Source organism: Blautia schinkii (genome assembly GCF_013304825.1).
Taxonomy (GTDB): Bacteria; Bacillota; Clostridia; order Lachnospirales; family Lachnospiraceae; genus Blautia_A; species Blautia_A schinkii_B.
This window is the reverse complement of sequence record NZ_JAAWUO010000004.1, coordinates 173,014-228,339: the sequence shown is the minus strand read 5'-3', so window position 1 is coordinate 228,339 and position 55,326 is coordinate 173,014. Positions and strand designations below refer to the sequence as shown.

The following is a 55,326-nucleotide window of genomic DNA, read 5'->3' as shown; positions in this document are numbered from 1 at the left end:
CATGGGACAGGATTTACAATACAAAATCGGGAGTTATGGAACTCCCGATCCTCAGGATTTCTGTAAATTCTGTTCACAAAAACATCTTGAGGAAATACTGCCGGTGGGCAGTAACATCAGCAGCAGGAACCTTATGGAAACAGGGGCTTTTTTCTTGACAGTTTTTTGAGATATTGATAAAATATATTTCAGTATATAGGTTAAAGGGGCATTGGTTTTGATCTAAATCAATGTCTCTTTATTTTATGTATCACACATATTACACCAGGGAGGTAGAAAGATGTTAAAAGTATGGATCGCAGGTGCCAACGGACAGATCGGACGGGCACTGAATGATGTTCTGGATCCAATGCAGATCGAGACTCTGAACACAGACCTTGACGAGCTGGATATCACAGACACAGATGAAGTGATCAACTTCGGTTCCATTAACCGTCCGGATGTGATCATCAACTGCACCGGTATCACAGATACCGATGAGTGTGAGAAGAATCCGGAACATGCATACCGTGTCAATGCACTGGGAGCAAGAAACTTAAGTATCGTGGCAAGAAAATGCGGAGCAAAGATCGTACAGCTTTCCACAGATGATGTCTTCGACGGAAAGAGCAAAAAACCGTATACAGAGTTTGACGATACCAATCCGCTGACTGTTTACGGCCGTTCCAAGAGAGCGGGAGAGAACTATGTAAAAGAGTTCACACACAAACATTTCATTATCCGAAGCAACTGGGTATATGGAAAAGGCGGGCACAATTTTGTAAACCGTGTGCTGGAGACTGCAGAAAAAGGTCAGGCACTTTCCGTTGCTTCTGATCAGTTTGGATCACCGACCAGTGCCAAGGATCTGGCAAGAATGATCCTGTATCTTATCGATACCAACGAATATGGAACTTATCACGTAACCTGCAGCGGTGTATGCAACCGTTATGAGTTCGCAACAGAGATCCTTCGCCTTGCAGGAAAGGAGATCGAGCTGAGATCCGTGCCGACAGAGCAGTCAGATCTTTCTTCTGTCAGACCGCCGTATGCCGTTCTTGATAATTTTATCCTCCGTATCATTGAAGTGTATGATATGCCAGACTGGAAAGCATCATTGAAAGAATATATGGATGAAAGAACGGAGGATTAGGATGAAAGAAAAAAATATAAAAGAGAAAACACAGCAGAAAAAGAAAATGGGTCTTACCACGAAGATCTTTGTGGCGCTGATCGCAGGTGCGATACTGGGAATCATTCTCTGCTATCTGGTTCCTGACAGCAGCTTCAAAAAAGACGTGATCGTGGAGGGAATCCTTTATGTGATCGGACAGGGATTTATCCGTCTGATGAAAATGCTGGTTGTACCGTTGGTATTCTGTTCCCTTGTCTGCGGAAGTATGTCCATCGGTGATACCAAGAAGCTTGGAACCGTAGGTGTGAGAACACTGGTATTTTATCTGGCGACTACAGCTCTGGCTGTTTCGGTTGCTCTGACTGTAGGTAATCTGATCAATCCGGGTGTGGGACTCGATATGAGCTCTATTCAGTCCTCCGCTTCCTCTGTGGAGACTATGGAGGCGACCTCTCTTACGGATACCATCCTGAATATCATTCCGGACAATCCAATCAATTCCCTGGCAAGCGGAACCATGCTTCAGGTTATCGTATTTGCCCTGATCGTTGGTGTGATCCTTGCGAAAATGGGAGAGCGCGCAGAGACAGTAGCGAACTTTTTCAGTCAGTTTAATGATATCATGATGGAGATGACCATGATGATCATGGCACTTGCACCGATCGGTGTATTCTGCCTCATCAGCAGAACTTTTGCAAACATCGGTTTCAGTGCGTTTATCCCGCTGGCAAAATATATGATCGGTGTTCTCCTTGCACTGGCGATCCAGTGTTTCGGCGTATACCAGATCCTGCTGAAGATCTTTACAGGACTGAATCCGATAAAATTCATCAAGAAATTTTTCCCGGTTATGGCATTTGCATTCTCAACAGCTACATCCAATGCCACGATCCCGATGTCCATTGATACCCTGTCCAAGAAAGTGGGTGTTTCCAAGAAGATTTCTTCGTTCACCATTCCTCTTGGAGCTACCATCAACATGGACGGTACCTCCATCATGCAGGGTGTTGCCGTAGTATTTGCGGCACAGGCCTTCGGTATTCACTTAAGTCCGATGGATTATGTGACAGTTATCGGAACTGCAACCCTTGCTTCTGTAGGAACTGCCGGTGTACCAAGTGTTGGTCTTGTTACCCTGACTATGGTATTTAACTCTGTAGGACTTCCGGTTGAGGCTATTGGTCTGATCATGGGTATTGACCGTATCCTGGATATGACCAGAACAGCGGTTAACATTACCGGTGATGCAGTCTGCACAACCATCGTTGCACACCAGAACAATGCACTGGATAAAAAAGTGTTTAACGAATCAAACTAAATATCCGGTTCAGAAAGAGATCCGACTCTGTCGGGTGAGATAAAAAACGAAAAACGGCTGTACATATCGTAAGAGCGATATGTGCGGCCGTTTTTTAACGGATCTGAGAGGAATCCTGTAAAGCTGCCTATTCCTGCTCCAGAACACCCATGACAGAGGGCAGTTCCAGCTGCTGATAGGTGTGAAGGATCTTTTCCAGCTCAAAGATAGCAGGGGTAAGAAACTTATTCTTGTGATAGACCAGCTTGAATTTCCGGTTCCATTCCCCTGCTTCGTTGCAGAAGACCCGGACTGAACGGTGACGGATCTCATGATGCATAAGACGGATGGACATAACAGAGAGCATCTGGTTATACAGCACTGCGTTCAGCAGTGCCTGCGGACTGTTGGCTTCCCAGGCAGTCCGGATCTTCAGATCATGGCGAAGGGTGTAATCTTCAAAAAGCTGTCTGGTACCGCTTCCATATTCCCGGACTGCAAATTTCTGGTTGTTCAGCTCCTGGTCATGGATGCGTCCTCTGCGGTAAAACGGATGCTTTTTTCCGGCGGCAAGGACCAGACAGTCGTCGATGATGGGAAGAACGACAAGGTCCGGGGAATGGATCTCACCTTCTACCACAGCAGCGTCCAGCTCAGAACGCAGAAGCTTCTGTTCGATATTTTGCGTGTTGGTGACAAAGGAGTAAACGTCAAGGTCCGGGATTTTTTTCTGCAGATCCAGGATAATGGATGGGGTCAGGCAGGTTCCCACAGTGAGGGTGGAGCCAAGCTTCAGGGTGGAAGACTGTCCCTGATTCTGCATCAGCTCTTCCAGCTGCTGAAACTGGCGGATCATTTCACGGGCATGGGGAAGAAGAATCTTTCCCCGTTCTGTGAGATAAAGCTTTTTTCCAAGACGTTCAAAGAGAAGGCCGTTATAATGAGCTTCCAGCTCACGGATGGCCTGACTGACTGTTGGCTGGGAAAGATAAAGATGTTTGGCAGCAGCACTCATGGAGCCCTGTTCCGCAACGGCCGCAAAAACAGTGAGATGGCGGATGGTCATATGGAATCTCCTTTTATTGTAAATTGGTATATAGGTAAAACCTATCATTTTTATAAAATAATATCATTTCTCAAATACATCTTCAAGTGGTATAGTAGGAAGTACGTGAAAACGATTTCAACATTGCAAAATACAGGGCAACGATACCGTGGGAAAGTATCGGAATGCCGGTGAGACCAGGAGGAGGAAATATGTCAGCATTAACTGTAAGCAAAGAGGAAGAGAAAAGACTGAAGGGGCAGGGGTTTTTAAATAACCGGGGAACCGATGAATTTTCTGCACGGGTGATCACTGTAAACGGAAAGGTGACAGCGGCACAGCACAGATGTATGGCGGAAGCAGCAGAGAAATTCGGCAACGGAAATCTTACCTACACGACCAGGCTCTCCGTGGAGATCCAGGGAATCCCCTATGAAAAGATCGAAGAGTTTCAGGAATTTATTGCGAAGGAAGGTCTGGAGACAGGAGGAACAGGAGCAAAGGTCCGACCGGTAGTATCCTGCAAGGGAACCACCTGTCAGTATGGACTTCTGGATTCCTATGCAATTTCAGAAGAGATTTTCCAGAGATTCTATAAAGGCTACCGTCAGGTTGCACTGCCGCATAAATTTAAGATCGCAGTAGGCGGATGCCCGAATAACTGTGTGAAACCAAATCTGAACGATGTGGGGATCATCGGACAGAGGATCCCGCACTTTGACAGCGAGGCCTGCAAGGGCTGTAAAAAATGTGCCATTGAAGCTGCATGTCCAAACAAAGTGGCGAAAGTCGTTGACGGGAAACTGCACATTGATGAGGAGCTTTGCAGACACTGCGGAAGATGTGTGGGAAAATGTCCGTTCCATTCCATCCCGGACGGTACCTACGGATTCAAGATCTATATCGGTGGACGCTGGGGAAAGAAAATTTCTCACGGAAAGGCCCTGAACCGGATCTTTACGTCAGAGGAAGAGGCACTGGATGTTATTGAGAAGGCAATCCTGCTTTTTAAGGACCAGGGATTAAAGGGAGAACGTTTTGCCGAGACTATAGAACGAATTGGATTCGAAAATGCAGAAAAACAATTATTGGAAAAAAATCTTCTGGAAAGAAAAATGGAAATTTTGTCCAAATAGAGATATAAAAAAACTTCCTATTATATAAGCTGTCTGAAACTGAAAAAATGCGAGCAATAATATAAAAAAATTTTATTTCATTTATATAAAATTTTATTATATCACAATATTAACAAAAAACTAAGTGAAAATTCTATTTGAAATATGCAAAATAATGTGATAAAGTATTAACAATACATGAACGGAGGTAAAAAGAGTGGAAAACTACATGTATTTGGTGCCGGTGGCAGCAGTACTGGCACTTCTGTTCGCAGCATACCTTGCAGCGAAGGTCAGCAAGCAGGATGCAGGAACAGACAGAATGAAGGAGATCGCAGGTGCGATCGCAGAAGGTGCCCGCGCCTTCTTAACAGCAGAGTACAAGATCCTGGTTATTTTCGTGGCCGTACTTTTTGTACTGATCGGAATCGGAGTTGGAAGCTGGGTAACAGCAATCTGTTTCGTAGTAGGTGCTCTGTTTTCAACAATCGCAGGATACTGCGGTATGACCGTTGCAACAAAGGCTAATGTAAGAACAGCAAATGCAGCAAAAGAGGGAGGAATGAACAAGGCTCTTTCCATTGCATTCTCCGGCGGTGCTGTTATGGGTATGTGTGTTGCAGGCCTTGGTGCACTTGGTGTCAGCGTTGTGTATATCATCACAAAGAACGTTGACGTACTTTCCGGATTCAGCCTTGGTGCTTCTTCCATCGCACTGTTCGCACGTGTTGGTGGCGGAATCTATACAAAGGCAGCTGACGTAGGAGCTGACCTTGTAGGTAAGGTTGAGGCAGGAATCCCGGAGGATGACCCTCGTAACCCTGCTGTTATCGCTGATAACGTAGGTGATAACGTAGGTGATGTTGCCGGTATGGGCGCAGACCTTTTCGAGTCTTATGTAGGATCTCTGGTATCTGCTCTTACACTTGGTGCGGTAGCCGGAGCAGTTTCCGGTGTTCTCTATCCGCTGGCTATTGCAGGCTGTGGACTGATCGCATCCATCATTGCAACATTCTTTGTAAAGGGTGATGATAATTCCAATCCGCAGAAAGCCCTCACAAGAGGAAGCTATGTATCTGCAGCACTTGTTATCATCGTGTCCCTGATCCTCAGCAAGACTCTCTTCGGAGACATGAAAGCAGCCATCGCTGTTATCGCAGGTCTTGTTGTTGGTGTCATCATCGGAAACATTACTGAGTACTATACATCTGCAGATTACAAACCGGTTCAGGGAATCGGCGAGCAGTCTGAGACAGGTGCAGCTACAACTATCATCAGCGGTATTGCAGTAGGTATGAAATCTACAGCATTCCCGATCCTGCTGATCTGTGTTGGTATTTTTGTAGCATACGGTGTGGATGGATTATACGGAATCGCTCTTGCAGCAGTTGGTATGCTTTCCACAACAGGAATCACAGTTGCAGTTGACGCATATGGTCCAATCGCTGACAATGCCGGTGGTATTGCAGAGATGTCAGGTTTGGATGAATCTGTTCGTGAGATCACAGATAAGCTTGACTCTGTAGGTAACACAACAGCAGCTATGGGTAAAGGCTTTGCAATTGGTTCCGCAGCACTTACAGCACTTGCTCTGTTTGTATCTTATGCAAATGCAGTAAATCTGGATGCAATCAATATCCTTGCTCCTCGTGTTACGATCGGTATCTTTATCGGTGGTATGCTTACATTCCTTTTCTCAGCTTTCACTATGGAATCTGTTTCCAAGGCTGCTTACAAGATGATCGAGGAAGTAAGACGTCAGTTCCGTGAGAAACCAGGTATCATGAAGGGTACAGAGAAACCGGATTACAAATCATGCGTTGCGATTTCAACAACAGCAGCTCTTCATGAGATGATGCTTCCTGGAATCATGGCAGTTGTTGTTCCGGTTATTGTTGGAGTTGTTCTTGGTGTTGAGGCTCTTGGAGGACTTCTTTCAGGTGCTCTTGTAACAGGTGTACTGATGGCAATCTTCATGTCCAACGCAGGTGGTGCATGGGATAATGCCAAGAAATATATTGAGACAGGACATCACGGCGGAAAAGGCAGCGAGGCGCACAAAGCAGCCGTTGTCGGCGATACAGTCGGCGACCCGTTCAAAGATACTTCAGGTCCGTCCATCAACATCCTGATCAAGCTTATGACTATTGTATCTCTGGTATTCGCTCCTCTGTTTTTATCCATCGGAGGACTTCTGTAATCAGAAAAACAGTAAACCCATATTATATAAAAAAAGCTCTTTGCAGAGGAATCTGCAGGGAGCTTTTTTACATCATGCAAAGGTCGCTCAAGGTGATCTGCAGCAGATAAAGAATACGGCAGGCAGACCTCTTTCTTACATGATCTGCGGATGTTCTGTCCAGAGCTGGTACAGGATTTTGCCTATATTTCTTTAGCAGGGTTCTGCGTCCGTTCTGACTGTTCGATCAGTGTCTGGTTCACATCATCCTCGTAGGTACGCATCTGCACCTGCATGGGAGTAGGATCATCGGAAAGCTTCGCATGACCGAAGTGGTTGAAAAAGATCAGAACTCCAAGTCCGATCCCGACAGAATAGGAAATCTCCAGAACCGTAAATCCGTTGGAGCTTTTTCCCATAACAAGGGTGTAGAGCTGGTCAAAAAGACCTCCGAGGTCAACGTCATTATTGAAAGTCATAATAGAGAAGGCTGCCCCAAAAAAAGAAACCAGGCATACGAAGAAAATTTTAACATAGCGAAATATCGTGCCTGTGGAAGAGCTGATCCGGTAGGTGATGATAAAATCCGTTTCTCCGATGGGAGAAATATTAATGGAAGGTTCCACTTTCAGGATCATTTTCAGAAGATCCGAGACGGACATTACATATCGGCCAGGTTTCATGGGATCCAGGACCATTACCTGCATGACGCGGAGGCGGTTGAGCTTTTTTGCATCAGCCATGGAAAGGGCGGCAATGTCCTGGAGATATACATGAGGATTTGTGACCTCAATGTTCTGATCGAGCTGCAGATATAAGGTATCACTCATGAAAAGACATCTCCTTTTTATTTTTTCATCTTAGGACGGAAGAGGAAGCTGGCCAGATAGGAAAAGATGAGAGCCGAGGATACACCGGCTGCGCAGGCGGTAAAACCTCCGGTAAAAAGGCCGAGAAGCCCATCTTCTTCAATGGCTTTTTTCATGCCTTCCCATAATACATGGCCGAATCCGATCAGGGGTACAGAAGCTCCTGCTCCCGCAAAATCCACAAGAGGCTTATAAAAACCGACTGCACTGAGAAAGGCACCGGCGCAGACAAGAAGCACCATGACGCGGCCGGGCATCAGCTTGGTTTTGTCCAGAAGAATCTGGACCAGGGCGCAGATCAGTCCGCCTACCCAGAATGCGTTGAAATAATTCATGATCATACCTCCACATGTTCAATGACAACAGCGTGGGCAATGCCGGGGATGCTGTCACCTTCGTTGAAACTTACCTTGGAAAGAAGTGCTCCTGTTGGTACAAAAAGAATTCGTTTCCATTCGCCGGATACAACTTTGGGAAGAATATAGGCGGCAAGAACTGTGGCAGAACAGCCGCAGCCGCTTCCTCCTGCGTGGGTATCCTGTGTCTCGTTGTCATAGATCAGGATTCCGCAATCCTGATGTATAGGAGAGAGATCGATATTCTGCTCGCCCAGAAGATCCAGAAGGATTTTTTTTCCGATAACACCAAGGTCGCCTGTAAAGACTGCATCATAATCAGAGGGAGTGCGTCCGAAGTCTGCAAAATTCCGGGTAATGGTATCGCAGGCGGCAGGAGCCATACATCCACCCATATTCATGGAATCTTTCAGACCGTAGTCCATGACTCTGCCGGCAGTGAGACCTGTGATGGCAGCACAGCCGCCGGAAGAGCGGAGAGGAGAGTTTTCCCCGGGAGGAGCAGTGTTTAAGATACAGGCTCCGCTTCCGGTGACAGTCCAGGTTGCAGAAAAAGGCCGCTGGTTTCCATATCCAAGTGGAAAGCGGAACTCTTTTTCCGCGCTGGCAAAATGACTGGAGGTTGTGCATAGAACACGGCTTCCGAAACCGGCAGTGAGAGCCAGGGAACCAAGGGAGAGAGATTCGCCCATGGTAGAGCAGGCTCCGTACAGTCCGTAAAAGGGAATTCCGATTCCGGCAGAGCCGAAGCTGGTAGCTGCAGTCTGGGCAAGCAGGTCTCCTGCGAACATCAGCTGCACGTCTTCAGGAGTAAGACTGCAGCGGTTCATGGCAAGCGTGGCGACCTCTTTTTGAAGGGTGCTTTCTGCCGATTCCCAGGTATCACAGCCAAACATAGGATCTTTGCAGATCATGTCAAAAAGATTTCCCAAAGGTCCGTCTCCTTCTTTCTGGCTCACAATAGAAGCACAGCTTTCAAAATAAAGAGGGGAGTCGAAACCAATGCTTGCAGCACCATTATGAAGATTTTTTATCATGAGATCACCTCCAGAATTTTCAGGATGTAGTAGATCACGCCAAGAGCCCAGGCACTCATAATGCCGTAGAGAATCACAGGACCTGCAATGGTAAAAATCTTGCAGCCAATACCGAATACCTGTCCTTCTGCCCGGAATTCAATAGCAGAAGCTGCTACGGAATTGGCGAAGCCTGTAATTGGAACAAGACTTCCTGCACCGCCGAATTTGCCGATTTTCGGATAGATACCGAATCCGGTGAGAATCACACTGAGCAGGATCAGAAGGACAGAACACCAGGTTCTGGCGTCAGACAGGTCCGCGCCAAGAGAGTGGGCGGTATCTGTGATAAATTGTCCAAGCAGGCAAATCAGTCCTCCTGTAAAAAAAGCTTTCAACATATTTAAAGGGAGACTATGCGTTGGGGTAATCTGTTTGACATATTTTTCGTATTTTTTTTCATCGATATTGCGCATGAAAATGCTCCTTTCGCAAAAATGTGAATAATTGGATGCGAATATCTGTTTGATAATTTTGGCATCCGGTTTTGTACATTACATCCAGCCCTGTGCATAATAAAGAAGAGAACCTAAGGTTTTTCCGGCAGCAATTGAAAGGATCACGAGTGACATTCCAGGGGAAAGCTTTATCCTTCGGACAAATACAGGGAAAACTTTTGCGATCTCTGCAAGTGCGAGAATCCAGCCGCCAAGGAAAATGCCGAAGAAAACGCCGCACAGTGCAAGAAACCATGTGCCAAGGGGAAGCGGGATATGAAAGAGAAAAACTACAGTGCCGGCCACAGTTCCCAGAAGGGACATGTCTTCGTACAGAAAAATATAGTCAGCTGTATGTGTGACCCCAGCATAGCGTGGGACGATAGAAAGGCCGATCAGAAGCCCGGAAACACCTCCAGCTACAATGATACCGGCGCAGAATCCTACAAAGCACAGAAAAATCAGTTCAGGCATGATAAGAACCCTCCTTTGACAGTAAAGTTAGTATTGGAAAATATAAAAATTTTATGCGCAGATCTTAAAAAATAAGAATATCTGTACATTTTCAGCCGCAGATAGTATAATAAAGTTGCTGTTTACACGACAAGCAGCAGACGAATGAAGAGAAATGTGGAAACATTGGAAGTTAAATGTTTTTGCAGTGGAAATACATGGAATAGCAGAGGAGGACGGATATGCAGGATGCTTTTTCTCGTATGGAATTGCTTGTGGGAAATACAGGCGTAAAAAAACTCAGCAGGGCGAAGATCGCAGTATTCGGCCTTGGCGGAGCTGGTTCCTGCGCAGTCGATGCGCTTGCAAGATGCGGCGTGGGCAGTCTGACTCTGGTAGATCATGAGAAGATTACGCTGCCTGATATAAGCAGTCAGATCCTTGCAGTACATTCCACAGTCGGGATGAGTAAGGTTGAGGTTGCGAAGAAGAGGATCCATGATATTGATGAGGGAATCCTGGTGCATACCTATGAGACATTTTATAAAGAGGAGACAGCGGGGATGTTTGACCTGCGGTCTTTTGATTATGTAGTGGATGCTATGGGGACACTTTCTTCCAAACTGCTTCTGATCAGCAGAGCGAAGGAAGCCCGTGTGCCGGTGATCTCATGCCTGAATATGGGAAGTAAGCTTGATCCGTCCAGACTGGAAATCACAGATATCTCAAGAACAGCTGTATGTCCGGCTGCCAGGATTATGAAGGCGGAGCTTCGTAAACGGGGGATCCGTAAACTGAAAGTTCTTTATTCCAAGGAGCCTCCGGCAAGGGAGAAGCTTTTCAGGCGTGGCCGTAATGGGGCAGTTCAGCCACAGGAAGGAAATATTTCTTTTGTGTTTGGTGCTGCAGGATGTTTTCTAGCGGGAGAAGTGGTGCGAGATATTTTGACAACAGGAACCACTGGCAGAAGCTGATATAAAAGGAGACGGGGAAGGATACTTTTATCCTTATGACATATAAATAGAAATAAAACAGAAAGACAGAGGAACGGGAATTTTGAATCAGGAAATTAAAAAAATATTTTGCGATCTTCTTGGCGAAGATCGTGTTTTTACTGATGAACCTATGAAGCAGCATACAACTTTCAAAATCGGGGGACCGGCCGATTATTTTCTGGTGCCGGAGTCCGGGGAGGAAGCTGGTGAGATCATAAAGATCTGTAAACAGACAGATATACCGTATTTTATTCTTGGAAACGGAAGTAATCTTCTGGTGGGAGACGGCGGTTATCGCGGTGTCGTGATCCAGATTTACAGAAATATGTCAGCAGTGACCACAGAAGGAACTATCATCACAGCACAGGCTGGTGCACTGCTTTCTTCGGTGGCAGCAGTTGCTAAGAATGCTTCTCTTACGGGCTTTGAGTTTGCAGGCGGCATTCCGGGAACTGTGGGCGGTGCGGCTGTTATGAATGCAGGTGCTTACGGCGGTGAGATGAAAGATGTTCTTGTGGAAGTCACAGTGATGGATGCAGATGGAAATATTTTTACGATTCCTGCAGAGAAGCTGGAACTTGGATATCGTACCAGCATCATCAAGAAAGCCGGCTACATTGTGTTGGAAGCGAAGATTCGTCTGGAAGAAGGCAATCAGGAAGCAATCAGGGAGCGGATGAAAGAGCTGACGATCCAGAGAACCACCAAGCAGCCGTTGGAATTTCCAAGTGCAGGAAGTACCTTTAAGAGACCGGAAGGATATTTTGCAGGAAAGCTTGTAATGGACAGTGGTCTCCGGGGATATCAGGTTGGAGGAGCCCGGGTTTCTGAGAAACACTGCGGTTTTGTGATCAATGCAGGTGGAGCCACAGCGAAGGATGTCCGTACGCTGATGGAGAATGTTCGTGATATCGTATATAAGAAATATGGAGTTACCCTGGAACCGGAAGTGAAGTTCCTGGGTGAGTTTGAATGAATTAAGATAAACCGGGAATCAGGGAAAGGAAGAGAAAGTATGCGTTTTGTAATTGTGACAGGAGTTTCGGGAGCCGGAAAAACAGCTGCGCTTAAGATGTTGGAGGATATGAATTATTTCTGCGTGGATAATCTTCCAATCCAGCTTCTGGAAAAATTTGCTTCTCTTCTTCCTGAGATGCAGGGAGAGAATGTGAGAAACGTTGCGCTTGGGATTGATGCAAGAAGCGGAAGCGCACTGGATGAACTGGAAGTTGTTCTGGACCGGATGAAGAATACCGGATATGAGTATGAGATCCTTTTTATGGATGCAGAAGATTCTGTGCTTGTGAAGCGTTACAAGGAATCCAGAAGAAGTCATCCTCTTGCAAGAACAGGAAGAATCGATGAAGGAATCCGTCTGGAAAGAGAGAAAACAAAATTCCTGCGCAGACGTGCAGATTATATTATTGATACCAGCCATCTTCTTACAAGGGAACTTCGCCAGGAGATCGAGAGGATATTTGTAGATGACAGAGAGTTCAGTAATATCATGATCTCTGTTCTTTCCTTTGGCTTCAAGTACGGGATCCCGGCAGATGCTGACCTTGTGTTTGATGTGCGTTTTCTGCCGAATCCCTATTATGTGGATGAACTCCGTCCTCTTACGGGACTTGATGATGCAGTATTTAATTATGTGATGGAGAGTGACACAGCGAAGACTTTTGCTGGCAAGCTGGAAGATATGATTCGTTTTCTGATTCCAAATTATATTAAAGAGGGAAAAACAAGCCTTGTGATCGGCATCGGATGTACAGGTGGCAAGCACCGCTCTGTTACCATTGCCAGAGAACTTTTTTCCAGGCTGTCCAAGTCCGAGGATTATGGAATACGCCTGGAACACAGGGATGCAGAGAAGGACAGGCTTCTGAAAAAATAATAAAAAGAGGGTTCGGGATGTCATTTTCGGGAAAAGTCAAAGAGGAGCTTGCAGGACAGATAAGTACTGCAAGGCACTGTCAGGTTGCGGAGATGGCCGCTCTGCTCTGCGGATGCGGCCATGTGGAAAATCTGACCGATGGAAGCAGAAAACTGTGGATTCAGACAGAAAATGAAGCAGTTGCAAGAAAAAGCTTTACATTATTGCGAAAAACCTTTAATATAGAGACAGCGATTGTTATCCGGGAAGGGTCCCAGCTGAAACGGGGTAAGGTGTATCTGGTAGAGGTGGCTGATCCTGTAAGAGCAGAACAGGTGCTGCAGGGGACGAAGCTTTCCGTGGATAATGAAACCGGGTTACTTGAAATGGATAATTCGCTTGTGGTTCAGATGAATTGCTGCAAGCGTGCATTTATTCGCGGAACTTTTCTGTCGTCGGGTTCGATCAGTGATCCTGAGAAGGGATATCACTTTGAAATCGTATGCCCTGACAGCAGGAAGGCAGAACAATTAAAGGGGATTATCCGCAGCTTTCACGTGGAAGCTAAGATTGTGGTGCGCAAGAAATCATATGTGGTCTATGTGAAGGAAGGCGCGCAGATCGTTGACATGCTGGCAGTCATGGAAGCGAACGTAGCTCTGATGGATCTTGAGAATATCCGGATACTGAAAGAGATGCGTAATTCAGTAAACCGCAAGGTGAACTGTGAGGCTGCGAATATCAATAAAACGGTAAATGCGGCAGTGAGGCAGGTAGAAGATATACAGCTGATCAGCAGGACCGTCGGCTTTGAAAGTTTAAGTGATGGACTGGCTCAGATTGCCAGGCTGAGGCTTAAGTATCCGGATGCCACACTGAAAGAATTAGGTATGATGTTGAATCCGCAGGTGGGCAAATCAGGTGTGAATCACCGGCTTCGTAAGCTGAGTGAGATCGCAGATGAGCTGCGGGAGAACAAGGAGGAGCTATTATGATTAAAAAACCAATCACTATCAACTTATCCACTGGACTGGAGGCAAGACCAGTAGCGCAGCTTGTACAGGTTGCGAGCCAGTTTAACAGTGAAATATATGTTGAGATTGGCAAGAAAAGAGTTAATGCCAAGAGCATTATGGGAATGATGACGCTTGGTCTTGACGCTGGAGAAGAGATCACACTTTCTGCCAATGGTGATGATGAGAATGCAGCAATGGAGAGCATTGAGCAGTATTTAAGCAATCAGTAGTCAATCTGGACAGAGCAGTCTGTGAAGAGAATTTCTTCCAGACGTGGAACATAAAGGGATACAGACGGAAAGGAAGACCGATTCCCGCTGTATCCCTTTACGCTTCAAGTGGATTTCTACTAAGTAAGAAAGAGGAAGATTACCTATGTCGAAAGTATTAAAATTTATTGTACATCTTGTTGTAATATGTACTCTGATCTGTGTGCTGGGACTTGTTCTGCCACCATTTTTCGGAGTAAGGACCGTGATCGTAGATAAATCAGGAGATGCAACGAACCTGCCTGTAGGCTCTGTTACATATGCGATCCCGGAGAAGTCTTCTGAGGTAAGTGTGGGAACACCGATCCTGGTACAGAATGATTCTAAGACATATAAATATACGATCACCAATCTTGATGCTGCCAAAGGAACTGGAACTGTTGCAGACCAGTCCGTTTCCGGCGGAAAGACACTCACGATCAAAGTGGGAGATTACGTTCCGAAAGTTGTTGTTACGATCGGTTTTATCGGCTATCTTCTTGTGGCAACAGAAAGTATTGAGGGACTTATCATTCTTGGTCTTGTGGTTCTTTTTCTGATTATTCTCTATGTGATCGCAGAACTCTGGAAGAAGGATCCGGAAGATTTTCAGGATGATATGGATGATCCGGAGCCTGGATATGTGAAGTCCAAGAAGGAACTCAAACGTGAGGAGAAAGCACGTGCCAGAAGAATGAAGGAAGAGGACAGAGAGATTCTTCAGGAAGAGAAGGCGCGTAAGAAAAAGAAGAAAAAAACAGATAAGCGCAAGGTCCGCACAGGCGGTTTTGTGGACGAGATTGATGAGGATGATGTTACAGAGCCTGTATCCGGCAGAAGAGTTTCTGCGATGAAGCAGACAGCACAGACAGCAGCCAGCGAAGCACATGCAGAACTGAAGAAAGAGATTGCAGCAGCAACATCTGAGGATAATGATGTAGTTGCACATCTTGAGAGAACAGAGCGTACAGTTGCAGAGAAAAAAGCAGCGAGATCGAAGAAGATACAGCCGGAAACTTTTATACCTGATGAAGAGCAAGAGCCGGTTGCTATCGGAAATCTTGCAATGCCGTCCCTTACAGCGGCACAGCTCGCCAGCCGTGTTAAGAAAGCAGGAGATGCTCCTGATATTGTGAAGGATGATATCACCAATGTTACATTATTTGATTACTCAGATATTATCAGCGGTGAACATGAAGAGCTGGATGAATAAATAACTACCTATTATATAAGAAGAAAACGGTTCAGAAATGAGCCGTTTTTTTATTTTCAAAAAAATTAAAAAAAATAAAAAAAACACTTGCATTCTTAAAGAACATCGTATATACTAATCCTTGCTGTGACATTGATAGCTATGAAGCGCGAGGTTGCTGCCACGCTGGCAGGTTTTCCGTGGAGCGAATGTCAAGTTAGGAAACTGACGACAAGTCACTGTACAAAGTTCAATAACCATCATGGGATGGGCGTGTGTGTAAATATACCATGACACACACGGAGATGTGTACAGTCGCCGCTTGTCGTACTGCTATATAAGTACGAATAGGAGGAGACTTTTTTTATGGCAAATCAGGTAATGAGAATCACATTAAAGGCATATGATCATCAGCTCGTTGATGCATCTGCAGCAAAGATCATCGAGACAGTAAAGAAGAACGGTGCAATGGTAAGTGGGCCGGTTCCGCTTCCTACTAAGAAAGAGGTTGTTACAATCTTAAGAGCTGTTCATAAATACAAAGATTCCAGAGAGCAGTTTGAGCAGAGAACTCATAAGAGACTTATCGATATCCTGACACCAACTCAGAAAACAGTAGATGCACTTTCCAGACTGGAAATGCCGGCTGGTGTTCACATCGATATCAAAATGAAAAATCGTTAATAATGTCATTTGACATTAACTATATGATTACCGAATGGTAATCCGCTATAAGGAGGAAGAAAGAAATGCAGAAAGCTATTTTAGCTACTAAAGTCGGAATGACTCAGATCTTCAATGAAGATGGAATGTTAATTCCGGTAACTGTTTTACAGGCAGGTCCTTGCGTTGTAACTCAGGTTAAAACTGAGGAGAACGATGGATACGCATCAGTTCAGGTTGGCTTCGGCGAGATCAGAGAGAAACTGGTCAACAAACCGGAGAAAGGCCACTTTGACAAAGCTGGTGTAGCTGTAAAGAGATTTGTAAAAGAATTCAGATTTGACAATGCCGGCGAGTATGAGGTTGGACAGGAAATCAAGGCTGATATCTTTGCAGCAGGAGATCATATCGATGCTACTGCAGTTTCCAAAGGTAAAGGCTTCCAGGGCGCCATCAAGAGACATGGTCAGTCCAGAGGACCTATGGCTCACGGTTCTAAATATCATCGTCATGCAGGTTCCAACGGCGCTTGCTCCGATCCGAGCAAGGTTTTCAAAGGAAAACATATGCCAGGTCACATGGGACATGTTCAGGTAACTGTTCAGAATCTTGAGATCGTACGTGTAGATACAGAGAATAACTTACTGTTAGTTAAAGGTGCTGTTCCAGGACCTAAGAAATCTTTGGTTACAATCAAAGAGACAGTAAAGTCCTTATAATAGGAAAGGAGGAGCATCAGAATGGCTAATGTAACTGTTTATAATATGGAAGGCAATGAAGTTGGCACAATGGAGCTGAATGACGCAGTATTCGGCGTTGAGATCAATGAGCATCTCGTTCATCTTGCAGTTGTTCGTCAGCTTGCAAATAACCGTCAGGGAACTCAGAAAGCGAAAACTCGTTCTGAGGTAAGAGGCGGCGGAAGAAAACCGTGGAGACAGAAAGGAACAGGTCATGCAAGACAGGGTTCCATCCGTGCACCACAGTGGACAGGCGGCGGTGTTGTATTCGCTCCGGTTCCGAGAGATTATGAAGTAAAAATGAACAAGAAGGAAAGAAGAGCAGCTCTTAAATCCGCTCTGACATCCAAGGTTCAGGATAATAAACTTGTTGTTGTTGACAGCCTTGCACTTGCTGAGGTTAAGACAAAAGAGATGCAGAAGGTTCTTACAAACCTGAAAGCAGAGAAAGCTCTTGTAATCACAGCTGACAACGATCAGAACGTAATTCTTTCTGCAAGAAACATCGCTGACGTGGAAACTGCAACACCGGCTACAATCAACACATACGATGTTATGAAACACAACACCGTAGTTGTTACAAAGGATGCCGTTGCATCTATCGAGGAGGTATACGCATAATGGCAAGTATTCAGTACTATGACGTAATCATCCGTCCGGTTATCACAGAGAAATCCATGGCAGACATGGGTGAGAAGAAATATACATTCCTTGTACATCCGGAAGCTAACAAGACTCAGATTAAAGAGGCTGTTGAGAAGATGTTCGAGGGAACAAAAGTTAAAAGCGTTAATACCATCAACATGGATGGCAAGAAAAAACGCCGTGGAATGGTAGTTGGAAAAACTGCTAAAACTAAGAAAGCTATCGTAGCTCTTACAGAAGAGAGCAAAGATATCGAGATCTTCGAGGGACTTTAATTAGAAGATCAGCATCAAGCGGTACGAGTGACACCTCGGAAGCAGAAGCTTCCTCGGTCGCGTTTCACGCTTCTACAGCTTCATAAGTAATCAGTCTCTTACATGCAAGCATGACGAGCCTGCTTCCTCATGAATCTGTGTCACTCTGATTATCGCGAATATACGCAGTCAAAAGCGTGATGATAAAGATTGAAAGGAGAAACATCATGGGAATCAAAAGCTATAACCCATATACACCGTCAAGAAGACATATGACTGGTTCCGACTTCTCTGAGATTACAGCTGCAAAACCAGAGAAATCCCTCGTTACTTCCCTTAAGAAGAATGCCGGACGTAACAATCAGGGTAAAATCACTGTAAGACATCAGGGTGGCGGAAGCAGAAGAAAATACAGAATCATCGACTTCAAGAGAAGAAAAGATGGAATCCCTGCAACAGTTAAAACAATCGAGTACGATCCGAACAGAACAGCTAACATCGCTCTTATCTGCTATGCAGATGGCGAGAAAGCTTACATCCTCGCTCCAGAGGGACTTAAAGTAGGCCAGAAGGTTTACAATGGTCCGGAAGCTGAGGTTCGTGTTGGAAACTGCCTCCCGCTGGAGCTTATCCCGGTTGGTACTATGGTTCACAACATTGAGCTTCATCCTGGAAAAGGCGGACAGATGGTTCGTTCTGCAGGAAACGGCGCACAGCTCATGGCTAAAGAAGGAAAGTATGCAACACTTCGTCTTCCTTCAGGTGAGATGAGAATGGTTCCGATCGTATGCCGTGCAACTGTTGGTGTAATCGGAAACGGAGATCACAACCTTATTAACATCGGTAAAGCCGGACGTAAACGTAACATGGGTATCAGACCTACAGTTCGTGGTTCCGTAATGAACCCGAATGACCATCCACATGGTGGTGGTGAAGGTAAGACCGGTATCGGACGCCCAGGTCCTTGCACACCGTGGGGCAAACCTGCTCTCGGCCTGAAGACCAGAAAGAAAAACAAACAGTCCAACAAGTACATCGTAAGAAGACGCGATGGAAAAGCATTATCGAAATAATAAGGAGGAGAAAGCATGTCTCGTTCACTGAAAAAAGGACCTTTTGCAGACCAGAGCTTACTTAAAAAAGTAGATGCACTCAACGCTGCAAATGATAAATCCGTAATCAAAACTTGGTCTCGCCGTTCCACAATCTTCCCGTCTTTCGTAGGACACACAATTGCTGTTCATGACGGAAGAAAACATGTGCCGGTATATATCACAGAGGATATGGTAGGACACAAACTTGGTGAGTTCGTTGCAACAAGAACTTACAGAGGACACGGAAAAGACGAGAAGAAGTCCGGAGTACGCTAGTCATCAGATTTTTAACTGCCCGCTGTCATTTTCGACAGCTGGCAGATAACTCAGATATCGAATTTAGGAAAGGAGGCACTTTAAGATGGCAAAAGGACATAGAAGCCAGATAAAGAGAGCCAGAAATGAGAATAATAGAGAGACAAGGCCGTCTGCAAAGTTATCTTATGCAAGAATTTCTGTTCAGAAAGCCTGCTACGTATTAGATGCAATCCGTGGTAAAGATGTACAGACAGCACTTGGTATCCTGACATACAATCCGAGATACGCTTCCAGCGTGATTAAGAAACTGCTCGAGTCAGCAGTAGCAAACGCTGAGAACAACAACGGAATGAACGCAGACAACCTTTATGTTGCAGCATGCTATGCAGATAAGGGACCTACAATGAAGAGAATTCAGCCGAGAGCACAGGGTAGAGCTTACAGAATCGAGAAGAGAACAAGCCATATCACAGTTGTGCTTGATGAAAGGTAAGGAGGAAAAGCATGGGACAGAAAGTTAATCCGCATGGCCTTAGAGTCGGAGTTATCAAGGATTGGGATTCCAGATGGTATGCAGAAGACAAATTTGCTGACTACCTGGTAGAAGACTACAACATCAGAACATTCCTTAAAAAGAAATTATACAGCGCAGGTGTTTCCAAGATTGAGATCGAGAGAGCATCTGACAGAGTTAAGATTATCATCTACACAGCAAAACCTGGTATCGTAATCGGTAAAGGCGGTGCAGAGATCGAGAAAGTTAAAGCTGAGCTTCAGAAATACACAGACAAGAAGCTTATCGTTGACATCAAAGAAGTAAAGAGACCGGACAAAGATGCACAGCTGGTTGCTGAGAACATTGCTCTTCAGCTTGAGAACCGTATTTCTTTCAGACGTGCTATGAAGTCCACAATGCAGAGAACAATGAAGGCTGGCGCTAAGGGAATCAAGACTTCCGTATCCGGACGTCTCGGCGGAGCTGATATGGCTCGTACAGAGTTCTACAGCGAGGGAACAATCCCGCTTCAGACACTTCGTGCAGATATCGATTATGGCTTTGCGGAAGCAGACACCACATACGGTAAAGTTGGTGTTAAGGCATGGATCTACAATGGTGAGATTCTTCCGACAAAAGGAACTAAGGAAGGGAGCGATAAATAATGTTAATGCCAAAAAGAGTAAAACGTCGTAAACAATTCCGTGGCTCCATGAGAGGAAAAGCCCTTAGAGGCAATGCCATCAACTATGGTGATTTCGGACTTGTTGCTACTGAGCCGTGCTGGATCAGATCCAATCAGATCGAGGCAGCCCGTGTTGCTATGACCCGTTACATCAAACGTGGCGGTAAAGTTTGGATTAAGATTTTCCCGGATAAACCGGTAACAGCTAAACCAGCTGAGACTCGAATGGGTTCCGGAAAAGGTGCTCTTGAGTACTGGGTAGCAGTAGTTAAACCAGGTCGTGTTATGTTTGAGATTGCAGGCGTGTCCGAAGAGGTTGCCCGTGAAGCATTACGTCTTGCAATGCACAAGTTACCATGTAAATGTAAAATAGTTTCTCGTGCAGACTTAGAAGGCGGTGATAACAGTGAAAATTAATAAGTTCGTTGAAGATTTAAAAGCAAAGTCAGTTGCAGAACTGAATGATGAATTAGTAGCTGCTAAAAAAGAGCTTTTCAATCTGAGATTTCAGAATGCAACAAACCAGTTAGACAATACAGGACGAATCAAAGAGGTTCGTAAAAATATTGCCAGAATCCAGACAGTAATCACTGAGCAGGCAAACGCTTCCAAATAGGACAGGAGGACATAAATCGTGGAAAGAAATCTGAGAAAAACCCGCGTGGGTAAGGTTATCAGCGACAAAATGGATAAGACCATCGTAGTTGCAATTGAAGACCATGTAAAACATCCTCTTTACAAAAAAATCGTGAAGAGAACATATAAATTAAAAGCTCATGACGAGAACAATGAGTGCAACATCGGAGATACCGTTAAGGTAATGGAGACCAGACCGCTGTCCAAGGACAAGAGATGGAGACTGGTTGAGATCGTAGAGAAAGCTAAATAAGGAGGAACCAGTATGATTCAGCAGGAAACAAGACTGAAAGTTGCCGACAACACTGGTGCAAAAGAAATCCTTTGTATTCGTGTTATGGGCGGCTCTACAAGAAGATATGCAAATATCGGTGATACAATCGTTGCTACGGTTAAAGATGCAACACCAGGCGGCGTTGTTAAAAAAGGTGACGTTGTTAAAGCTGTAGTTGTTAGAACTAAAAAAGGCGCTCGTCGTAAAGACGGATCTTATATCCGTTTCGATGAAAATGCTGCCGTAATTATCAAGGATGACTTAACTCCGAGAGGAACACGTATCTTTGGACCAGTTGCCAGAGAGCTTCGTGAGAAGAAATTCATGAAGATCGTTTCCTTAGCTCCGGAAGTATTATAGGAGGGTGCCGAATGTCAGCTATGAAAATTAAAAAAGGTGATACTGTAAAGGTTATCGCTGGAAAAGATAAAGGTAAGGACGGAAAAGTTCTTGCAGTTAACGTAAAAGACAACACAGTAGTTGTTGAGAACGTAAACATGGTTACAAAGCACGCTAAACCGTCCGCAGCTAATCAGAACGGTGGAATCGTGACAAAAGAAGCTCCGCTTCACATCTCCAACGTAATGCTCGTTGTAGACGGAAAAGCTACAAGAGTCGGATTCAAGATGGATGGAGACAAAAAAGTTCGTGTTGCCAAAGCAACAGGAAAGACAATCGATTAATTAAGAGAGGAGGCATATAAAGGTGAGTAGATTAAAAGATCTTTACAAGAACGAGATCATGGATGCCATGACCAAGAAATTCGGATACAAAAACGTAATGGAAGTGCCAAAACTCGAGAAAATCGTTGTTAACATGGGTGTTGGCGAGGCAAAAGAGAACGCTAAACTTCTTGACGCTGCAATCGCAGATATGGAACTTGTTACAGGACAGAAAGCAATCGCTACAAAAGCTAAAAAATCTGTCGCTAACTTCAAAATCAGAGAGGGTATGCCGATCGGATGTAAAGTTACTTTAAGAGGCGAGAAGATGTATGAGTTCGCTGATCGTCTTATCAACCTTGCTCTTCCACGTGTACGTGACTTCCGTGGTGTTAACCCGAACGCATTCGATGGCAGAGGAAACTATGCTCTTGGTATTAAAGAGCAGCTCATCTTCCCGGAGGTTGAGTACGATAAGGTTGATAAAGTAAGAGGAATGGACGTTATCTTCGTTACAACTGCTAAAACAGATGAAGAGGCACGCGAATTACTGACATTATTCAACATGCCATTTGCTAAATAGGAGGAAAAGATTCATGGCTAAGACAGCAATGAAAATTAAACAGCAGCGCAAAGCTAAATTCTCCACAAGAGAGTATACTCGCTGCAGAATCTGTGGCCGTCCACATGCATACCTGAGAAAATACGGAATTTGCAGAATCTGCTTCCGTGAGCTGGCATACAAAGGTCAGATTCCGGGTGTTAAAAAAGCTTCTTGGTAGGCTGAAAGCAACTTTTTGATTAATATATAAATAAATAATTCACACGACATGTAAAGTCTGAAGAAAGAGGAGGAAACTTACATGACAATGAGCGATCCGATCGCAGATATGCTTACAAGAATCCGTAACGCAAACACTGCAAAACATGACACTGTAGACGTACCGGCATCCAAGATGAAAATTGCTATCGCAAACATTCTTGTAGATGAGGGATACATCGCAAAATATGATCTGGTTGAGGACGGAGTTGTTAAAACTCTTCACATCACACTGAAATACGGTGAGGACAAAAACCAGAAGATCATCACAGGACTTAAGAGAATCTCCAAACCAGGTCTTCGTGTATACGCAGGCAAGGATGAGCTTCCGAAGGTTCTTGGCGGACTTGGTATCGCAATCCTTTCCACAAACAAAGGTGTTATCACTGACAAAGAGGCTCGTAAGCTTCAGGTTGGTGGCGAGGTACTTGCATTCGTTTGGTAGACCGAAAGCAACTTAATGAGTCCAAGTGCTTAAGCACGCCGGACGAATTTAGTGCGAGGTCCATCCCGAACCTTAACGAGCGCAAGCCGCAGGCGAAGCGGGAGTTTAGTTGAGGGATGTTCCGAATGAATCAGAATATAGCTTTTAAACTGAAAACAGAGAGGGCAGGGTCCCTCTCCGACAATCTAAGTAAGGAGGACAAATTTATGTCACGAATCGGAAGACTTCCGGTTGCAATTCCAGCTGGCGTTGAGGTTACAGTCGCTGATGGAAACGTTGTAACAGTAAAAGGACCTAAGGGAACACTTGAGAGAGCACTCCCGACAGAGTTAGAAATTAAAGTTGAAGACGGTCATGTAGTAGTAACAAGACCGAACGACTTAAAGAGAATCAAATCCCTTCACGGATTAACAAGAAGCCTTATCCACAACATGGTTGTTGGTGTAAGCGAAGGCTACAAAAAAGAGCTTGAGGTTAACGGTGTTGGTTACAAAGCAGCTAAGCAGGGCAAGAAGCTCGTACTTAGCCTTGGATATTCTCACCCGGTAGAAATGGAAGATCCAGAAGGTCTTGAGTCCACAGTTGATGGAAACAAGATCATCGTATCTGGTATCAGCAAAGAAAAAGTTGGCCAGTACGCAGCTGAGATCAGAGACAAGAGAAGACCTGAGCCATACAAGGGCAAGGGAATCAAGTACGTTGACGAAGTTATCAGACGTAAAGTCGGTAAGACCGGTAAGAAATAATTAAGGAGAGTGAGAATATGATTAACAAAGCATCCAGAAGCGAAATTCGCGAAAAGAAGCATAGAAGATTACGTCATCATTTAAACGGAACTGCAACTACTCCTCGTCTGGCAGTATTTCGTTCCAACAAGCATATCTATGCACAGATTATTGATGACACAGTTGGTAAAACTTTAGTATCCGCTTCTACTCTCCAGAAGGACGTAAAAGCAGAGCTTGAGAACACTGACGATGTACAGGCTGCAGCAAAAGTCGGAACAGTGATCGGTAAAAAGGCTGTTGAGGCTGGTATCGAGAGCGTTGTTTTCGACAGAGGTGGATATATCTACCACGGAAAAGTTAAAGCACTGGCAGATGCAGCAAGAGAAGCTGGACTGAAATTCTAAGAGGAGGAAAAGAACACATGAAACGTAATCTTATTGATGCTAGTCAGTTAGAGTTAGAAGATAAAGTAGTATCAATCAAGCGTGTTACCAAGGTTGTTAAAGGTGGTCGTAACTTCCGTTTCACAGCTTTAGTTGTTGTAGGTGACGGCAATGGACACGTTGGTGCAGGTTTAGGAAAAGCAGCAGAAATTCCGGAGGCGATCCGCAAAGGTAAAGAGGATGCCATGAAGAAACTTGTTACTGTTGCAAGAGACGAGAACAATTCCATTACACATGACTTCATCGGAAAATTCGGAAGTGCTGAGATGCTTCTGAAGAGAGCTCCGGAAGGTACTGGAGTTATCGCCGGCGGCCCGGCACGTGCCGTAATCGAGCTTGCTGGTATTAAGAACATCCGTACAAAATGTATGGGTTCCAGAAATAAACAGAACGTAGTTCTGGCAACAATCGCAGGCTTGAGCCAGTTAAAGACTCCGGATGAGGTTGCAAAGCTCCGCGGAAAATCTGTAGATGAGATTCTGGGTTAAGGAGGACATGGAAATGGCAGATACAATCAAGGTTACACTGGTAAAATCTCCAATCGGTGCAGTACCGAAGCACAAAAAAACTGTAAAAGCTATGGGTCTTACAAAGATGCATAAAACAGTTGAGATGCCAGACAACGCTGCAACAAGAGGAATGATTCAGCAGGTGCAGCACCTGGTAAAAGTAGAAGATTAAGGAGGTGCCAGAATGGAATTATCAAACTTAAGACCCGCAGAGGGTTCCAAGCATAGCGATAACTTCAGAAGAGGCCGTGGACATGGTTCAGGAAACGGCAAAACAGCTGGTAAAGGACATAAAGGACAGCTTGCTCGTTCCGGACACAAGAAACCGGGATTCGAGGGAGGTCAGATGCCTTTATACAGACGTCTTCCTAAGAGAGGTTTCACTAACAGAAACTCCAAAGAGATTATCGCAATCAATGTAGACGTTCTCAATCGTTTTGAGGATGGAGCAGAGGTTACAGTTGACAGCTTACTTGCAAGCGGTGCAATTTCCAAGATCGGTGATGGTGTTAAGATTCTTGGAAACGGCGAGCTTACAAAAAAACTTAATGTTAAAGTAAACGCTGTCAGCGAGACTGCAAAAAATAAAATTGAAGCTGCTGGTGGTACAGTAGAGGTGATCTAATGTTTGAGACTCTTAAGAGTGTTTTCAAAGTAAAGGAAATGAGAAGAAAACTTCTCTATCTGATCTGGATGATATTCGTGATCAGAATCGGATCCCAGCTTCCTGTACCGGGAGTCGACAGTGACTTCTTTAAGCAGTGGTTTGAATCTAATACCGGTGACGCATTCAATTTCTTTGATGCGTTCACCGGCGGTTCCTTTACTCAGATGTCAATTTTTGCATTGAACATCACACCTTACATTACTTCTTCCATTATCATTCAGCTTCTTACCATTGCCATTCCGGCACTGGAAGAGATGCAGCGTGACGGAGAAGAAGGAAGAAAAAAGCTTACAGCAATCACACGTTATGTTACTGTAGGTCTTGCTCTGTTTGAATCTGTTGCCATGGCAATCGGATTCGGACGTCAGGGCATGATCCCGGACATGAACTTCCTTAAAGGAGTTGTAGTTGTTGCAAGTTTAACAGCGGGTTCTGCAATGCTTATGTGGCTGGGTGAGCGTATTACAGAGAAGGGTGTTGGAAATGGTATTTCCATCGTCCTGACTATTAATATCGTCTCCAGGATCCCGAGTGATATATCCCTTCTTTATGAGAACTTCGTCAAGGGCAAAACAATTGCAAAAGGAATGCTTGCAGCCTGCATCATTGCTGTGATCATCCTGGTTGTTGTAGTGCTCGTACTTATCCTCAACGGAGCAGAGAGAAGAATTCCGGTTCAGTATTCCAAGAAGATGGTTGGACGTAAGATGATGGGCGGTCAGTCCACAAACATCCCGCTAAAAGTAAATACTGCCGGTGTTATCCCGGTTATTTTTGCTTCCTCTATCATGTCATTCCCGTCAATCATTGCACAGTTCGCTGGCAAAGGTAACGGAACAGGTATCGGAAGTGAGATCTTAAGAGGACTTTCCTCTAATAACTGGTGTAATCCAAGTCAGATCCAGTACAGCTGGGGACTGATCGTGTATGTGGTACTTTGCGTATTCTTCGCATATTTCTACACATCCATTACTTTCAATCCGTTGGAAGTAGCCGATAATATCAAAAAGCAGGGCGGTTTTATCCCAGGCATCCGTCCGGGAAAACCGACTTCAGATTATTTGACTAAAATCCTGAATTATATTATATTTATAGGTGCAGTAGGTCTTGTTATCGTGGCCGTTATCCCGTTCTTCTTCAACGGTGTGTTCGGTGCGAATGTTTCCTTCGGCGGTACATCTATCATCATCATCGTAGGTGTTATCCTGGAGACCGTTAAGCAGATGGAATCCCAGCTGCTTGTACGTAATTACAAAGGCTTCCTGAACTAATTGAAAATGAAGGTTGCGGTGCGAAAGTGTCGCAGCCTTGATTTGTAAACAGGACTGTCTAAAAAAAGGCAGAAAAAAGGAAAATGGAGGGTATGCTATGAGAATTATTATGTTGGGTGCACCGGGGGCAGGTAAAGGTACTCAGGCTAAGAAGATTGCGGCGAAGTATGGAATCCCGCACATCTCCACAGGAGATATTTTCCGTGCCAACATCAAGAACGGTACCGAGCTTGGAAAAAAAGCAAAAACTTACATGGATCAGGGACTTCTTGTTCCGGATGAACTGACCTGTGACCTTGTTGTTGACAGAATTCAGCAGGATGATGCAAAAGAAGGCTATGTTCTTGATGGTTTTCCAAGAACAATTCCGCAGGCAGAGTGTCTGACAGAAGCTCTGGCTAAACTTGGAAGCAAAATTGACTATGCAATCGATGTGGATGTTCCGGATGATAACATCGTGAAACGTATGGGCGGACGCCGTGCATGCGTGAAATGCGGTGCAACCTATCACGTAGTTTTTGCAGCACCGAAGGCAGAAGGTGTGTGTGATACCTGCGGCGACAAGCTTGTACTTCGTGACGATGACAAGCCGGAGACAGTCCAGAAGCGTCTGAACGTTTATCATGAGCAGACACAGCCATTGATTGACTATTACACCACACAGGGTGTTTTGAAGACGGTAGACGGAACCAGGGATCTGAATGAGGTATTCCAGGAGATCGTTGACATCTTAGGAGAATAAGAATGTCCGTAACAATTAAGACACAGCATGAAATAGAACTTATGAGAGAAGCAGGCCATCTTCTTGAGAAGGTGCATGACGGTTTGATCACTTATATTAAACCAGGTGTCAGCACCAAAGAAATTGACCGTATCGGTGAAGATATGATCCGGTCCATGGGCTGTATTCCGAACTTTCTGAACTACGGAGGTTTTCCGGCTTCTTTCTGCATCAGCCTGAATGATGAGGTTGTGCATGGAATTCCATCCGAGGAAAAGATAATCCAGGACGGGGATCTGGTTAAAATCGACGCCGGCCTGATTTACAAGGGCTATCATTCTGACGCAGCACGTACTTATGCAGTAGGTGAAGTATCCAAAGAAGCACAGCAGCTTATTAAAGTTACAAGAGAGTGCTTTTTCGAAGGACTGAAAATGGCAAAAGCCGGAAATCATTTAAATGATATTTCCAAAGCCATCGGAGCCCATGCAGCGAAATACCGTTATGGTATCGTACGTGACCTTGTAGGACACGGAATCGGAACTCATCTTCATGAGGATCCGCAGATTCCAAACTTCCCGCAGAAGCGCAGGGGCATCAAGCTCCTTCCGGGAATGACCCTGGCCGTCGAGCCCATGATCAACCTTGGTCGTGCGGACGTGGCATGGCTGGACGATGAGTGGACAGTAGTAACCATGGATGGTTCACTTTCCGCACATTATGAAAACACGATCCTCATCACAGATGGGGAACCAGAGATTCTGACGCTTACGAGCCTGTAAGCAGCAATTGTTATCATGACATAGGAGGTAAAAAATGTCAAAAGCAGATGTGATTGAAGTAGAAGGCACTGTTCTGGAGAAATTGCCTAACGCGATGTTTAAAGTAGAACTGGAAAACAAGCATGTGGTACTTGCACATATCAGCGGCAAGCTCCGTATGAATTTCATCCGTATTCTCCCGGGAGATAAGGTAACGATCGAACTTTCTCCGTATGATCTTTCCAAGGGAAGAATTATCTGGAGAGATAAATAAGAAATATTATAAAAGACGACCTGGTGGCAATAAGCTGCCGGGTCTTTTTTGCTTTTTCTGCAGAAAAAGAATTTAAAGTGGAGTTTATCACTCACATTTTTTTCACGCTTTAAACATAAAGTGAACAGATTTTGCTGATATAGTATGAGCATACAAAAAAGAGAGGTGTTCATATGAAGAAAAAATATCTTGCAGCAATCTTAGGCGTTATGATGGCAGCTACATCCGTTACTGCATGCGGGGCAGCGACAACAGAGAAAACAACGAGTACGGCTGAGAGTTCAGAGAATAAGGATGCAGAAGATACAACGGCAGACAGTACAAAGAGCACAGATTCCGATAACAGTGACAGCAATGAAGACGCCAATGCAGACGCCGATAAAGAAAGTTTTGATAAAGGTGATTCCGATGAGGAAGATGTAACTTACGGTGAGGTGAAATCCGTAGAAACTGGTAAGATTACGATCGCTGTAGGAACGATGAAAGAAATGGGCGGAAACGGTGGAACACCAGGCGGAGAACAGGGAGAGGCACCGGAGAAACCGGATAGTGATGGAAGCGGAAATGCTTCTGATGACAGTGCAGATAAATCCGATGCAGAAACAACATCAGATAACAGCAGTGATGCAGAGAACGCAGAATCTGACAGTAAAGATACAGAGTCCGATAAAAAGGATAGTAAAGAGGGTGATTCAACAGATAACGGAGAATCCCAGAAAAAACCAGATGGTGACAATACAGATGGAAATGGTGGAGCACCGGAAGAAGATCAGGGGGAAACACCTTCCATGCTGGATCTGACAGGGGATGAGATGACAGTCACAGTGACTGATGATACCGTGATTACAAAAGAAAGCACAGGAGGTCCGGGCGGAGCCCCGGGAGAAGCACCAGAGAAACCGGATGGAGATAATGGAAATGGAGAATCCCCGGAGAAGCCAGCGAATGACAGTATAGCCCCGGAGAAACCAGACGGAGATAACGGAAATGGTCAGGCTCCAGGCAGCACCCAGGGCGATGCGTCGGATGGCAATAATTCTCAAAGCGAAACCATCGAACTCTCCGGCATCCAGGAAGGTGACATCGTAGCAATCACCACAGACGATGACGGAAACGCCCTTACCATCAAAGTACAGAGCACTGTCATGGGAGGTGGTCAGGGAGCTCCTGGTGGAGCACCAGGAGGACAGTCTCAGGGAGTAGACGGCTATGATGCTGTCAATACCTATGATTCCGATACCGAAGTATCCGATACATCCCTGGAGTCAACAGGAACAGATGAAAATGCAGCACTTGTATCATCAGGAGCAAATGTAACTTTCAATAATGTGGACATTACAAGAAATTCCTCCGACAGCACAGGCGGCGACAATTCAAGCTTTTACGGCGTAGGAGCGGCACTGCTTGCAACAGAGGGAAACGCTTATGTAAAAGGTGGAACTGTAAACACTGACGCAGCCGGCGGAGCAGGACTTTTTGCCTACGGCGATGGAACGGTCTATGCGGCAGACACTACCATTAAGACAACACAGGATACTTCCGGTGGAATCCACGCAGCAGGTGGCGGTAAGTTATATGCCTGGGAGCTGAACGTGGAAACAAACGGAGAATCCGCAGCTGCCATCCGAAGTGACCGTGGCGGCGGAACCATGGTAGTTGACGGCGGAACCTATACATCCAACGGTGAAGGCTCGCCGGCAGTATACTGTACAGCAGATATTGCGGTAAAGGATGCCACACTTACAGCAAACGGATCAGAAGCAGTATGCATCGAAGGCCTGAATTCATTGCATCTGTTTGACTGTGACCTCACCGGAAATATGAGCGATTTAAGCCAGAATGACAGTATCTGGACAGTAATCCTCTACCAGAGTATGTCCGGTGATTCCGAAGTAGGAAACAGCACCTTTCAGATGGATGGAGGAACCCTTACATCACAGAATGGCGGCGTGTTCTACACAACTAACACAGAGAGTGATATCACTCTGAATGCTGTAGATATCACATACAACAATGACAATGAGTATTTCTTACGCTGCACAGGAAATAATAACGAAAGAGGTTGGGGCGAAAGCGGAGCCAACGGAGCAGACTGCGACTTTACAGCAATTAGCCAGGATATGGAGGGGGATGTGATCTGGGACACCATCAGCCAGCTTGACTTCTATATGACGGACGGCAGTAACCTGACAGGAGTTATCATAGATGATGAGAGCTTTGCCGGTAACGGTGGAGATGGCTACTGTAATGTATATGTCAATAATGACTCTACCTGGACAGTAACCGGTGACAGCACCGTATCCACACTTTCTAACGCAGGAACCATTGTGGATGACTCCGGAAAAACAGTCACGATCAAAGGAACAGACGGAACTGTATATGCAGAAGGCGACAGCGATTACACCATTACTGTAGATAAATATGAAGAAACTGCAGACACTTCAGACAGCGAAACGATTGCTTCCTGGTCTGACTATGAGGTGGAGAAACCGGATACACTCTAAGGATGTAGGATAATTGGGAATCAGTGTAAAACGTAAACTCGCTGACAAATTGTGAAGTGAGTGCGTTCAGGATATGCAGCAATCGAAAAGCCTGGTTTTGCGAATATTATAAGATAAAACATAAAAATCCCCCGGAAATGATTTAAAAAATCATTTTTTCGGGGGATTTGTTTATGCAGGCAATTTATTATTTCAACTGTACTATCATTTTATCATCCGATTCCGCCAAGTACAATTCCTAGAATCAGAACCAGAAAACAAACAGGAACATAAATATATTTACACACCGGATAAAAGATTTTTGTAAACGGTTTCTCACGTCCTTTGCTGACCTGGTTTTCCACATAGCTCCGGCCGAAGATCCAGAAGAACATGATCCCTGCAAGTCCTGCGCCGAGAGGACAGATATAGATGGAAAGCACATCCATCCAGTCAGAAACAATGCCCTGGATAAGAAGTGAAACCACAACGCCGATCACTGCGATCACCATGCAGGAAGGGATCCGGCCAAGACCTGTTTTTTCCTGAACTGTGGCAATAGGAGCTTCATAAAGATTCATAAGCGAGGTCATGCCTGCAAGGAACACAGCTACGAAAAAGATGATGGCAATGATCCGTCCGACAGGCATGGTTTTGATCAGGTGCGGCAGGTAGATAAACAGAAGTCCGGGACCGCCCTGGTCAAGCTTGGCACCTGTGGTAGCCATGGCCGGAATGATAACAAGTGCTGCCAGCATAGCAGCCAGAGTATCAAAAAGCGCTACCCTTGCAGCAGATGCAGGGATATCTTCGCTGTCCGGAAGATAAGATCCGTAGATCAGTGTACCGTTACCTGCAACAGACAGGGAGAAAAATGCCTGTCCAAGTGCGAAAATCCAGGTGGAAGGCTTTGCCAGAACTTCCGGCTCCACGCGGAAGATATAGCGGTATCCGGCAGCAGCTCCCGGCTGAAATGCAACATAGATGCCAAGGATCACAAACAGAATAAAGAAGATGGGCATCATCACTTTATTGGCTTTTTCGATACCGCTTCCAACGCCGTACATCAGGATAAACATGCAGATCACAAGAGCAGCCATCTGCCAGAGATTATTTCCCCATGCAGAGGCCATGCCTCCAAATTTGGCACCAAAGGACTCAATATCTGCCGGTGCCAGGGTGGAGCCTGTAAAGGCTCCGAGCATATATCGGAAGATCCATCCCATAACAACGGTATAACCGATAGCCATGGCCAGTGCACCGATCACAGGTATCCAGCCCAGTGTTTCGCCCAGCCTTCGTTTGCCACTGGTTTCGCAGGCCATGCCGAAAGCGTCAATGGGCCCGGAACGTGTCCCACGGCCAAAGCTCATCTCACCGATCACGCCGGTAAAGCCGATCAGAGCCACAAAAATAAAATACGGGATCAGGAACGATCCCCCGCCATACAGGGAAACTCTGGTGGGAAACATCCAGATATTTCCCATTCCAACCGCAGACCCGATGCAGGCCAGAATGAATCCCCAGCGGCTGTTAAAAGATTCTCGTTTTTTCATATAAATATAATATCCTCTCTCCATTTGATCGTTTCAGTATAACATAATTCCGGAAAATAGGGAACTCATAACAGGGTAGCTGCGAAGCAGCTATGAGCCGGGCTCATCGGCGCAGGGCATTATCATAAAATCGAAAATGATCCGGTCTGTGCCGTGACTGGGTATACTCAAACATCACGCCATCACTGTTATAAGTCTGGCTGGACACCACAGCCACGCAGTTATAATCCTTTACATTCAGATGAAGATATTTTTCATCAATTTCCGTAACCTTTTCCACAGTCATGACACGTTTGCTGTTGACAATGGTCATATGAAGCTCCTGCTCCAGGTATTCATAGATAGAATGACTGGCAATCTCGGCAGTAAGGCCGGGAACGGATTCCTTCAGAAAATAATTATGGTTGATGATCAGTGGGATATCTTCAAGATAATGGATACGCTGAATATAATATACTTCTGCATCAGCGGGAAATCCTGTGTAAGCAGACTGCTTTTTGCTGATACAAAGCTCTGTAAAGAGAGCCACCTCTGTATGGGCATTCTGACCGTTCCTTGCAGCAGATTCCTTGAAGGTTTCAATCTCTCCGATGGTGAAAGCAGTCTGCTCGTTTGGACGGTAGATATTGCGGACACCTTTTCCCTGCATGGTCTGTACATAGCCGTCATTGACAAGAAGACTGACCGCACGGCGCAGGGTATTGCGGGAACAGCCGTAAGTCCGGATCAGAGTGTTTTCGGAAGGCAGAAGCTCCTGATAGGCAAAAGTGTTGTCCTCTATTTTCATTTTCAGATCTTTATAAATATCTTCGTAAATACTTCTGGGCATTTCAATTCTCCATTCATGTTCGGTCAAAAATATATAGCAGGATTTATAATTTCTGGAATAATTATAAAAGATTTTCCCGGTAAGCGCAATGCAAATACCGTGGAATGTTTAAACAAGTTACAGAGCATATTGATATGTTATGAGGATAGTATGAGAAATATAGATGAAATCAATTTGCGGCCATTCAAAATCATGATACTGGATTTCGAACGCATATAAGCTGTAAGAGCCAGAGGGGCTTACGCGTAAACAAAAAAGAAAATGTGACAGTGTAAAAACAGATCACATTTCCTCTTATTTTATCAAAGCTAAAATAAAGTCAGGCCTCTTTTTTCTTATAGGAAAGATTCCTGAAGCTGCTGCCGTCAGAAGCTGTGCTTCGGGTAACTGCCGGTGTATCGGCTGCGGTATTCCGGTCTGCACTGATCAGCCATATAGCATAGAAGGCAGGAACCAGACAGAGCCATACGCCTGAGAGACCGTAGGTCATATACAGGATCAGAGACAAAGCTGCACCTGTATGAAAAGAAAGCAACGTCATTCCGTAGAATTTTGCTTTATCGCACTGTGTGCTGTCCTTTTTCATAAGGAACTGAGTGACAGCTGTGGTGAATTGGCGAAGGTTGTTGGTGGAAAAGATCGTGGAGCTGTTATATCCGCCGGGAGCCTTGAAGGTACACCACTGGAAAGGCATTGCAAAGAACACGGGGTAAAGAGCCACAACCGGAGACATTCCGGAAGGAAAGAATCCCAGGAGCAGGATCGCAAAGATATCAATCCCGATACTGATAAAACGAAGATCTGCGGAAAAATGCTCTGGGATCCAGACCGTAAGGATAACAGCAGCCATATATATGAGAAGCGCACCCACACGCAGAAGCATATCCGAAAAATTCCTGCCTATGAGATCCCGCACAACACCAAGAAGATTGGCTGTCTGGGCATTGCCGAAAAGATCAGCTCTTGACACAATGGCATAAAGCCCCAGGTATCCACCGATAAAAGATAAGGTGTAATGTATCAGAAAACGATATTTCATTTCCGTATGCATATGTAAAGATTCCTTTCATTAAAATAGGCAGATTCCATATGTCTGCCGGACTTTGCCACCCATTATAATACAGCCTGTAAAAAAAATCAAAAATTTTTTAATTTTTTTCTTGCATTTCGGGAAAACAGGTGTTAGTATATATTTCAAGCGCGCAAATACTGTGTATGAGTGCGCCTGTGAAACTGCAGATATGAGACTAATTTACGGAAGGAGGATTTCCAGTGAAAGTAAGATCATCTGTAAAGCCGATCTGCGAGAAGTGCAAGGTCATTAAGAGAAAGGGATCCATCAGAATCATCTGTGAGAACCCGAAGCACAAACAGCGTCAGGGTTGATTTCCATATCGGAACTTCTTTGGAATGTTTGTGAAACGTGCGGCTGCAGTATGAAACACCCGGTAGGGTTGTTCTGCTGAGTGAATAATAAGCATGTATTGCCTAATACCGAGAGGCAACAGCGGTTAAGATCCGCAATTTCGGAAAGGCTGTGATTCGCCGATTACAGCTGGGTGTTTTACCGAGGCACCCCAATTAGGAAACTAGAAAAGAAAGCGGCACACCGATATGTCCCATTTCACCTTGCGGGAGCAAGTGACATACGATATGCAGAGACTTTCAGAAACAGAAAATGGAGGAAACAGTACATGGCTCGTATAGCTGGTGTAGACTTACCAAGAGAGAAACGTATTGAAATCGGTCTTACCTACATTTATGGAATTGGTAGACCAAGCGCAGACAAAATTCTTGCTAAAGCAGAGGTTAATCCTGACACACGTGTCAGAGATCTGACTGATGATGAGGTTAAGAAACTGAGTGCTGTTATTGATGAGACAATGACAGTAGAAGGTGATCTGAGAAGGGAAATCGCCCTTAACATCAAGAGACTGCAGGAGATCGGATGCTACAGAGGTATCCGTCATCGTAAAGGACTCCCGGTTCGTGGTCAGAAGACTAAGACAAATGCGAGAACTCGCAAGGGACCGAAGAGAACTGTTGCAAACAAGAAGAAATAATTTATAGATATAACTAATTAATTTCAATAAAAGGAAAGTGTAGGTTAGTTTTAAAATGGCAAAAGTTACAAAGAAAACGACAAAACGTCGTGTCAAGAAAAACGTTGAACACGGACAGGCACACATTCAGTCTTCCTTCAACAATACAATCGTCACACTGACAGATAACGAAGGAAACGCTCTTTCATGGGCAAGTGCCGGTGGTCTTGGATTTAAAGGTTCAAGGAAATCTACCCCTTATGCAGCACAGATGGCAGCAGAGACTGCAACAAAGGCTGCTTTAATTCATGGATTAAAAACAGTAGACGTTATGGTAAAAGGCCCGGGCTCAGGCCGTGAAGCTGCAATCCGTGCGCTTCAGGCATGCGGACTTGAAGTAACCAGCATTCGTGACGTAACTCCGGTTCCTCACAACGGATGCCGTCCACCAAAACGCAGAAGAGTCTAATTAGGAGGTAGTTGAAATGGCAGTAAATAGAGTACCTGTTCTGAAAAGATGCAGATCCCTTGGCCTGGATCCGATTTACTTAGGAATTGATAAGAAGTCCACAAGACAGTTAAAACGTGCAAACCGCAAGGTGTCTGAGTATGGTCTTCAGTTAAAAGAGAAACAGAAAGCAAAATTTATCTACGGAGTTCTTGAGAAACCTTTCCGTAACTATTACAAGAAAGCTGACAGAATGCAGGGCCAGACAGGTGAGAACCTTATGGTTATGCTTGAGAGCAGACTTGACAACATTGTTTTCCGTATGGGATTTGCAAGAACAAGAAGAGAGGCTCGTCAGATCGTAGATCACAAGCACGTACTTGTTAACGGAAAATGTGTAAACATTCCGTCTTACCTGTGCAAGGCAGGAGACACAATTGAGATCAGAGAGAAGAGCAAAGGTTCTGAGAGATATAAAGGAATCCTTGAGATCACTGGCGGAAGACTTGTTCCGGAGTGGATCGACGCTGATCAGGAGAACCTGAAGGGTGTAGTTAAAGAGCTTCCTACAAGAGAGCAGATCGATGTTCCTGTAAACGAGATGCTTATCGTCGAGCTGTATTCTAAATAATTAGTAACTGTTTACTGTGTCTACAGTTATAAAAATTGGTAATACCCTCGAATGTTGATTAACCCAGAAGGAGGGAACCTTATAGTGTTTGATTTCAATAAACCAAAAATCGAAATTACCGAAATATCCGAAGATAAGAAGTTTGGAAGATTCGTTGTAGAGCCTCTCGAGAGAGGTTATGGTACTACCCTTGGCAATTCTTTAAGAAGAATTATGCTGTCCTCCCTTCCGGGAGCTGCAGTAAGCCAGGTGAAGATCGATGGTGTACTTCATGAATTCAGCTCCATTCCGGGCGTGAAGGAAGATGTGACCGAGATCATCATGAATCTGAAATCTCTTGCCATCAAGAATTACAGCAGTGACAATGAGCCGAAGACCGCATACATCGAGTGTGAGGGAAAAGGTGTTGTTACAGCAGCTGATATCCAGGCAGATCAGGATATTGAGATCATGAACCCGGATCAGGTAATTGCAACCCTGAACGGTGGAAAAGACTGCAGATTGGCTATGGAACTTACTATTACCAAGGGACGTGGCTATATCAGTGCAGACAAAGGCAAAACCGATGACATGCCGATCGGTATGATCGCAGTTGATGCGATCTACACACCGGTAGACAGAGTCAACATGATCGTAGAGAATACACGAGTTGGTCAGGTAACTGACTTCGACAAGCTTACACTGGATGTATATACCAATGGAACACTTGATCCGGATGAGGCAGTCAGCCTTGCAGCGAAGGTTCTCAGCGAGCATTTAAGTCTCTTTATTGATCTTTCCGAGAATGCTAAGACAGCAGAGGTTATGATCGAGAAAGAAGACAATGAGAAAGAAAAGGTTCTGGAGATGAGCATTGATGAGCTTGAGCTCTCTGTTCGTTCCTATAACTGCCTTAAGAGAGCCGGTATCAATACGGTTGAAGAATTATGCAATAAGACTTCTGACGATATGATGAAGGTTCGTAATCTGGGCCGCAAATCATTAGAGGAAGTACTTGCAAAACTCAAAGAGCTGGGACTTCAGCTCCAGCCTACAGAGGAATAATCCGGAAACAGAGTAATGAGTGGGGTGTCAGCAGCAGGACAGTAAGACCGAACAAGCATGTCCTGGTGTCCCACAGATGGAGGATAATAAAATGGCAAAATATAGAAAATTAAGCAGAACATCTAATCAGAGAAAAGCACTTCTGAGAAATCAGGTTACAAATCTTCTTCATCACGGAAAAATCGTGACAACAGAAGCTAAGGCTAAAGAGATCCGTAAGATCGCTGAGGGACTTATCGCTATGGCTGTACGTGAGAAAGATAATTTCGAGACAGTTACAGTAACAGCTAAAGTTGCTCGTAAAGATGCTGACGGAAAACGTGTAAAAGAGGTTGTAGACGGCAAGAAGAAAACAGTTTACGATGAAGTACAGAAAGAGATCAAGAAAGATGCTCCTTCCAGACTTCATGCACGTCGTGAGATGATGAAAGTTTTCTATCCTGTAACAGAGGTTCCTGCTAAGGGCGCCGGCAGAAAGAAAAACACAAAAGAAGTTGACATGGTTGATAAGATGTTCAGCGAGATCGCTCCGAAATATGCAGATCGTAACGGTGGTTACACAAGAATCGTTAAGATCGGACAGCGTAAAGGCGATGCAGCTATGGAAGTTCTTATTGAGCTTGTATAATTTACTTCTGACCATTTTAAAGGACATTTGCAGAAATGCAGATGTCCTTTTTTAGTGTTTGTCGAAAAATTGAAAATGTGCATAAATGGTGGATTTTTGACCATAATTTACAGAAAGATATTAAGATTTGAATAATAATTCATGGTATAATAATAGAACAAAAAAGATACAATGACGGAATAAAAGGGGATACATAAATATGACGATGATGACCATTGCCATTTGTGATGATATGCAGGCAGATACGAGAAGACTTCACAAACAGCTTGTGCAAATCGTTCCGGGGTCAGAAATTCGGATATTTAAAAGCGGAGAGCTTTTATTGGAAGAATTGGAAAAGAAAAGGAAACCTTATGATGTAATTTTTGTAAATATGGATTCGAAAAAAACAGATGGATTGAACACCATACGAAAAATCAGAGAACGTGAAATGTCAGTTGCTGTCATTTTTATGAGCAGGAGTGACGAATATTACAGAGATGCATTTGATATGTTTGCATATAACTATCTTCTGAAACCAGTAACTCTGGAAGCATTGGAATATGTTATGGAACCATTGAAGAAGAGGTTGAATGCGGATACAGATGAGAGGATGATCCATTTTCAGTACCGTGCACGGGTATATACCTTGCGGCACAGCCAGGTGAGTTATATAACAAGCAGCCTTCATATCGTGAATTTTCATATGACAGATGGAAGCACACTGCAGTGCAGAGGCAAGTTGAAAGATTTTGAGAAACAGTTGGAAAATAGCACGTTTTTGCGGTGTCATCAGAGCTTCATTGTAAATATGGAGCGTATCACTGGTGCGAAGACAGAGAGCTTCAGTATAGGAGAGAACGTAATTCCTATATCACGTTCCTATAACAAAACAGCTCATGAGAGATACGAAGAGTATCTGCAGCTGCAGCAGGAAATTTCTTGGGGGGGGGGTATCAGAGTAACCGGGGTTGATTGTGACCGTGAAGTATGTTACTGGTCCTGGCGGGGACAGTAACAATAATCCCCCCTTGATTATTATTCCTTTTTAGCGTACAATCGGTAATGTACAAAAAATCAGAGTACAGGTATGCGAAAGGATGATAAATAATGGTCGGCAGAATTTCTGGTACTACCGGACAGTTGAAATATAAGATTAATTCAGGCGAAGGACCTGAACAGAATAGATTTGCAGAAGATACGAAGGAAAGCACAGAGAAGATGTTTTTCTTTAAATCTTGTGCATTTTTTTGTTGCCTGAAATGATCCGCCGGCTGATTCTGACCATAGAAATCCTGGTACTGTCTCTGTTTATTATTGGAGGAAGTTCGGTGATAACACAGACAGCGGAAGCCAGAACATCGGAATTTTCCTGGACTGACCACAGGACGATCGCTCATGCACTGGGCGGACTGGATGGAAAGGAATATTTGAATTCCAGAGAGGGATTTCTGGCCATGTACAATCAGGGTGTAAGACTTTTTGAACTGGATTTGTCCAGAACATCAGATGGCGTATGGGTATGCCGCCATAACTGGAATGAATCTATGGGGCAGTGGAAAGGCACAGGAAAAAAAGTTCTTACAGAGAAACAGTTTACATCCAATAAAATATATGGGAAGTATACGCCCATGACGCTGGAAGATTTTTTTCTGCTGCTGAAAGACTATCCGGATGCGTTTGTGATGATCGATTCCAAGCAGTATTCTATTCGCAATTACCAGAAAACCCTGGAGGATTACTGTGAATATGTGGAGATCGCACGTGCAGCCGGAGCGGGGGAAGTTTTGGATCAGATCATCCCGGAAATTTACAGTGAAGCTATGTATCCGGGAACTGCTATGATTCATTCATTTCCTTCTTATATTTATTCACTGTGGCAGGAATATTCAGAAGATGATCTGAAAAAGATCGCTTCTTTTTGCGGAGAAAAAGGCATTCAGGCTGCGACTATTTACTGGAAATACTGGTCTGAGGAGGCTGAAAAGATTTTTGAGGAGCAGGGAATCCGGCTTTATGTATACACGGTCAATGACAGGAACCAGGCCAGAAAATATCTCGCAGAAGGAGCAGAAGGAGTCTGCACGGATTTTCTCACAACGGAGGATCTGTGGTAGAACGAAATAAAAACAAAGGAAACGGACGATTATGAAAATAAGAACTACAGTTGCTGTGATGGCAGCGAAGATCACAGGACATGTCTGTAAACTTATGGGCCGTCAGGGTGTTACCTGGGCCGGTAAGATCGCGCTGAAGATATGCCCGGATATCCTGGAGGAACTTTCCTCCCAGGTAAGAGATAAAATATTCGTAGTATGCGGAACCAACGGAAAAACTACAACCAACAACATGCTCTGCGCAGGGCTTGAGGCAGAAGGAAAGAAAGTGATCTGTAACCATACAGGTTCCAATATGCTCAATGGAGTTGTGGCTGCTTTTGTGCTGGGAGCAAAACCAAGTGGAAAGCTGGATGCAGACTATGCCTGTATTGAGGTAGACGAAGCATCCACAAGACACGTGTTTACCAGGATCAAGCCTGACTATATGGTTATGACCAATCTGTTCCGAGATCAGCTGGATCGTTATGGTGAGATAGATATTACCATGAATATCCTGGAGGAAATGATGCGGAAAGTTCCGGATATGAAAGTCATTGTGAACGGCGATGATGCGCTGTCTGCATATCTGGCTATGGACTGTGGGAATCCATATGTGACGTACGGAATCAGCAAGCCGGTGATTCGCAGCAAGACCAATGAGATCCGTGAAGGACGTTTCTGTAAATGCTGTGGGGAGCGTCTTGTATACAGTTTTTATCATTACAGCCAGCTTGGCGATTACAGGTGCCCGAAATGCGGATTTAAACGGCCGGAGATTAATTTTGATGCCACAGATGTAAAGGTAGATGATCAGATCGCCTTTACTGTGGAAGATAAACGGATCACAGCCAATTACAAAGGTTTCTACAATGTTTATAATATTCTGGCTGCTTATGCAGGAATCCGTACTGCAGGATTTCAGGCAGAGCATTTTAATGACATGTTAAAGAAGTTTAATCCTGAGAACGGCCGAATGGAGCAGTTCCGCATTAAGGGAACCGGCGTTGTGTTGAATCTGGCCAAGAACCCGGCAGGTTTTAACCAGAATATCTCTGCTGTTATGCAGGATGAGTCACCGAAGGATATTATCATTGTTATCAATGATAATGCTCAGGATGGAAAAGACATCTCCTGGCTCTGGGATGTGGATTTTGACCTGTTCGGAGGGGATAACATCAATTCCATCACAGTCAGCGGCATCCGCTGCCAGGATATGAGGCTCCGACTGAAATACGTAGATATTCCATCCATGCTGGAGAATGACGTGGAGACAGCCATCCGCAAACGTATTGACGATGGAGTTGGCAATCTCTATGTACTTGTAAATTATACAGCACTGTTTGGAACCAGAAATATACTGAAGAAACTGGAGGGTGAGAAATGAAAATAACGATCGGACATTTATACCCGGATCTTCTGAATCTTTACGGTGACAGAGGAAATATCCAGTGTCTTATGAAAAGATGCCTCTGGAGAGGAATCGAGGCAGAGACCATTGCTTTTGAGCTGGATGACAAGATCGATTTTTCCAAGCTGGACATCGTGCTTCTTGGCGGCGGCTCAGACAGAGAGCAGATGCTGGTCTGCGAGAAGCTGAAAGAGATCCAGAAGGATTTTAAGGCTTATGTTGAGGATAGCGGCGTTGTCATTGCAATCTGCGGTGGATATCAGCTTCTTGGAAACTATTACAAGACTGATCAGGGAATGATCGAGGGTCTGAAGCTGGTAGATATGAGCACTGAGCAGGGAAAGGGCCGGCTTATCGGAAATATTGTCATGCAGAGTGAGCTTTTTGATATGCCTATCGTTGGGTTTGAGAATCATGGAGGACGTACAACTATTGGCAATAACAAGCCTCTGGGAAAGGTTCTCTCCGGTTATGGCAATGATGGACAGTCCGGTGCTGAAGGCGTAGTCTATAAGAATGTGATCGGAACTTATCTGCACGGGCCGCTTCTTCCAAAGAACCCACAGCTGGCAGATATTCTGATCAGCCGTGCTCTGGAGAAGAAATACGGAAGAAAAATCGAGCTTGAGAAACTGGATGACAGCGAGGAACAGGAGGCGAACTCCTATATTTTCCACCGCTTTGTAAAAAACGAAGGATAAAGAGGTCAGTATGGCGAAATCAAATAATCAGAAGGCGAAGATCCTGTATCTGGAAAGAATGCTGCAGGAGACAGGTGAGCATAAAACCTTATCCATGCAGGATATCCTGGCAGGACTTGGTGAACACGGGATTAATGCAGAAAGAAAAAGCATTTATGATGATGTGGAGGTTTTACGTTCCATTGGAATGGACATCCGTTATACAAGAGAGAGACCAGGTGGATATTATCTTTACGGGCAGAGTACGGATCAGGTGAAACCGTCAGAAGAGAGAAAAGAGATACAGTCAGACAGTCAGGCTGTGAAGAAGAATGAAGCGGAAGCACCGACACTTAGCGGTTATCGGCAGCTTCTTGCCTGCTCCGCAAGAAACATAAAGAAAGAGATCCGGCTTCTCTGTGCAGGTGCTGTACAGGATGAAGTAAGAGGCTTTTTTGGCGAAGATGCGGAATATAAAATGAAGGAAAGCGGAGATTTTACTGTGACAGCAGAGTTGCCTGAGAATGCGAAGTTTTACGGCTGGCTCACGGGTATGGACGGCAGTGTGCGCATACTGAAACCTAAGAAATCCGCGCTGGCTTACAGAGACTATCTGAAATCACTGGCAAAGGAATATAAAGGCTTATAGGAGAGATTAGACCATGAAGAGAAAAACAGCGATCCTGCTTGTGGGAGCTTTTGCCCTTTCAGCAGTTCTTTCCGGCTGCGGCGGGAATAAAGAAGCAACAGAAGCAGCCAATGAGAGTGTGGAGTCTGAGGACCCGGAAGGAAAAGCCAAAAACAGCGATAATGCAGAGGAAGAAGAAAAAAAAGAAGAAGAGGAAACTGCTGCCGCAGATAAGAAAGTAGGAATCTTTCTGCCGTCTGATTCTGATGATCCAAGGTGGTCTTCAGATGGTGAGACCTTACAGCATACTCTTGAAGATGAAGGCTATGATGCTGAGGTATTTTTCTCAGATGAGAGTGGTGAGAACCAGGCCTCTCAGATCAGTGAAATTCTGGACGATGAAAGCACATCCGCTCTTATCATTGCGCCGGCAGATGCTTACGGACTAAATGACGTGCTGGAACAGGCCTATGAGAAGTCTATCCCTGTTTTTTCCTATGATGAACTGATTATGGATACAGATAAGGTAAATTATTTTGTCACTTTTGATACCCGGAAGGCAGGAAAAATGGTGGGAGATTCCATCATAAAGAAGATGGATTTGGAGAAAGCCAGCGAGGAGAAGAGAACGCTTTCCATCGAGTTCCTTATGGGCTCACCGGATGACCGTGCGGCACTTTTCTTCTATAACGGCGTGATGGAAAAGCTGCAGCAGTATTTTGATGACGGAACTCTTGTATGCAAGTCTGAAAAGCAGAGCTTTGACGATACAGCAGTGATGAGAAGTTCAAGAAACACTGCGAAGAATGATCTGTCAGAGATCCTTTCCGGGTATTATACAGATGGTGCGCCGGATATCATCTGCACAGGCGCGGATCAGCTGGCACTTGGAGCTGTGGATGCACTTGAAGATGCAGATTATGCGGCAGGAAATGAAGACTGGCCGATGATTACAGGATGTGGCTGTGAGGCGGAGGCTGTGACTGCAGTGATCGAAGGCAGACTGACAGACAGCCTGTTTTTTGATAACCGCGTGCTGGCCAATGATTGTGCTGCTATGGTAGATACTTACCTGAAGGGCGAGAAGCCGGAGATTTCCGATTATGAGCAGTATGATAACGGAACAAAGATTGTGGGAACTGTGACAAGTGATATCCAGCTGATCGATAAAGATAATTATCAGATGCTTGTGGACGATGGATACTATGATGAAGACGAGATCATGCCGGAAACAACACCGACGCCTACGCCGGAGCCGACAGTAACAGAAGAACCGTCTGAAGATGAGAAAGATATTACTGCGACACCAACTCCGACTGATTACGGAGACAAAGATTCGGAAACAACACCGACCGAAGAGCCGGAGGCAACAGATACCCCGACACCGACTCCGAAGGACACAGCAACACCCACACCTTCTGAGAAAACGGAAAAAGGTTCCGAAGCATAAGTAAAAAACTCCCGATAAACTTATATCTGTATTACATGAGCAGATCATCAGTTATCGGGAGTTTCACTATTTGCATATATTGAGAAGAAGATTACTCGCTATCGGTTACAGCTGAATTTATTACATATCGGATTCAGTTGGATTTATTCACGAAATGTAAGCTTGCCATCAGCAATAGAATCAATAATAGCAAGGGATTCCAGATGGATACCCATATCACGGATAGTCTGTCCGCCGGACTGGAAGCCTTTTTCGATAACGATTCCGGCTCCTTCAAGAGTTGCGCCGGATTTCTTAACGATGTCGATCAGACCGAGAAGTGCACAGCCATTGGCAAGAAAATCGTCGATCAGGAGTACGTGATCTTCCGGTCCGAGAAATTTTCTGGAAAGGATCACATCGTAGACCTTCTTGTGTGTAAAGGATTCTACCTTGGTGGTGTACATCTCACCGTCAAGGTTCACACTCTGTGCTTTCTTTGCAAATACAACCGGTACATGGAAATACTGTGCTGCAATACAGGCAATACCGATACCGGAAGCTTCGATGGTAAGGATCTTGGTGATTGGACAGTGGTCAAAACGTTTCTTGAATTCTTTACCGATCTCATTGATCAGGTCAATATCCATCTGATGATTCAGGAAGCTGTCCACTTTTAAAATATTTCCTTCTTTTACTACGCCGTCTGTCAGAATTCTGTCCTTTAAAAGCTGCATGAAATTTATCTCCTTTGATTTATCACATTAATATATGTTTACTGCCCACGGACAGAGCAGTAATATTTTTAATATGTATCATACGACAATATTTGCGTGAGTGCAATTATTTTTGACAAAAAAACATAAAATTATTATAATAGATAAGATGACAAAGAAAGGAACAGGCACAGATGAAAGAGTACGAAGTAATCTGGGAAATTTTTAACAAATGTCCGAGAAATCAGATGCGTGATGTATTTGTGGAGGAAGTGGAAATCGCAGACCCCGAGGAATATGTGAAGCATAAATTTCAGGGAAAAGATGTATCCTACGAGAAGACAGTACTGGAAGATGGAACGATCATTTTTGACATTCAGACATCCATGATCCGACAGCGTTGTTCCTTCACGGAAATCTGAAGGAGGAAATAATATGGGAGAAACGCATGTGCACGTTCTTGAGGACGGAACCGTTTTAGAGCATACCCACGAAGAGCAGGGGCACAGCCACGGCGGAGCACACCCTCACCACCACAGCCACGCACAGACCAAGGCCGTACTCAACAGACTTTCCAGGGCCATCGGGCATATGGAATCCATTAAGCGTATGGTGGAGGAAGGACGTGACTGCAGCGAAGTGCTGATCCAGCTGTCAGCCGTGAAATCTGCGATCAATAATACAGGCAAGATCATCCTGCAGGATCATATTGAACATTGTATCGTAGATGCAGTGGAACATGGAGACCGGGATGCCATTAAGGAGCTGGAGAAAGCGATAGACAGATTTATGAAGTAAGGTAAGGCTTTCATGAGTGCATCGTGAATGAGGAAACTGCGCAGATAAAGAAAGTTCTGCATCTGTGCAAATAAAAAGAAATGAGAGGAACCTATTATGGCAAAAGAGTGCAGTAATTCATCCTGCAACAAATCAAGCTGTGAGGGATGCGGACAGAAACAGCCGCAGAGCCTTATGGCAGAAGCAAATGTTTTTTCTGATGTGAAGCATGTAATCGGAGTAGTAAGCGGAAAAGGTGGCGTTGGTAAATCCTTCGTCACAGGATCCCTGGCAAATCTGATGGCATCTAAAGGTTACAAGGTCGGCATCATGGATGCAGATATCACAGGTCCGTCCATCCCGAAGATGTATGGCATCAGGGAGAATGCACAGGGCAGCGACAACGGCATTTATCCGATCCCGACAGCTAACGGAATCGAGGTTATGTCTGTAAACCTTCTTCTTCCGGATGAGGAGACACCGGTAATCTGGAGAGGACCGGTAGTTGCAAACATGGTAAAACAGTTCTGGACAGACGTTATCTGGGGAGAACTTGATTATCTTTTTGTAGATATGCCGCCAGGAACAGGAGATGTTCCGCTGACTGTATTCCAGTCTCTGCCAATCGAGGGTGTTGTGATCGTAACTTCTCCGCAGGATCTGGTACGTATGATCGTTAAGAAAGCGTACAATATGGCAGATATGATGAAAATCCCGGTTCTGGGAATCGTGGAGAACTATAGCTATGTGAAATGTCCGGATTGCGGAAAAGAGCTCAAGGTTTTTGGCGAGAGCCATATCGACGAGATCGCTGCAGAGCTTAATGTTCCGGTACTTGGAAAAATGCCGATCGATGTGAAGCTTGCAGAGCTTGCAGACAGCGGCCTGTTCAGCAAGATCGAGAATGAGTATATCACTGCTGCAGCAGATGTAATGCCTAAAAATGAGGCATAAGAAATAATTAATAACAGAAAAAGACCATCGGAATCCGGTTCAGTGAGGAGTGATCGCGAACATCCTTCTGTCAGGTTCCGGTGGCCTTTTTGGTTTTGATATGTTTACAGTAACAGCAGACATTTTAGTTTTCTGCCAGACAGATATGAGGAGCCTCCATGATTTCAGAAGTATTTCAGGAAGCACTGGGCAGCCTGGGAGAGCTGGAGAGCTTCATGATGAGCGATCACTGCGCTTCGTGCAGGAAGCGGGTTTTTAAGATCAACAGGTTCCAGCCCCGGGCGGTTTTTAAGCATGTAATCCGGAATGCAGGCGATGCCAAGGCCGATTTCGGCAAGGTCGATCAGAAGGTCATTGCTGTTAAGCTCAACTTCAGGCAGAAGCTTCAGTCCTTGTGCAGCAAAAACCTGATGGAGGTATTCGCTTGTAGTACTCTTAGGTGCAAGCATCAGGATCGGATAATTTAGAAGCGCTTCCAGTGAAAGCGGCTTACGTCCCATGGAAAAATAATCCGGGTTTGCCACAAAGATATCGCGGAATTCCAGCACAGTCTGAAGCTTGGTGTGGGAAGAAAGCCTGGAGTTTGGATAGTTGGTGACGATCAGTTCGGCCTGGCCGTTTTCCAGAAGTTCGGCGCATCCGATGGAAGTGCTGTTGATGATCTTGATCCGTACATCCGGGTGATCCTTGTGGAACCTGCGAAGATACGGAATCAGGAAGTAGCGGCATAAGGTATCGCTGGCACCGATGCGAAGCTGACCTGTGAGATTGCCTTCTCCGGAAAGAGCTGCCTCGCCTTCATTGAGCATGGAAAGAGCCGGCTTTACATGCTGGAGAAGAAGTTCTCCTTCGGGGGTGAGGATCACTCTCTTGGTGCTTCTTACAAAAAGAGTATGGCCCAGTTTTTTCTCAAGATTTTTGACTGCCTGGCTGACAGCCGACTGGGAAATAAAGAGCTGCCTGGAAGCCTCGGAAAAGCTTAAGGTTGTAGCTACATAGTAAAATACTTTGTACAGTTCAAGATTGATATCCATATGTAAAAATCCTCCGCTTATAAATGATATAAGATATATTAATTTTACTAATGATATTTCCTATGATACTATATTTTCAGCAGAAAAGAAAGTGCGAAATGCTTTCTGCACGTTTACTATCCTTATTATCGGATATAGAGAAAGGAGCCTTCTATGAGCAACGTAAGACGTGTGTATGTAGAAAAGAAATCTGCTTTTGCAGTAAAAGCAAGGGAACTGAAACATGAGATCAAACATTATCTTGGAATCAGCACTGTGACAGCAGTCCGTGAGCTGATCCGTTATGACGTGGAGAACATCTCCGATGAAGTATTTGAGAAAGCCTGCAAAACTGTATTTGCAGAGCCGCCTGTAGACGATCTGTACAATGAGAATTTTGATGTGGCAGAGGGCGCACATGTATTTTCCGTAGAATTCCTTCCCGGACAATTCGATCAGAGAGCTGATTCCGCTGTACAGTGCGTACAGTTCCTGGATGAGAATGCAGCACCGATCATCCGTTCCGCAACTACATATGTAATTGAAGGAAGTATTACAGATGAAGAATTTGAGGCGATCAAGCATCACTGTATCAACCCGGTAGATTCCCGTGAGACAGGACTTGAAAAGCCGGAGACTCTGGTCAGTGTATTCCCTGACCCGGATGATGTGAAGATTTTTGACGGCTTCAAGGATATGGCTGAGGCTGATCTGAAAGAATTGTATTCTTCCCTGAACCTTGCCATGACATTCAAGGATTTCCAGCACATCCAGAATTATTTTAATAAAGAAGAGAAACGTGATCCGTCCATGACAGAAATCCGTGTTCTTGATACATATTGGTCTGACCATTGCCGTCATACCACCTTTTCAACAGAGCTTACAAGCGTGAAGTTTGATGAGGGCGACTACAAGGCTCCGATCGAAAAAACCTATGAAGAATATCTGGACACACATAAGAACATGTACAAGGGCCGTGACGACAAGTTTGTATGCCTGATGGATCTTGCCCTTATGGCAATGAAGAAACTGAAAGCAGAAGGCAAGCTTGCAGATCAGGAAGAATCTGATGAGATCAATGCCTGCAGTATCGTGGTGCCGGTGGACGTGGACGGAAAAGAAGAAGAGTGGCTGATTAACTTCAAGAATGAGACACATAACCATCCGACAGAGATCGAGCCTTTTGGTGGTGCTGCAACCTGCCTTGGCGGTGCGATCCGTGATCCGCTTTCCGGACGTACCTATGTATATCAGGCTATGCGTGTAACTGGTGCAGCAGATCCTACTGTATCCGTAAAGGAAACTCTGAAGGGTAAGCTTCCGCAGAAGAAACTTGTCCGCAGCGCAGCCCACGGCTACAGCTCCTACGGAAACCAGATCGGTCTTGCAACCGGTGCTGTAAAAGAAATCTATCATCCGGACTACGTTGCAAAACGTATGGAGATCGGTGCAGTTATGGGTGCTGCTCCGAGACGTGCGGTTATCCGTGAGAACTCCGATCCGGGAGATATCATTATCCTTCTTGGCGGACGTACCGGCCGTGACGGTATCGGCGGTGCAACCGGTTCCTCCAAGGTACATACAGAGGCTTCCATCGAAGTCTGCGGCGCAGAGGTGCAGAAAGGTAACGCACCGACAGAGCGTAAGATCCAGAGAATGTTCCGCAGAGAAGAAGTAAGCCATATCATCAAGAAATGTAACGACTTCGGTGCAGGCGGTGTTTCCGTTGCCATCGGCGAGCTGGCACCGGGACTTCAGATCGACCTTGACAAGGTTCCGAAGAAATACGCAGGTCTTGACGGAACTGAGATCGCTATCTCCGAATCCCAGGAGCGTATGGCTGTTGTAGTTGACCCGAAAGATGTAGATACTTTCCTGAAATTTGCAAATGAAGAGAATCTTGAGGCTGTTCCTGTTGCAGTTGTAACTGAGGAGCCACGCCTTGTCCTTAACTGGAGAGGAAAAGAAATCGTAAATATCTCCCGTGCATTCCTGGATACCAACGGTGCACATCAGGAGACTTCCGTTGAGGTTGAGATTCCGTCCAAAGAAGGAAACCTCTTTGAGAAACGTCCGGATGTGACAGACGTTAAGAAGAAATGGATGGACACTCTGGCTGACCTGAATGTATGCTCACAGAAAGGTCTTGTTGAGATGTTCGACGGTTCCATCGGAGCGGGCAGTGTATTTATGCCTCACGGCGGTAAATATCAGCTGACAGAGACACAGTCCATGGTTGCAAAGGTTCCGGTACAGAACGGAAAAACCGAGACTGTCACTATGATGAGCTATGGCTTTGATCCATATCTTTCCTCCTGGAGCCCATATCATGGAGCAGCTTATGCAGTAACAGAGTCTGTTGCAAAGATTGTTGCAACAGGTGGTGATTATAAGAAGATCCGTTTCACATTCCAGGAATACTTCCGTCGTATGACAGAGGATCCGAAGAGATGGAGCCAGCCGTTCTCCGCACTGCTTGGTGCTTATGCGGCACAGATCGGCTTCGGTCTTCCTTCCATCGGCGGTAAGGATAGTATGTCAGGAACCTTCAATGATATCGATGTTCCTCCGACACTGGTATCTTTCGCAGTGGATGTTGCAAAAGTGAAAGACGTTATCACACCGGAGCTTAAGAAAGCAGGAAGCAAGCTTGTATGGCTCCGCGCGCCGAAGGATGCGTATGACCTTCCGGATTATCCGGCTCTTATGGAGCAGTATGATAAATTACATCAGGATATCCAGGCAGGCCGTGTGATTTCTGCATATGCACTTGACCGCCACGGAATTGCAGCAGCAGTGAGCAAGATGGCATTTGGTAACGGCATGGGTGTAAAAATCGAGCATAACCTTGATCCAAGAGATTTCTTTGCCCCGGCATTCGGAGATATCATCTGTGAGGTTCCGGATGGAAAAGTCGGTGAGCTTGCTATTACCTATACTGTGATTGGTGAGGTTACGGATGATGCGAAGTTCTCCTACAGTGATACAGAGATCACTCTGAAAGAGGCACTTTCAACATGGGAAGGAACTCTGGAGAGCGTATTTAAGACTGCAGCAGGAACCGAAGAGGTCAAGGCTGATGACGGTTCCCTTTACAAAGCAGACAGCATCTATGTATGCAAACATAAAGTTGCAAAACCGCGTGTATTTATCCCTGTATTCCCCGGAACAAACTGCGAGTACGACAGTACCCGTGCATTTGAGAGAGCAGGAGCTGAGGTTGATGTCAAGGTATTCAAGAATCTTACTGCAGAAGATATCCATGATTCTGTGGAAATCTTTGAGAAAGCCATCAGCCAGGCACAGATGATCATGTTCCCTGGCGGATTCTCAGCAGGTGATGAGCCGGACGGATCTGCGAAATTCTTTGCTACTGCATTCCAGAATGAGAAGATCAAAGAGGCTGTTATGAAGTTACTCAATGAGCGTGACGGTCTTGCACTTGGTATCTGTAACGGATTCCAGGCTCTTATCAAACTTGGACTTGTACCATACGGTGAGATCTGTGGACAGAAAGAGGATTCTCCGACACTGACATACAACACCATCGGACGTCACGTATCCAGGATGGTTTATACTAAGGTTGTCAGCAACAAGTCTCCATGGCTTCAGAAAGCACAGCTTGGTGGAATTTACTGTAACCCGGCTTCCCATGGTGAGGGACGTTTTGTTGCCAATGATGAGTGGCTGAAGAAACTGAAAGAAAACGGACAGATTGCAACAGAGTATGTACCTGTGGATGAGACAGGATATGAGGGAGAGTTCAACGTAAACGGCTCTTATATGAACATCGAAGGTATCACAAGCCCGGATGGACGTGTTCTCGGAAAGATGGCACACAGCGAGCGTCGTGATGCAGGTGTTGCTGTCAATATTTACGGAGAGCAGGATATTAGGATCTTTGAGTCCGGTGTGGAATACTTTAGATAATATCAGGATTGTGTGAGCTGCATGCAGTGGCAGGGGATTTCAGACCTCCCTGCCACTGTAAAAATACAAAAAAGCATATATTTTTTAAAAAATTAAAAAAAGTGAAAAAAACTGTTGACACAAGTCATAAATCATTATATAATAGCAAAGCGAGTTGCGGAACGGAAGAGTTCATAAGACGAGCGATTGTTATGGGATCTTAGCTCAGCTGGGAGAGCATCTGCCTTACAAGCAGAGGGTCATAGGTTCGAGCCCTATAGGTCCCATGTTACAAAAAGATATGGCGAGATAGCTCAGTTGGCTAGAGCACACGGTTCATACCCGTGGTGTCGAGGGTTCGAATCCCCCTCTCGCTACTTATATGGGATCTTAGCTCAGCTGGGAGAGCATCTGCCTTACAAGCAGAGGGTCATAGGTTCGAGCCCTATAGGTCCCATGTTACAAAAGAATATGGCGAGATAGCTCAGTTGGCTAGAGCACACGGTTCATACCCGTGGTGTCGAGGGTTCGAATCCCCCTCTCGCTACTTAACAAAAGGTCTGAAGATTCAATTCTAATTGGGTTTTCGGACTTTTTTTGTTACCATGATTTTCGGATATCTGTGGTAAGACCAGATGTGAAAAGTTAAGATTGACATTTTACATCGTTTTTTTTATCATAGTAAAAGAATAGACATAACGAATCATTTCGGGAAATGAGGATTGGATAATGAAAAAAAGAATGCTTTTTGTTTTCAACCCCAAAGCAGGAAAAGGAAGGATCAAGACGCATCTGCTGGACATTGTGGATATCTTTAACAAAGGTGGATATGAAGTGATCATCCGTGCCACGCAGGGACCGAAGGATGCTTATGAACAGGTGAAGGAATATGCAGATCAGGTGGATCTGATCGCCTGCAGCGGCGGTGACGGTACACTTGATGAGGTGGTTACCGGAATCGTGGAAGTAGGCAGCCAGACACCCATCGGTTATATTCCGGCAGGAAGCACCAATGATTTTGCCAACAGTCTGTTTATGCCGAAGAGTATGACTGCAGCTGCATCCATGATCATGGAGGAGCAGATCTATCACTGTGATATCGGTAAATTTAATAACCAGACATTTGCCTATGTGGCTGCGTTTGGGCTGTTTACCAATGTTTCCTATGAGACTGATCAGGATCTGAAGAATATCCTGGGACATGTTGCCTATGTGCTGGAAGGAATGAAACAGCTTTTTGAGGTGAAATCCTATCATCTGAAAGTAACTTCCGATGAGCTGACTGTGGAGAATGATTTTATTTATGGTATGATCAGCAATTCCAGATCCGTAGGAGGCTTTAAGAATCTTACAGGTAAGAATGTGGATATGAATGACGGACTGTTTGAGGTGACACTGATCACAAATCCGAAGAATCCGCTGGAGCTTCAGGAGATCATGACTGCACTTCTCACAGCAGAGGATAATACAGATCTGATCTATTCTTTTAAGTCTGCCCATGTTGTGATCGAGTCTGAAGAGGCTGTTCCGTGGACGCTGGACGGAGAATTCGGAGGAGACCAGACTCATGTGGAGATTGATAATCTTCATGAGGCCATGAACCTTTATCTCACCAGCAATAAGAATCAGAAAAAAGGCCGGCTGAACCAGAAGCTGCAGGAGATCAAGGAAATCACCCAGAACAGCGAAGAATGATCCGGGTATCCGGAGACAGGGTGATCCTACAGATGTGAAAACGTCTTTCCCCATAAGAAAGACTGGATATACAGGAACGAAAAGGAGGAAGAAATGGAAGATTATATCAATGTAAAGGAAATCTTTGGCTGCGATGTATTTAACGATTCTGTTATGCAGGACCGTCTGCCGAAGAAGGTATACCGGGAACTGAAAAAGACAATAGAAGAGGGCAAGGAACTGTCCATGGAGATCGCTGATGTGGTTGCACATGAGATGAAGGAATGGGCTATTGAGAAAGGTGCTACACATTACTGCCACTGGTTCCAGCCGCTGACAGGCGTTACAGCTGAGAAGCATGACGCATTTGTCACAGCACCAAGAGAGGACGGCAAGGTACTCTTAAGCTTTTCCGGCAAGGAGCTGATCAAGGGTGAGCCGGATGCGTCTTCCTTCCCGTCTGGAGGACTCCGTGCAACATTCGAGGCAAGGGGTTATACAACATGGGATTGTACATCACCTGCCTTTGTACGTCATGATGCAGCAGGCGGTATTTTATGTATCCCGACTGCATTCTGTTCCTATACAGGGGAGGCACTTGACCAGAAAACTCCGCTTCTCCGTTCCATGGAAGCGGTTAATACACAGGCACTTCGCCTTCTTCGCCTTTTCGGAAATACAACTTCCAAAAAAGTAACTCCTTCCGTTGGAGCTGAGCAGGAATATTTCCTGGTTGACAAGCAGAAATGGCTCCAGAGAAAAGATCTGATTTACACAGGAAGAACTCTTTTCGGTGCCATGCCTCCTAAGGGACAGGAGATGGATGACCATTATTTTGGAACTATCCGTCAGAGAATCTCCGCATATATGAAAGAAGTCAACGAGGAGTGCTGGAAACTGGGTGTAACAGCCAAGACACAGCATAATGAGGTAGCACCTGCACAGCATGAGCTGGCACCGATCTATGCACCGGTAAATATTGCGGCAGATCACAATCAGATCATGATGCGTATCCTCAAAAAAGTTGCCAGCCGTCATGGTATGCGCTGCCTGCTTCATGAGAAACCGTTTGCAGGAGTTAACGGTTCCGGTAAACACAATAACTGGTCCCTGACAACAGATGACGGGATCAACCTTCTTGAGCCGGGAAAAACTCCTCATGAGAATATCCAGTTCCTTCTTGTTCTCACCTGTATCCTGAAAGCGGTTGATGAGCATGCAGATCTTCTGAGAGAATCAGCAGCAGACGTTGGAAATGATGAACGTCTCGGAGGAAACGAGGCACCGCCGGCAGTTATCTCCGTATTCCTTGGCGAGCAGCTTCAGGATGTGCTGGAGCAGCTGATCAGCACAGGCACAGCAACACACAGTAAGAAAGGCGAGATACTTGACACTGGTGTTAAGACATTGCCTGACTTTATGAAAGATGCAACAGACCGAAACAGAACATCACCGTTTGCGTTTACCGGAAATAAATTCGAGTTCCGTATGGTCGGTTCCCGTGATTCCATTTCCGAGTGCAATGTTGTGCTGAATACCATTGCAGCAGAAGTATTCCGTGATGCATGTGACCGCCTTGAAGCAGCAGAAGATTTTGATATCGCAGTACATGACCTGATTAAAGAGTATGCAACTGAGCACCAGAAAATTGTATTCAATGGAAACGGATATGCTCCTGAGTGGGAAGAAGAAGCCAGAAGACGTGGTCTTCCGATCCTTCCGTCCATGGTAGATGCAATCCCTGCACTGACAACAGACAAGGCTGTGAAGCTTTTTGAGTCCTTTAATGTATTCACAAGAGCAGAGCTTGAGTCCAGGGCAGAGATCCAGTATGAGGGTTATGCTAAGGCCATCAACATTGAGGCTAAGACCATGGTGGATATTGCCACCAAGCAGATCATCCCGGCAGTGATCCGTTATACAACAGTTCTTGCAGAGTCCATCAATTCTGTGAAGGCAGTGAGCGCAGCACTTGATGTCAGCGTACAGACAAGTCTTCTGGAAAAATCCTCCGCACTTCTTGCTGAGACCAAAACAGCTATGGATAAGCTTTCCGGACTGATCGCTGAGGCAGAATCTCATGAAGAG

At 45.1% G+C, this 55,326-nt stretch carries 65 protein-coding genes and 4 tRNA genes (1 of these 69 only partly in view); 58 read left to right on the top strand and 11 right to left on the bottom strand.

Features of this window, described 5'->3' with window-relative positions:
• Positions 1–280: 280 nt before the first annotated feature.
• Together rfbD and HFM85_RS05180 are read left to right on the top strand one after the other, a co-directional pair.
• Positions 281–1,132 (top strand): dTDP-4-dehydrorhamnose reductase, encoded by an 852-nt coding sequence (gene rfbD / locus HFM85_RS05185; RefSeq protein WP_173738844.1) that lies wholly within the window; start codon positions 281–283, stop codon positions 1,130–1,132.
• 1 nt (position 1,133) lies between these two features.
• Positions 1,134–2,432: a dicarboxylate/amino acid:cation symporter gene (locus tag HFM85_RS05180; protein WP_173738843.1), complete on the top strand. Its 1,299-nt coding sequence runs from the start codon at positions 1,134–1,136 to the stop codon at positions 2,430–2,432.
• Positions 2,433–2,559: 127 nt separating this feature from the next.
• On the opposite strand, the gene HFM85_RS05175 is transcribed toward HFM85_RS05180, so the two are convergent.
• Complete coding sequence (locus tag HFM85_RS05175) at positions 2,560–3,477, bottom strand: LysR family transcriptional regulator (protein ID WP_173738842.1); 918 nt, start codon at positions 3,475–3,477, stop codon at positions 2,560–2,562.
• A 191-nt stretch (positions 3,478–3,668) separates the two neighbouring features.
• Here HFM85_RS05175 and HFM85_RS05170 point away from each other — a divergent pair, with 191 nt between their 5' ends.
• Both HFM85_RS05170 and HFM85_RS05165 read left to right on the top strand, forming a co-directional pair.
• A complete protein-coding gene (locus HFM85_RS05170; protein ID WP_118169340.1) occupies positions 3,669–4,592 on the top strand; it encodes a 4Fe-4S binding protein in 924 nt (307 codons plus the stop codon).
• Between the two features lie 196 nt (positions 4,593–4,788).
• Positions 4,789–6,771 carry a sodium-translocating pyrophosphatase gene (locus HFM85_RS05165; RefSeq protein ID WP_044961021.1) on the top strand — a complete coding sequence of 661 codons (1,983 nt, stop codon included), beginning with the start codon at positions 4,789–4,791 and terminating at the stop codon, positions 6,769–6,771.
• A 182-nt stretch (positions 6,772–6,953) separates the two neighbouring features.
• Here the strand turns inward: HFM85_RS05165 and HFM85_RS05160 are convergent, their stop codons facing one another.
• From HFM85_RS05160 to HFM85_RS05140, 5 genes are all read right to left on the bottom strand, one after another.
• Positions 6,954–7,580 carry a stage V sporulation protein AA gene (locus HFM85_RS05160; protein WP_173738841.1) on the bottom strand — a complete coding sequence of 209 codons (627 nt, stop codon included), beginning with the start codon at positions 7,578–7,580 and terminating at the stop codon, positions 6,954–6,956.
• A gap of 17 nt (positions 7,581–7,597) precedes the next feature.
• Positions 7,598–7,954, bottom strand: a complete 357-nt coding sequence (locus tag HFM85_RS05155) for a SpoVA/SpoVAEb family sporulation membrane protein (RefSeq protein WP_173738840.1) — start codon at positions 7,952–7,954, stop codon at positions 7,598–7,600.
• Positions 7,955–7,956: 2 nt separating this feature from the next.
• Complete coding sequence (locus HFM85_RS05150; protein ID WP_173738839.1) at positions 7,957–9,012, bottom strand: stage V sporulation protein AD; 1,056 nt, start codon at positions 9,010–9,012, stop codon at positions 7,957–7,959.
• Positions 9,009–9,467, bottom strand: coding sequence for a SpoVA/SpoVAEb family sporulation membrane protein (locus HFM85_RS05145; RefSeq protein WP_173738838.1), 459 nt, complete (start codon positions 9,465–9,467; stop codon positions 9,009–9,011). The genes HFM85_RS05150 and HFM85_RS05145 overlap by 4 nt, the downstream gene beginning before the upstream one ends.
• Positions 9,468–9,545: 78 nt before the next feature.
• The gene (locus HFM85_RS05140) at positions 9,546–9,962 is read right to left on the bottom strand and encodes a stage V sporulation protein AB (protein WP_173738837.1); all 417 of its coding nucleotides are present in this window, start codon (positions 9,960–9,962) and stop codon (positions 9,546–9,548) included.
• Between the two features lie 221 nt (positions 9,963–10,183).
• Here HFM85_RS05140 and HFM85_RS05135 point away from each other — a divergent pair, with 221 nt between their 5' ends.
• From HFM85_RS05135 to HFM85_RS04980, 32 genes are all read left to right on the top strand, one after another.
• Positions 10,184–10,915: a tRNA threonylcarbamoyladenosine dehydratase gene (locus tag HFM85_RS05135; protein ID WP_173738836.1), complete on the top strand. Its 732-nt coding sequence runs from the start codon at positions 10,184–10,186 to the stop codon at positions 10,913–10,915.
• Between the two features lie 82 nt (positions 10,916–10,997).
• Positions 10,998–11,912: a UDP-N-acetylmuramate dehydrogenase gene (gene murB / locus HFM85_RS05130; RefSeq protein WP_173738835.1), complete on the top strand. Its 915-nt coding sequence runs from the start codon at positions 10,998–11,000 to the stop codon at positions 11,910–11,912.
• Positions 11,913–11,951: 39 nt separating this feature from the next.
• Entirely contained in the window at positions 11,952–12,830 is an 879-nt protein-coding gene (rapZ, locus tag HFM85_RS05125) for an RNase adapter RapZ (RefSeq protein WP_173738834.1), read from the top strand.
• A 17-nt stretch (positions 12,831–12,847) separates the two neighbouring features.
• Positions 12,848–13,804: a DNA-binding protein WhiA gene (gene whiA, locus HFM85_RS05120; RefSeq protein WP_173738833.1), complete on the top strand. Its 957-nt coding sequence runs from the start codon at positions 12,848–12,850 to the stop codon at positions 13,802–13,804.
• Entirely contained in the window at positions 13,801–14,055 is a 255-nt protein-coding gene (locus HFM85_RS05115; protein WP_015526913.1) for an HPr family phosphocarrier protein, read from the top strand. Before whiA ends, HFM85_RS05115 begins: the two co-directional genes overlap by 4 nt.
• 145 nt (positions 14,056–14,200) lie before the next feature.
• A complete protein-coding gene (locus HFM85_RS05110) occupies positions 14,201–15,286 on the top strand; it encodes a hypothetical protein (protein WP_173738832.1) in 1,086 nt (361 codons plus the stop codon).
• A 345-nt stretch (positions 15,287–15,631) separates the two neighbouring features.
• A complete protein-coding gene (rpsJ, locus tag HFM85_RS05105; protein ID WP_015526916.1) occupies positions 15,632–15,949 on the top strand; it encodes a 30S ribosomal protein S10 in 318 nt (105 codons plus the stop codon).
• Positions 15,950–16,014: 65 nt separating this feature from the next.
• Positions 16,015–16,647, top strand: coding sequence for a 50S ribosomal protein L3 (gene rplC / locus HFM85_RS05100; protein ID WP_092069546.1), 633 nt, complete (start codon positions 16,015–16,017; stop codon positions 16,645–16,647).
• A 21-nt stretch (positions 16,648–16,668) separates the two neighbouring features.
• Entirely contained in the window at positions 16,669–17,289 is a 621-nt protein-coding gene (gene rplD / locus HFM85_RS05095) for a 50S ribosomal protein L4 (protein WP_021976669.1), read from the top strand.
• The gene (gene rplW / locus HFM85_RS05090) at positions 17,289–17,588 is read left to right on the top strand and encodes a 50S ribosomal protein L23 (RefSeq protein WP_119240269.1); all 300 of its coding nucleotides are present in this window, start codon (positions 17,289–17,291) and stop codon (positions 17,586–17,588) included. The genes rplD and rplW overlap by 1 nt, the downstream gene beginning before the upstream one ends.
• A 206-nt stretch (positions 17,589–17,794) precedes the next feature.
• Entirely contained in the window at positions 17,795–18,640 is an 846-nt protein-coding gene (gene rplB, locus HFM85_RS05085; protein WP_015526920.1) for a 50S ribosomal protein L2, read from the top strand.
• A gap of 15 nt (positions 18,641–18,655) precedes the next feature.
• Entirely contained in the window at positions 18,656–18,937 is a 282-nt protein-coding gene (rpsS, locus tag HFM85_RS05080; RefSeq protein ID WP_015526921.1) for a 30S ribosomal protein S19, read from the top strand.
• A gap of 85 nt (positions 18,938–19,022) precedes the next feature.
• Entirely contained in the window at positions 19,023–19,412 is a 390-nt protein-coding gene (gene rplV, locus HFM85_RS05075; RefSeq protein WP_015526922.1) for a 50S ribosomal protein L22, read from the top strand.
• Positions 19,413–19,423: 11 nt separating this feature from the next.
• Entirely contained in the window at positions 19,424–20,080 is a 657-nt protein-coding gene (gene rpsC / locus HFM85_RS05070) for a 30S ribosomal protein S3 (protein WP_015526923.1), read from the top strand.
• Positions 20,080–20,517: a 50S ribosomal protein L16 gene (gene rplP / locus HFM85_RS05065; RefSeq protein WP_118062095.1), complete on the top strand. Its 438-nt coding sequence runs from the start codon at positions 20,080–20,082 to the stop codon at positions 20,515–20,517. The genes rpsC and rplP overlap by 1 nt, the downstream gene beginning before the upstream one ends.
• The gene (rpmC, locus tag HFM85_RS05060; RefSeq protein ID WP_119240268.1) at positions 20,507–20,716 is read left to right on the top strand and encodes a 50S ribosomal protein L29; all 210 of its coding nucleotides are present in this window, start codon (positions 20,507–20,509) and stop codon (positions 20,714–20,716) included. The genes rplP and rpmC overlap by 11 nt, the downstream gene beginning before the upstream one ends.
• Before the next feature lie 18 nt (positions 20,717–20,734).
• Positions 20,735–20,989 carry a 30S ribosomal protein S17 gene (gene rpsQ / locus HFM85_RS05055; RefSeq protein ID WP_021650763.1) on the top strand — a complete coding sequence of 85 codons (255 nt, stop codon included), beginning with the start codon at positions 20,735–20,737 and terminating at the stop codon, positions 20,987–20,989.
• A 12-nt stretch (positions 20,990–21,001) separates the two neighbouring features.
• A complete protein-coding gene (gene rplN / locus HFM85_RS05050) occupies positions 21,002–21,370 on the top strand; it encodes a 50S ribosomal protein L14 (RefSeq protein ID WP_019162495.1) in 369 nt (122 codons plus the stop codon).
• Positions 21,371–21,381: 11 nt separating this feature from the next.
• Positions 21,382–21,693, top strand: a complete 312-nt coding sequence (rplX, locus tag HFM85_RS05045) for a 50S ribosomal protein L24 (protein WP_021650764.1) — start codon at positions 21,382–21,384, stop codon at positions 21,691–21,693.
• A gap of 22 nt (positions 21,694–21,715) precedes the next feature.
• The gene (gene rplE, locus HFM85_RS05040; protein ID WP_021650765.1) at positions 21,716–22,255 is read left to right on the top strand and encodes a 50S ribosomal protein L5; all 540 of its coding nucleotides are present in this window, start codon (positions 21,716–21,718) and stop codon (positions 22,253–22,255) included.
• Between the two features lie 13 nt (positions 22,256–22,268).
• Complete coding sequence (locus HFM85_RS05035; RefSeq protein WP_015526927.1) at positions 22,269–22,454, top strand: type Z 30S ribosomal protein S14; 186 nt, start codon at positions 22,269–22,271, stop codon at positions 22,452–22,454.
• Between the two features lie 81 nt (positions 22,455–22,535).
• A complete protein-coding gene (rpsH, locus tag HFM85_RS05030) occupies positions 22,536–22,937 on the top strand; it encodes a 30S ribosomal protein S8 (protein ID WP_015526928.1) in 402 nt (133 codons plus the stop codon).
• 206 nt (positions 22,938–23,143) lie between these two features.
• Positions 23,144–23,683, top strand: a complete 540-nt coding sequence (rplF, locus tag HFM85_RS05025) for a 50S ribosomal protein L6 (protein ID WP_118062096.1) — start codon at positions 23,144–23,146, stop codon at positions 23,681–23,683.
• 17 nt (positions 23,684–23,700) lie between these two features.
• Positions 23,701–24,069, top strand: a complete 369-nt coding sequence (rplR, locus tag HFM85_RS05020) for a 50S ribosomal protein L18 (protein ID WP_015526930.1) — start codon at positions 23,701–23,703, stop codon at positions 24,067–24,069.
• A gap of 17 nt (positions 24,070–24,086) precedes the next feature.
• Positions 24,087–24,596: a 30S ribosomal protein S5 gene (gene rpsE, locus HFM85_RS05015; RefSeq protein ID WP_173738831.1), complete on the top strand. Its 510-nt coding sequence runs from the start codon at positions 24,087–24,089 to the stop codon at positions 24,594–24,596.
• Positions 24,597–24,609: 13 nt separating this feature from the next.
• The gene (rpmD, locus tag HFM85_RS05010; protein WP_015526932.1) at positions 24,610–24,789 is read left to right on the top strand and encodes a 50S ribosomal protein L30; all 180 of its coding nucleotides are present in this window, start codon (positions 24,610–24,612) and stop codon (positions 24,787–24,789) included.
• Between the two features lie 12 nt (positions 24,790–24,801).
• Positions 24,802–25,242 (top strand): 50S ribosomal protein L15, encoded by a 441-nt coding sequence (gene rplO / locus HFM85_RS05005; protein ID WP_173738830.1) that lies wholly within the window; start codon positions 24,802–24,804, stop codon positions 25,240–25,242.
• Positions 25,242–26,555, top strand: coding sequence for a preprotein translocase subunit SecY (gene secY, locus HFM85_RS05000; protein WP_173738829.1), 1,314 nt, complete (start codon positions 25,242–25,244; stop codon positions 26,553–26,555). The genes rplO and secY overlap by 1 nt, the downstream gene beginning before the upstream one ends.
• A gap of 97 nt (positions 26,556–26,652) precedes the next feature.
• Entirely contained in the window at positions 26,653–27,297 is a 645-nt protein-coding gene (locus HFM85_RS04995; protein ID WP_119240265.1) for an adenylate kinase, read from the top strand.
• Positions 27,298–27,299: 2 nt separating this feature from the next.
• Positions 27,300–28,058 carry a type I methionyl aminopeptidase gene (gene map / locus HFM85_RS04990; RefSeq protein WP_173738828.1) on the top strand — a complete coding sequence of 253 codons (759 nt, stop codon included), beginning with the start codon at positions 27,300–27,302 and terminating at the stop codon, positions 28,056–28,058.
• A gap of 34 nt (positions 28,059–28,092) precedes the next feature.
• A complete protein-coding gene (gene infA / locus HFM85_RS04985) occupies positions 28,093–28,311 on the top strand; it encodes a translation initiation factor IF-1 (RefSeq protein WP_005428560.1) in 219 nt (72 codons plus the stop codon).
• A 173-nt stretch (positions 28,312–28,484) separates the two neighbouring features.
• The gene (locus tag HFM85_RS04980) at positions 28,485–30,815 is read left to right on the top strand and encodes a hypothetical protein (RefSeq protein WP_173738827.1); all 2,331 of its coding nucleotides are present in this window, start codon (positions 28,485–28,487) and stop codon (positions 30,813–30,815) included.
• 212 nt (positions 30,816–31,027) lie between these two features.
• Here the strand turns inward: HFM85_RS04980 and HFM85_RS04975 are convergent, their stop codons facing one another.
• The 3 genes from HFM85_RS04975 to HFM85_RS04965 form a co-directional block, all read right to left on the bottom strand.
• A complete protein-coding gene (locus HFM85_RS04975) occupies positions 31,028–32,350 on the bottom strand; it encodes a sodium-dependent transporter (protein WP_173738826.1) in 1,323 nt (440 codons plus the stop codon).
• A 103-nt stretch (positions 32,351–32,453) separates the two neighbouring features.
• On the bottom strand, positions 32,454–33,179 hold the full coding sequence (locus tag HFM85_RS04970; RefSeq protein WP_173738825.1) for a UTRA domain-containing protein: 726 nt from the start codon (positions 33,177–33,179) through the stop codon (positions 32,454–32,456).
• A gap of 319 nt (positions 33,180–33,498) precedes the next feature.
• Complete coding sequence (locus tag HFM85_RS04965; RefSeq protein WP_173738824.1) at positions 33,499–34,230, bottom strand: YoaK family protein; 732 nt, start codon at positions 34,228–34,230, stop codon at positions 33,499–33,501.
• Positions 34,231–34,451: 221 nt separating this feature from the next.
• Here HFM85_RS04965 and rpmJ point away from each other — a divergent pair, with 221 nt between their 5' ends.
• The 12 genes from rpmJ (at position 34,452) to HFM85_RS04905 (ending at position 44,216) form a co-directional block, all read left to right on the top strand.
• Positions 34,452–34,565 (top strand): 50S ribosomal protein L36, encoded by a 114-nt coding sequence (gene rpmJ / locus HFM85_RS04960; protein ID WP_003022746.1) that lies wholly within the window; start codon positions 34,452–34,454, stop codon positions 34,563–34,565.
• Between the two features lie 308 nt (positions 34,566–34,873).
• Complete coding sequence (gene rpsM / locus HFM85_RS04955) at positions 34,874–35,242, top strand: 30S ribosomal protein S13 (RefSeq protein WP_173738823.1); 369 nt, start codon at positions 34,874–34,876, stop codon at positions 35,240–35,242.
• A gap of 55 nt (positions 35,243–35,297) precedes the next feature.
• Positions 35,298–35,690: a 30S ribosomal protein S11 gene (gene rpsK, locus HFM85_RS04950; protein ID WP_015526942.1), complete on the top strand. Its 393-nt coding sequence runs from the start codon at positions 35,298–35,300 to the stop codon at positions 35,688–35,690.
• A 16-nt stretch (positions 35,691–35,706) separates the two neighbouring features.
• Positions 35,707–36,300: a 30S ribosomal protein S4 gene (rpsD, locus tag HFM85_RS04945; RefSeq protein WP_173738822.1), complete on the top strand. Its 594-nt coding sequence runs from the start codon at positions 35,707–35,709 to the stop codon at positions 36,298–36,300.
• Between the two features lie 84 nt (positions 36,301–36,384).
• Positions 36,385–37,344, top strand: a complete 960-nt coding sequence (locus HFM85_RS04940) for a DNA-directed RNA polymerase subunit alpha (protein WP_173738821.1) — start codon at positions 36,385–36,387, stop codon at positions 37,342–37,344.
• Between the two features lie 91 nt (positions 37,345–37,435).
• Positions 37,436–37,972, top strand: a complete 537-nt coding sequence (locus tag HFM85_RS04935) for a bL17 family ribosomal protein (protein WP_021976084.1) — start codon at positions 37,436–37,438, stop codon at positions 37,970–37,972.
• 199 nt (positions 37,973–38,171) lie between these two features.
• Complete coding sequence (locus tag HFM85_RS04930) at positions 38,172–38,969, top strand: LytR/AlgR family response regulator transcription factor (RefSeq protein WP_173754630.1); 798 nt, start codon at positions 38,172–38,174, stop codon at positions 38,967–38,969.
• 313 nt (positions 38,970–39,282) lie between these two features.
• Positions 39,283–40,068 (top strand): phosphatidylinositol-specific phospholipase C/glycerophosphodiester phosphodiesterase family protein, encoded by a 786-nt coding sequence (locus HFM85_RS04925; protein WP_330594726.1) that lies wholly within the window; start codon positions 39,283–39,285, stop codon positions 40,066–40,068.
• Between the two features lie 31 nt (positions 40,069–40,099).
• Positions 40,100–41,434, top strand: coding sequence for a MurT ligase domain-containing protein (locus HFM85_RS04920; protein WP_173738818.1), 1,335 nt, complete (start codon positions 40,100–40,102; stop codon positions 41,432–41,434).
• Positions 41,431–42,159, top strand: a complete 729-nt coding sequence (locus HFM85_RS04915; protein ID WP_173738817.1) for a type 1 glutamine amidotransferase — start codon at positions 41,431–41,433, stop codon at positions 42,157–42,159. The genes HFM85_RS04920 and HFM85_RS04915 overlap by 4 nt, the downstream gene beginning before the upstream one ends.
• Before the next feature lie 10 nt (positions 42,160–42,169).
• Positions 42,170–42,787, top strand: coding sequence for a WYL domain-containing protein (locus HFM85_RS04910; RefSeq protein WP_173738816.1), 618 nt, complete (start codon positions 42,170–42,172; stop codon positions 42,785–42,787).
• A gap of 13 nt (positions 42,788–42,800) precedes the next feature.
• The gene (locus HFM85_RS04905; protein ID WP_173738815.1) at positions 42,801–44,216 is read left to right on the top strand and encodes a substrate-binding domain-containing protein; all 1,416 of its coding nucleotides are present in this window, start codon (positions 42,801–42,803) and stop codon (positions 44,214–44,216) included.
• 143 nt (positions 44,217–44,359) lie between these two features.
• Here HFM85_RS04905 and HFM85_RS04900 read toward each other — a convergent pair whose 3' ends face one another.
• Positions 44,360–44,932 carry a xanthine phosphoribosyltransferase gene (locus tag HFM85_RS04900; protein ID WP_119240252.1) on the bottom strand — a complete coding sequence of 191 codons (573 nt, stop codon included), beginning with the start codon at positions 44,930–44,932 and terminating at the stop codon, positions 44,360–44,362.
• A gap of 173 nt (positions 44,933–45,105) precedes the next feature.
• Between HFM85_RS04900 and HFM85_RS04895 the strand changes: the two genes are divergently transcribed.
• From HFM85_RS04895 to HFM85_RS04885, 3 genes are all read left to right on the top strand, one after another.
• Entirely contained in the window at positions 45,106–45,333 is a 228-nt protein-coding gene (locus tag HFM85_RS04895) for a hypothetical protein (protein ID WP_173738814.1), read from the top strand.
• 13 nt (positions 45,334–45,346) lie between these two features.
• Positions 45,347–45,709: a metal-sensing transcriptional repressor gene (locus tag HFM85_RS04890; protein WP_173738813.1), complete on the top strand. Its 363-nt coding sequence runs from the start codon at positions 45,347–45,349 to the stop codon at positions 45,707–45,709.
• A 96-nt stretch (positions 45,710–45,805) separates the two neighbouring features.
• Complete coding sequence (locus HFM85_RS04885) at positions 45,806–46,642, top strand: Mrp/NBP35 family ATP-binding protein (RefSeq protein ID WP_173738812.1); 837 nt, start codon at positions 45,806–45,808, stop codon at positions 46,640–46,642.
• Between the two features lie 164 nt (positions 46,643–46,806).
• On the opposite strand, the gene HFM85_RS04880 is transcribed toward HFM85_RS04885, so the two are convergent.
• Positions 46,807–47,676, bottom strand: coding sequence for a LysR family transcriptional regulator (locus tag HFM85_RS04880; RefSeq protein WP_173738811.1), 870 nt, complete (start codon positions 47,674–47,676; stop codon positions 46,807–46,809).
• Between the two features lie 153 nt (positions 47,677–47,829).
• On the opposite strand from HFM85_RS04880, the gene HFM85_RS04875 reads away from it, so the two are divergent.
• The 7 genes from HFM85_RS04875 to HFM85_RS04845 form a co-directional block, all read left to right on the top strand.
• The gene (locus HFM85_RS04875; RefSeq protein WP_173738810.1) at positions 47,830–51,585 is read left to right on the top strand and encodes a phosphoribosylformylglycinamidine synthase; all 3,756 of its coding nucleotides are present in this window, start codon (positions 47,830–47,832) and stop codon (positions 51,583–51,585) included.
• Between the two features lie 193 nt (positions 51,586–51,778).
• Positions 51,779–51,851: transfer RNA gene (locus HFM85_RS04870), tRNA-Val, on the top strand.
• A gap of 16 nt (positions 51,852–51,867) precedes the next feature.
• A tRNA-Met gene (locus tag HFM85_RS04865) sits at positions 51,868–51,941 on the top strand.
• Positions 51,942–51,948: 7 nt separating this feature from the next.
• Positions 51,949–52,021 (top strand) — tRNA-Val (locus HFM85_RS04860).
• Between the two features lie 16 nt (positions 52,022–52,037).
• Positions 52,038–52,111: transfer RNA gene (locus HFM85_RS04855), tRNA-Met, on the top strand.
• Between the two features lie 182 nt (positions 52,112–52,293).
• Entirely contained in the window at positions 52,294–53,259 is a 966-nt protein-coding gene (locus tag HFM85_RS04850; protein ID WP_173737417.1) for a diacylglycerol/lipid kinase family protein, read from the top strand.
• A gap of 93 nt (positions 53,260–53,352) precedes the next feature.
• On the top strand, positions 53,353–55,326 hold the 5' portion of the coding sequence (locus HFM85_RS04845) for a glutamine synthetase III family protein (protein WP_173737416.1). It continues 144 nt past the right edge of the window; only the first 1,974 of its 2,118 coding nucleotides appear in the window; its start codon is at positions 53,353–53,355; its stop codon lies off the right edge, out of view.

What these genes read in the sequence shown, in the direction of transcription:
- HFM85_RS05140 (WP_173738837.1), bottom strand. Translation starts at nt 9,962, where the DNA reads ATGCCTGAACTGATTTTTCTGTGCTTTGTAGGATTCTGCGCCGGTATC.
- HFM85_RS04875 (WP_173738810.1), top strand. Translation starts at nt 47,830, where the DNA reads ATGAGCAACGTAAGACGTGTGTATGTAGAAAAGAAATCTGCTTTTGCA.
- HFM85_RS04895 (WP_173738814.1), top strand. Translation starts at nt 45,106, where the DNA reads ATGAAAGAGTACGAAGTAATCTGGGAAATTTTTAACAAATGTCCGAGA.
- map (WP_173738828.1), top strand. Translation starts at nt 27,300, where the DNA reads ATGTCCGTAACAATTAAGACACAGCATGAAATAGAACTTATGAGAGAA.
- rpsS (WP_015526921.1), top strand. Translation starts at nt 18,656, where the DNA reads ATGTCTCGTTCACTGAAAAAAGGACCTTTTGCAGACCAGAGCTTACTT.
- rplB (WP_015526920.1), top strand. Translation starts at nt 17,795, where the DNA reads ATGGGAATCAAAAGCTATAACCCATATACACCGTCAAGAAGACATATG.
- HFM85_RS05155 (WP_173738840.1), bottom strand. Translation starts at nt 7,954, where the DNA reads ATGAATTATTTCAACGCATTCTGGGTAGGCGGACTGATCTGCGCCCTG.
- rplN (WP_019162495.1), top strand. Translation starts at nt 21,002, where the DNA reads ATGATTCAGCAGGAAACAAGACTGAAAGTTGCCGACAACACTGGTGCA.
- HFM85_RS04905 (WP_173738815.1), top strand. Translation starts at nt 42,801, where the DNA reads ATGAAGAGAAAAACAGCGATCCTGCTTGTGGGAGCTTTTGCCCTTTCA.
- HFM85_RS05035 (WP_015526927.1), top strand. Translation starts at nt 22,269, where the DNA reads ATGGCTAAGACAGCAATGAAAATTAAACAGCAGCGCAAAGCTAAATTC.
- HFM85_RS04890 (WP_173738813.1), top strand. Translation starts at nt 45,347, where the DNA reads ATGGGAGAAACGCATGTGCACGTTCTTGAGGACGGAACCGTTTTAGAG.
- rplD (WP_021976669.1), top strand. Translation starts at nt 16,669, where the DNA reads ATGGCTAATGTAACTGTTTATAATATGGAAGGCAATGAAGTTGGCACA.
- rplX (WP_021650764.1), top strand. Translation starts at nt 21,382, where the DNA reads ATGTCAGCTATGAAAATTAAAAAAGGTGATACTGTAAAGGTTATCGCT.
- rplF (WP_118062096.1), top strand. Translation starts at nt 23,144, where the DNA reads ATGTCACGAATCGGAAGACTTCCGGTTGCAATTCCAGCTGGCGTTGAG.
- rpsJ (WP_015526916.1), top strand. Translation starts at nt 15,632, where the DNA reads ATGGCAAATCAGGTAATGAGAATCACATTAAAGGCATATGATCATCAG.
- rplO (WP_173738830.1), top strand. Translation starts at nt 24,802, where the DNA reads ATGGAATTATCAAACTTAAGACCCGCAGAGGGTTCCAAGCATAGCGAT.
- HFM85_RS04995 (WP_119240265.1), top strand. Translation starts at nt 26,653, where the DNA reads ATGAGAATTATTATGTTGGGTGCACCGGGGGCAGGTAAAGGTACTCAG.
- infA (WP_005428560.1), top strand. Translation starts at nt 28,093, where the DNA reads ATGTCAAAAGCAGATGTGATTGAAGTAGAAGGCACTGTTCTGGAGAAA.
- HFM85_RS04930 (WP_173754630.1), top strand. Translation starts at nt 38,172, where the DNA reads ATGACGATGATGACCATTGCCATTTGTGATGATATGCAGGCAGATACG.
- rpsH (WP_015526928.1), top strand. Translation starts at nt 22,536, where the DNA reads ATGACAATGAGCGATCCGATCGCAGATATGCTTACAAGAATCCGTAAC.
- rpsE (WP_173738831.1), top strand. Translation starts at nt 24,087, where the DNA reads ATGAAACGTAATCTTATTGATGCTAGTCAGTTAGAGTTAGAAGATAAA.
- rplC (WP_092069546.1), top strand. Translation starts at nt 16,015, where the DNA reads ATGCAGAAAGCTATTTTAGCTACTAAAGTCGGAATGACTCAGATCTTC.
- HFM85_RS04850 (WP_173737417.1), top strand. Translation starts at nt 52,294, where the DNA reads ATGAAAAAAAGAATGCTTTTTGTTTTCAACCCCAAAGCAGGAAAAGGA.
- rfbD (WP_173738844.1), top strand. Translation starts at nt 281, where the DNA reads ATGTTAAAAGTATGGATCGCAGGTGCCAACGGACAGATCGGACGGGCA.
- rapZ (WP_173738834.1), top strand. Translation starts at nt 11,952, where the DNA reads ATGCGTTTTGTAATTGTGACAGGAGTTTCGGGAGCCGGAAAAACAGCT.
- rplP (WP_118062095.1), top strand. Translation starts at nt 20,080, where the DNA reads ATGTTAATGCCAAAAAGAGTAAAACGTCGTAAACAATTCCGTGGCTCC.
- rpsK (WP_015526942.1), top strand. Translation starts at nt 35,298, where the DNA reads ATGGCAAAAGTTACAAAGAAAACGACAAAACGTCGTGTCAAGAAAAAC.
- rplR (WP_015526930.1), top strand. Translation starts at nt 23,701, where the DNA reads ATGATTAACAAAGCATCCAGAAGCGAAATTCGCGAAAAGAAGCATAGA.
- HFM85_RS05145 (WP_173738838.1), bottom strand. Translation starts at nt 9,467, where the DNA reads ATGCGCAATATCGATGAAAAAAAATACGAAAAATATGTCAAACAGATT.
- HFM85_RS04965 (WP_173738824.1), bottom strand. Translation starts at nt 34,230, where the DNA reads ATGCATACGGAAATGAAATATCGTTTTCTGATACATTACACCTTATCT.
- HFM85_RS04885 (WP_173738812.1), top strand. Translation starts at nt 45,806, where the DNA reads ATGGCAAAAGAGTGCAGTAATTCATCCTGCAACAAATCAAGCTGTGAG.
- HFM85_RS04900 (WP_119240252.1), bottom strand. Translation starts at nt 44,932, where the DNA reads ATGCAGCTTTTAAAGGACAGAATTCTGACAGACGGCGTAGTAAAAGAA.
- HFM85_RS05160 (WP_173738841.1), bottom strand. Translation starts at nt 7,580, where the DNA reads ATGAGTGATACCTTATATCTGCAGCTCGATCAGAACATTGAGGTCACA.
- whiA (WP_173738833.1), top strand. Translation starts at nt 12,848, where the DNA reads ATGTCATTTTCGGGAAAAGTCAAAGAGGAGCTTGCAGGACAGATAAGT.
- HFM85_RS04935 (WP_021976084.1), top strand. Translation starts at nt 37,436, where the DNA reads ATGGCAAAATATAGAAAATTAAGCAGAACATCTAATCAGAGAAAAGCA.
- HFM85_RS04880 (WP_173738811.1), bottom strand. Translation starts at nt 47,676, where the DNA reads ATGGATATCAATCTTGAACTGTACAAAGTATTTTACTATGTAGCTACA.
- HFM85_RS04920 (WP_173738818.1), top strand. Translation starts at nt 40,100, where the DNA reads ATGAAAATAAGAACTACAGTTGCTGTGATGGCAGCGAAGATCACAGGA.
- secY (WP_173738829.1), top strand. Translation starts at nt 25,242, where the DNA reads ATGTTTGAGACTCTTAAGAGTGTTTTCAAAGTAAAGGAAATGAGAAGA.
- HFM85_RS05175 (WP_173738842.1), bottom strand. Translation starts at nt 3,477, where the DNA reads ATGACCATCCGCCATCTCACTGTTTTTGCGGCCGTTGCGGAACAGGGC.
- HFM85_RS04980 (WP_173738827.1), top strand. Translation starts at nt 28,485, where the DNA reads ATGAAGAAAAAATATCTTGCAGCAATCTTAGGCGTTATGATGGCAGCT.
- rpsM (WP_173738823.1), top strand. Translation starts at nt 34,874, where the DNA reads ATGGCTCGTATAGCTGGTGTAGACTTACCAAGAGAGAAACGTATTGAA.
- rpmD (WP_015526932.1), top strand. Translation starts at nt 24,610, where the DNA reads ATGGCAGATACAATCAAGGTTACACTGGTAAAATCTCCAATCGGTGCA.
- rpsC (WP_015526923.1), top strand. Translation starts at nt 19,424, where the DNA reads ATGGGACAGAAAGTTAATCCGCATGGCCTTAGAGTCGGAGTTATCAAG.
- HFM85_RS05170 (WP_118169340.1), top strand. Translation starts at nt 3,669, where the DNA reads ATGTCAGCATTAACTGTAAGCAAAGAGGAAGAGAAAAGACTGAAGGGG.
- HFM85_RS04910 (WP_173738816.1), top strand. Translation starts at nt 42,170, where the DNA reads ATGGCGAAATCAAATAATCAGAAGGCGAAGATCCTGTATCTGGAAAGA.
- HFM85_RS04915 (WP_173738817.1), top strand. Translation starts at nt 41,431, where the DNA reads ATGAAAATAACGATCGGACATTTATACCCGGATCTTCTGAATCTTTAC.
- HFM85_RS04975 (WP_173738826.1), bottom strand. Translation starts at nt 32,350, where the DNA reads ATGAAAAAACGAGAATCTTTTAACAGCCGCTGGGGATTCATTCTGGCC.
- HFM85_RS04970 (WP_173738825.1), bottom strand. Translation starts at nt 33,179, where the DNA reads ATGCCCAGAAGTATTTACGAAGATATTTATAAAGATCTGAAAATGAAA.
- rplV (WP_015526922.1), top strand. Translation starts at nt 19,023, where the DNA reads ATGGCAAAAGGACATAGAAGCCAGATAAAGAGAGCCAGAAATGAGAAT.
- HFM85_RS05110 (WP_173738832.1), top strand. Translation starts at nt 14,201, where the DNA reads ATGTCGAAAGTATTAAAATTTATTGTACATCTTGTTGTAATATGTACT.
- HFM85_RS05150 (WP_173738839.1), bottom strand. Translation starts at nt 9,012, where the DNA reads ATGATAAAAAATCTTCATAATGGTGCTGCAAGCATTGGTTTCGACTCC.
- HFM85_RS05180 (WP_173738843.1), top strand. Translation starts at nt 1,134, where the DNA reads ATGAAAGAAAAAAATATAAAAGAGAAAACACAGCAGAAAAAGAAAATG.
- HFM85_RS05135 (WP_173738836.1), top strand. Translation starts at nt 10,184, where the DNA reads ATGCAGGATGCTTTTTCTCGTATGGAATTGCTTGTGGGAAATACAGGC.
- rpsD (WP_173738822.1), top strand. Translation starts at nt 35,707, where the DNA reads ATGGCAGTAAATAGAGTACCTGTTCTGAAAAGATGCAGATCCCTTGGC.
- HFM85_RS05115 (WP_015526913.1), top strand. Translation starts at nt 13,801, where the DNA reads ATGATTAAAAAACCAATCACTATCAACTTATCCACTGGACTGGAGGCA.
- rplW (WP_119240269.1), top strand. Translation starts at nt 17,289, where the DNA reads ATGGCAAGTATTCAGTACTATGACGTAATCATCCGTCCGGTTATCACA.